Genomic DNA, 55,362 nt, shown 5'->3' with positions numbered 1-55,362 from the left:
ATCTGGATTCCCGCGCGGTTCCAGCCGCGGTCGAACGAGCGCAGCGCCGCTTCGATGGTGAGGGCGAACACCACGCCGGCGATGAGGTCCACGCCGTAGTGGTAGCCGAAGCCCAGGGTCGCAGTGAGCGTGGCGACCAGCCAGAAGGTGCCCGCGAACCGCAGGGCGCGCGGGCCCTTGCGGGAGTGGATGAAGATCGCGGTGGCCCAGGCGGTGTGGAGGCTGGGCATGCAGTTGCGGGGGGTGATCTCGTCGTACAGCACCGGGTGCGGGGGGCTGATCGGCGGGGGCGTGTCCGGCCACAGGTTGGCGATCGCCCAGTGCTCGCCGCCGGTGCCGAAGGCGCCGGTGCCGTAGGCGAAGATCGGTCCGACGACCGGGAAGATCATGTAGATGGCGGGCCCGACGACGCCTATGACCAGGAAGGTGCGCACCAGATGGTGGCGCGGGAAGCGGCGCTCGACCGAGACCTTGCGCAGCTGGTACAGCGCGACGACGACCGCGGCGACGGCGAGCTGGGCGTAGACCCAGTCGAGGAGGTGGGTGCCGATCGGACCGGTGGCCCTGACCAGCCGGCCGACCAGCCAGGACGGGTTGCCCAGCGCGTGGTCGGCGGTCGCGAGGTACGGGTCGAGCACCATGGGGCGGGTCTTCGAGGTGATGAGGAGCCAGGCGTCGCCGGTCTTGCGGCCGGTCACCAGCAGCAGGCCAAGACCGACGCCCTTCAGCAGCAGGGCGCGCTCATTGCCGGTGCGCCGCGTGAGAGCGATGACCGCACAGCCGAGGACCACCCACAACGCGCCGTTGCCGAAGCTCATCTTGGCGTCGACCGCCCACCGCACCAGCACGAAGACGATGTCGATGCCGATCGCGACGCCCAACGCGATGAACCGCTGCCGCCAGGTGAGCACCAGCATCATCAGCCCCATGCTGGCGTACAGCAGAAAGCCGGATTTGGGGGCGAATATCACCTCTCGCGCCTGGCTGGTCATCGGCCCGGGGAGGCCATAGTGGCGTGCGGCGATCTCCAGCGCGATGAGGAATCCGAGGGTCACCACACCCGCCGTGGCCCACAGTATCGCCCGCGGTTGGCGCCACGCGGCGAGCGTGAATACGCGGCTTATTCGGGAAAAGACCCGCGATGCTATAGGTATCAATTTTTCGGCCGATTTGCTAGGTGTTGGTCAAATAGGTGACTCATCGTGCTGGATGGCATGGTTTTTCCGGTGAAGCGCGGGCGATGGGGGCGATTGTCCTGGGCCCGAGCATGCTATCGGAGCGGTCCCTGGCGGTTTTGGGCACGCGGGACGGCGGCAAGCGGGGCGGCGACAGTGAGAGGTTGGCGTTCCGTCAGGACGCCGAATACCGCGCCCCGAAGGCCGCGGCCTTCTTCTCGCGTCGGGCGAAGACGTCCTCGCGGCGCGCGGCCATCTGCCGCAGGGCGTCCTTGCGGTCCCGCGCGGACAGCCGGTCGAGATAGAGATGTCCGTCGAGATGGTCGATCTCGTGCTGCAGGCACCGGGCGAAGTAACCCGTCCCCTCGATCACCAGGGGGTTGCCGTCCTTGTCGCATCCGCGCGCGACGGCGCGATCGGGGCGGGGGACCGCCATGGTGGCGCCGGGCACGGACAGACAGCCCTCGGTGTCGTCGACGAGCCGGCGCCGGCCTGGGTCGGGGAGCTCGAGCACCGGGTTGACGAGGTGGCCGACATGCCGGACTCCGTCGTCGTCCGGGCAGTCGTAGACGAACAGCCGCAGGTCGACACCGACCTGATTGGCGGCGAGACCGGCGCCGTCGGCCACGTACATGGTCAGGAACATGTCGTCGATCAGGGCCGAGAGCTCGGAGGTGCCGAACTCGGTCACCTCGCGGCAGGGGTGGCTCAGCACCTCCTCGCCCACCGCCGTGATCCGGCGCACCGAACCCCGCTCGGCCTCCGGGAGCAGCCGCGGACAGGAGTCGACCGGCTCGCCCTGGAGACGGACTCGCCGGTCGATGGCGCGAGGTCGGTCCTGACGGTCGGACATCGCTGTCTCCCTTTCCTCTCGGGCAGCCATGGATCCGGTTGCCAAACTCTTTGCAAAGTAGCAGACTTTGCAAAGTGACTGAAGAAGACCTCACCGACCCGCCCCGCCGCTCCCCGCAGGCCGGTGAGGGGCTGCGCGAGCACGAGGTCCGTACGGCCCTGCTGGAGCTGCTCGCCGAAGTCGGCACCGTCACGGCGACCGAGGCGGCCGCCCGGCTCGGCTACAGCTCCGGGCTCTGCTCGTTCCATCTGCGGCAGCTCGCACGCCACGGCCACATCGAAGAAGCCCCTCACAGCGGGGGCCGCGCCCGTCCCTGGCGCCTGCGGCGGCCGGCTCCCGCGGCGGGTCCGGCCGCGGAGGACTTCGGGGACCTGGCCCGCGGGCTGGAGGACGAGAGCTGGCGGCGCTGGCTCGGCCGACGGGACCAGGTCCCGGCCGAATGGCGCCACGACGAGGCCTTCAGCGCCGTCGCCTATCTGACGCCCGAGGAGATGAGCCGGGTCGCGGACGTGATCCGGCGGGCCCTCGCCCCCTATCAGGACCGTGAACAGCGCCCCCTGGCCCGCCCCGAGGGCGCCGCACCGGTCGCCCTCATCACACGGCTGTTCCCCCTCCTTCCCCACCCGGCGGACGATGCGGGCCGGGCCGGGGAAACCGGGGGCGGCGGCTCCCGGCCCGCCTGAGCATGCGGCTCCCGGCCCGCCTGAAATGGCGCATCGGCCCCTGCGCCCGACCCGCCGGACGTAGGGTGCGGGCATGATCGCGCCCATGGAAGAGCCCGCGCAGCCGCTGCCCGCCACCCGACGTGCCCTGCTCCGCCGGATCGCCGTCGGCCAGGCCGAGGGCCGCGCGCCCTCCCTGGTGGGCGCGGTGGTACGGGACGGACGGCTGTGGTGGGCCGGGGCGCGCGGCGAGGTGGCCGGGCAGGCGCCCGACGGCGGTACCCAGTACCGCATCGGCTCCCTCACCAAGACCTTCGTGGCGGTGCTGGTGATGCGGCTGCGCGACGAGGGACTGCTTTATCTCGGCGATCCGCTCTCCCGTCACCTGGATGTGCCCGAGGCCGGGGACGCGACCATCGCCCAGCTGCTCGCCCACACCTCGGGCCTGGCGGCGGAGGCGCGCGGCCCGTGGTGGGAGCGCACACCGGGCGAGCTGCGCCCCGAGACGGCCGACATCTTCGGCGAGAGTCCGCTGCGACACCCCGCCGGCCGCCGCCACCACTACTCCAACCCCGGCTTCGCGCTGCTGGGGGCGCTCGTCGAGCGGCTGCGCGGTGCGCCCTGGGACGAGGTGCTGCGGCGCGAGGTGCTGGAGCCGCTTGGGATGGCGCGCACGTCGCCGCTGCCCCGCGCCCCGCACGCCGAGGGCTGGGCGGTGCACCCCTGGGCGGATGTGCTGCTGCCCGAACCCGCCGTGGACACCGGCCGGATGGCCCCGGCCGGACAGCTGTGGTCGACCGCCGCCGACCTGGCCCGGTACGCCGCCTTCCTGATGGACGGGGACCGGCGGGTGCTCGACCCCTGGACGCTGGCCGAGATGCGGGCCCCGGCGGTCGCGCCCGAGGGCGACGAGTGGGACGACGGCTACGGGCTCGGCATCCAGCTGGCCCGCCGGGACGGTCGGCTCCTCATCGGCCACACCGGCTCGATGCCGGGCTTCCTGGCCGCCCTGTGGGCGAGCCCCGAGGAGGGGCTGGCCGGGATCGCGCTGGCCAACGCCACCTCCGGGCCCGCCGTCGGGGCCGTCGCGGCTGATCTCGTGCGGATCGCGGCCGAGCACGAGCCCCCGATGCCCGCGCCCTGGCGCCCGCTGTCCGAGGCCGATCCGGAGCTGGTGGCGCTGACCGGGCCCTGGTACTGGGGCCCCACCCCCTTCCTGCTGCACCTGCGTCCCGAACGGGGGCTCGAGCTGCGCCCGTTGAACGGCAGGGGGCGCGGCTCCCGGTTCCGGGCGGAGCCGGACGGCACCTGGACCGGGCTCGACGGGTACTACGCGGGCGAGACGCTGCGCGTGGTGCGGGGCGCGGGCGGTGGTCCGTACGGTGCCGACAGCGTCCATCTCGACCTGGGGACCTTCGTCTTCACCCGGGAGCCGTACGAGGCCGACGGCGCGGTGCCGGGCGGGGTGGACCCCAAGGGGTGGCGCCCGGGGGCCTGAGGCGCCGGGCGTGAGGCGCGGGGCGTGAGGCGGGGGGCGTGAGGCGCGGCCCGGCGGTGGGCGGCGCGCGTGCCTGACCCCGGCAGTGGTACGCACCGCCGGGGGCTGGGTGGCCCGCGCGAGCCGCCGCAGGCTGATCTCCTCAGCTCAAGTGCGGCGGGCCCCGGGCCCGCCCCGTTTCGAAGGAGATCCGCCGTGCGCTCTTCAGCGCTTCGCGTGGGTGCGTCCCTGCTCGCCCTGACCGCCGCCCTGGCCGCCTCCGGCTCCGGTTCCGCCGCGGCCGCCTCCGATTCCGCGGCCGCCTCCGGTTCCGCCGCCCGGCCCGCGGCCGCCTGGTCGGCCGGGTGGGCCGCCCCCGTCCAGCGGCCCAGCGAGGGTTTCGAGGACAACTGGTCCCTCAAGGGCTTCGCCGACCAGACGGTGCGCCAGGTGGTGCGGGTGACCGGCGGCGGCACCGCCGCCCGGATCAGGCTGTCGAACCGGTACGGCGCCGAGCCGCTGCGGATCGCGGGCGCGACCATCGCCCGGAGCGCGGGCGGCGCGGCGGTCGAGGGCGGGAGCCTGCGCCGGCTGACCTTCGGGCACCGGGGGGCGGTGACCATCCCGGCGGGTGGCGAGACGGCCAGTGACGCGGCGCCGGTGCGCGTGGCGCCCTTCGAGTCGCTGACGGTGACGCTGTACTTCGCCGAGCCGACCGGTCCGGCCACCTTCCACGCCCAGGCGTACGCCACCAGCTACCGCGCGGAGGGCGACCACGGCGCCGACCGCACGGGCGGGGCGTTCACCGAGACCACCCACTCCTGGTACTACCTCTCGGACGTGGAGCTGTCCGGCGGTACCGGGCGGCGCGGCTCCGTGGTGGCGTTCGGCGACTCCATCACCGACGGCTTCGGCTCCTCCTACGACGGCAACAAGCGCTGGCCGGACCGGCTGGCGGAGCGCCTGGCGGCGGCGGGCACCCCGCGCCCGGTCCTCAACTCCGGCATCGGCGGGAACCTGCTGCTGCACGACTCGCCCTGGTACGGGGACCGGGCGGGCGCGCGGTTCGGGCGCGATGTGCTGGACAAGCCGGGCGTCAGGTCGGTGATCCTGCTCCAGGGGCTCAACGACATCGGGTTCAGCGAGGTGGACCTGCCCACCTACAAGCCCAATCCGCAGGTCTCGGCCGAGCAGGTGATCGCCGGCTACCGCGATCTGATCGCGCGGGCCCACGCGCGGGGCGTCAGGGTCGTGGGCGCGACGATCCTGCCGTTCAAGGGCGCGGAGTACCACACGGCGCGCTCCGAGGCGAAGCGCGCGGCGATCAACGAATGGATCCGTACCTCCGGGGAGTTCGACGCGGTGGTCGACTTCGCGGAGGTCATGGCCTCGCCCTCGGACCCGCTGGCGCTCGACCCGGCGTACGACAGCGGGGACCACAAGCACCCCAACGACGCGGGCTACCGGCGCATGGCCGAGGCGATCGACCTCGACGCGCTCTAGACCGACCTCGGCGCCCCCTGGACGGCCGGAGTCAGAGAGCGAGCTTGAATCCCACGTGCGAGGCCTCGAAGCCGAGGCGCTCGTAGAAGCGGTGGGCATCGGTCCGGGTCGCGTCCGAGGTGAGCTGCACCAGCACGCAGCCCTCGCGGCGCGACTCGTCGATGGCCCACTGGATCAGCTGGGTGCCGAGCCCGCTGCCGCGCTCGTCGGCGTGGACGCGGACGCCCTCGATGATCGAGCGGGTGGCGCCGCGTCGGGACAGGCCGGGGACGACGGTGAGCTGGAGCGTGCCGATGACGCGGCCGTCCCGTACGGCGACGACGAGGCGCTGGCCCGGGTCGCGGGCGATCCGCTCGAACGCGGCCCGGTAGGGGGCCGGGTCATCCGGGGACTCGCGCCGGGCGCCGAGCGGGTCGTCGGCCAGCATGGCCACGATGGCGGGGATGTCGTCGGCGGTCGCGGGGCGGATCTCCAAGTCGCTCATGGCGCGCAGCCTACGCGGGGGCCCACAGCCCTTCGACGGCCGCCACCAGCGGGGCCAGCTCGGGCCGTGCGGCGGCGTCCCGGAGGGCCTCGCGCAGCGCCGCGTCATTGGTGGGGCGGGCCTGTTCGAGCAGGTCACGGCCCGCGGGGGTGACGTTGGTGTAGATGCCGCGGCGGTCGTCCGGGCAGATGTAGCGGGCGAGCAGGCCGCGGTCCTCCAGCCGGGTGACCAGGCGGGTGGTGGCGCTCTGGCTGAGGACGACGGCGTCGGCGAGCTGGCGCATCTGGAGATGCCCGCCCGGGCCGTCGTGCTGCTCGTTGAGCACGTTGAGCACCGAGAACTCGCGGACGCTCAGCCCGTGCCGGGCCTGCAGCGCGCGCTCGACGTGGGTCTCGATGCGGCCGTGGAGGGCGGACAGGGCGCACCAGCCCTGGGCGAGGGCGCGCCCGCCGGTCAGCGGCCCGCACGACAGCGGCTCGTCGGTCTGCGCATCCGGCATGGGTCCCTCCTTGGGTGTCGTCCCGACCAGGGTAGTCCACCCGTCGAAAAAGTCGGCGCTTGCAATTAGAGCGCGTCTGCAATTATTGTCTACGCGTCAAAACATTCCGCGCAATCATCGTCATCGTTCCAAGGGACTCCAGACATGCCTCTCGCCCTGCTGGCGCTTGCCATCGGCGCCTTCGGCATCGGCACGACCGAATTCGTGATCATGGGACTGCTGCCCGAGGTGGCCGACGAGTTCCATGTCTCCATCCCCACCGCCGGCTACGCGACCACCGGCTACGCCCTCGGCGTCGTCCTCGGGGCCCCGCTGCTGACCCTGCTCGGTACCCGGCTGACCCGCAAGCGGATGCTGACCACGCTGATGGGCCTGTTCATCGCGGGCAACCTGCTCTCGGCGCTCGCCCCCGCCTTCGTGCTGCTGCTCGCCGGCCGGGTGCTCGCCTCGTTCGCACACGGCGCCTTCTTCGGCATCGGCGCGGTGGTCGCCGCCGACCTGGTCGCCCCCCACAAGCGGGCCCAGGCCATCGCCACCATGTTCACCGGCCTGACCGTCGCCAACGTCGTCGGCGTGCCCATGGGCACCTGGATCGGCCAGACCTTCGGCTGGCGCGCGTCCTTCCTCGCCGTCGCCGGCCTCGGCGTGCTCGGCCTGGCCGGCATCGCCGCCCTCGTCCCCAGCACCCCCGGCCCGGCCGCCGCCCGCCTCGGCCAGGAGCTCGCGGCCTTCCGCAACCCGCAGGTGTGGCTGGCGATGATCATGACGGTGCTCGGCTTCGGCGGGGTCTTCGCCGCCATCACCTACATCACGCCGATGATGGTGGACGTGGCCGGCTACGGCGCCTCCTCCGTGACCTGGCTGCTCGTCCTCTTCGGCCTCGGCCTGGTCGGCGGCAATCTGATCGGCGGCCGCTATGCCGACCGGGCGCTGATGCGGATGCTGTACATCACCCTCGGCGGACTCGCCGTCGTCCTCGCGGCGTTCACCTTCACCGCCCACAACAAGGTCGCGGCCGCCGCCACCCTCCTGCTGGTCGGGGCCTTCGGCTTCGCGACCGTGGCGCCGCTGCAGAAGCGGGTCATGGACCAGGCGCCGGACGCGCCGACGCTCGCCTCGGCGGCCAACATCGGCGCCTTCAACCTCGGCAACGCCCTGGCCTCCTGGCTCGGCGGGATCGTCATCTCCGCCGGGATGGGCTACACCGCGCCCAACTGGGTCGGCGCCCTGATGGCCGCCGCCGCCCTCGGCACCGCCGTGCTCTCGGCCGCGCTCGAGCGGCGCACCACGCGCACCGGGCGGATCGTCGCCGCGGGCGGCGCGCCCGCCCCCGACGAGGCGAGCCGGGAGACGGCGGCGCTCCGCTGACCGGCCCCTCCCGGCCCCTGGCCCCCCGGCCCTCGCGCGGCCTCCCGTCACACCTGTGAGCGGGCGGTGGCGCGGGGGCCGGGGCGCGTCCGGGCGCCCGACGGGCCCGAGCCGGCGCGCATCCGGCGGCCGCGCGCCGTGAGCCCCCACGGCTTGAGGACCGAGATCGCGGTGAGGAAGACGTACACCCCGAGCGCCACCGAGGGCGCGATGACCAGATCGGTGGTGGCGGGCACGGCCCGGCCCGCCGAGGCGTCGGCCGCCGCCGAGTCGATCTCGGCGCGCAGGGCGAGGACGGACGCCCCGGCCGCGGGCAGCGTCAGCCAGAACTTCGTCACCACCCAGCGGTGGCGGGCCAGCCCCCACGGCGTGCCGAGCGACAGCACCACCCCGCTCACCAAGGACGCCAGGCTGATCGGCACGATCAGCCAGTCACCGAAGATCTTCATGGCGCGATACGCGGCCTCGGCGGTGTCCGCCGACCCGGAGGCCGCGCCCGCGACGCCGAGCGCGAGCAGACAGAGGGTGAGCCCGAGCCAGCCGACCGAGACGACGACATGGACGACGAGAAGGACCCTGCGGGCGGGGCGGGAGAGGTTCGGCTGCATGCCTCCACGGTGGGGCGCGACGGTCCGTACGGCGTCTGACGGCGGGAGTATCCGCGGGTACTCCCGCCGTACGCCCGCCGCTCCCCTGGTCTCCTGCCGCACTCCTTGGCACGGCCTAGGCTCGGCTTCCATGACCAGACTGCATCTGTTCGACCTGGACGGGACGCTCATCCACGGGTCGGCCGCGGCCGTCGAGATATCCCGTCAGCTCGGGGTGGAGCGCGAGATCGACGCGCTGGAGCGCGCGTTCGCGCACGGGCGGCTGACGACCGCGCAGTTCGCGGAGCGGGCCTGTGCGCTGTGGGGGGAGTTGACGGAGCGGCATGTGGCGGCGGCGTTCGAGGGGGCGCCCTGGCTGGTGGGGATCCGCGAGGTGTGGGCGGACATCACGGCGCGCGGCGAGCGCTGCGCGGTGATTTCGCTCTCCCCGGGGTTCTTCGTGGAGCGGCTGCTGGAATGGGGAGCCCACGCCGCGCACGGGTCGCGGTGGCCGGCCGTGCCGTTCCGCGAGCCGCTGGATCCGGAGGGCATCCTCACCCCGGCGGCGAAGGTGCGTATCGCCGATGAACTGTGCGCGAAGTTCGGGCTGAGCAGGGCGGACTGTGTCGCTTACGGCGATTCCATGTCGGACGCCGAGCTGTTCGCCGTGGTGCCGTTCTCGGTCGCGATCAACGCCGACCACCATGTGAGCGAAATCGCATCCTGCGGCTATACCGGGCGCGATCTGCGGGAGGCCTACGAATTGGCTGGTAACTACCGGTAATTACGCTGGTTCCTGGGTGTAACGGAGTCGCTGGACTTGGGGCTTGTGAATTCATCGGGGCCGGGTAGGGTCGGGTCCCGGGTCCGGCGCGGGCGCCTGCCGCGGGGCTTACATCGGGGCAATCCAGCCTAACGGAACACGGGTGCCGTTACCTGGAGTTCCGGCTATGTGTGCTGCGCGGCGAACGAGCATGGCATGCTGCCCGTGAGAAGTACGGGGCGGGCCATCCGGACCAATCTCACATGAACCAGGGGCACAGAGCGGGGAATTGCGGGCACATTCCGGCTTCGGAAGTGCGAAGACCGACAGAAAGACGTTCGAGGCGAGGCAACCATGGACGCTCCGACCACCACGTCGTCGGCCGGCAACGACGGCACTGGCGGCACCGGCGGAAGCAGTGGCGACTGGGGCTGGTTCACCCCGAGCAGGAAGCGGGACGAGGACGCGCCCCAGGGCCCGGACCAGGAAGCCGACCGGAGCGCGCCCAGCCGCCCGGTGAACCCGATACGGCCGGTCGGCACGGGCGCCGAGCGCCGTCTCCCGGCCCCGGCACCGGCCCCGGCGCGGGCCGGGCAGTCCGAACCGCCCTCCCCCGGAGCCGGGGCGCCCCCCGCCGGGAATCCGCCCGCCGGGAATCCGCCCGCGCGGGAGGGCGAGGAGCACCAGCGCCCGACCGAGACGCCCGGCGCGCAGGACGTACGGCCGGCCGGCCTGTTCTCCGACGGGTCGGCGGGCCTGTTCTCCGACGACCGGACCGCCTCCCTCGACGCGGTCCTCATCCGCCGCACGATGGCCGAGATCGAGCCCATCGCGGACAAGGTCACCTCGTACTTCTACGCGCTGCTCTTCGTCCAGCACCCCTATCTGCGGCCGCTGTTCCCCGCCGCCATGGACTCCCAGCGCGACCGGCTCTTCCGCGCCCTGCTGACCGCCGCCAAGCTGGTGGACGACCTCGACATCCTCACCGAGTACCTCTCCGGGCTCGGCCGCGGCCACCGCAAGTACGGCACCCGGCCGGAGCACTACCCGGCCGTCGGCGAGTGCCTGATCGGCGCCCTCACCCGCTACGCCACCGGAACCTGGAGCGATGAGACCGAGGGCGCCTGGGTCCGCGCGTACACCACCATCTCGCAGATCATGATCGACGCCGCCGCCGAGGACGAGCTGCGGGCGCCCGCGTGGTGGCAGGCCGAGGTCGTCGGCCATGAGCTGCGCACCCCGGACATCGCCGTGGTCACCGTGCGCCCCGACCAGCCGTACCCCTTCCGCGCGGGCCAGTACACCTCCCTGGAGACGCCCTGGTGGCCACGGGTGTGGCGGCACTACTCCTTCGCCTCGGCGCCCCGCGCGGACGGGCTGCTGTCCTTCCACGTCAAGGCGGTGCCGGCCGGCTGGGTGTCCTCGGCGCTGGTGCACCGCGCCCGGCCCGGTGACGTGATCCGCCTCGGCCCGCCGGCCGGCAAGATGACGGTCGACCACTCCACCGACAACGGCCTGCTCTGCCTGGGCGGCGGCACCGGCATCGCGCCGATCAAGGCCCTCGTCGAGGACGTCGCCGAGCACGGCCGCAACCGGCCGGTCGAGGTCTTCTACGGCGCCCGCAGCGACCACGACCTCTACGACATCGACACCATGCTGCGGCTGGCCCAGACCCACCACTGGCTCTCGGTCCGCCCGGTCGTCTCCGACGGCCCGACGAACGGGCTCAGCGGCCGGCTTCCGGACGCCGTCCGCCAGTACGGCCCGTGGAACTCGTACGACGCCTACCTGTCCGGGCCGCCCGGGATGATCCGCAGCAGCGTGGACACCCTCAGAGGCATCGGGATCCCGTCCCACCGCATACGTCACGACGCCATCGAGGAGCTGGTCACGGCCGGGGACTGACGCGGCGACGAGCGGGCGGAACGGACTGCGACACGGCGGGGGGCCGGGACGCAGAGCTGAGGAGAAGGGGAACTGGGGGGCCGGGAGAGCAGTACTTCACTGACTCGGGCGATCGCGGGATGAGGGACGAGTGAGCGTGGACGACGTCGAGCACGAGCGGGCGACGGCGGAGCGGGCGACGACGGTGAGGGCGGCGACGGCACTGACCGCGCCGGCCGGCGCCCCGATGGACGAGCTGGACGCCATGAGGCGTCCGGGCAGCGACGGCGAGCACGCGCTGCAGCGGCGCCTGGGCACGGTCCACCGCGCCGAGCGCTTCTACGACGAGCAGGTGCTGGACCGGCTCAACGACCGGATGCGGGAGTTCGTGGGCCGGCAGGAGATGTTCTTCCTGGCGACCTCCGACCGGCACGGCGAGTGCGACAGCACCTTCCGGGCCGGGCCCCCCGGATTCCTGCGGGTGTTCGACGACAAGACCCTGGCCTACCCCGAATACCGGGGCAACGGCGTCCTGGCCAGCCTCGGGAACATCGAGGAGAACCCCCACCTCGGGATTCTCCTGATCGACTTCATGCGCGACCGGATCGGCCTGCACATCAACGGCCGGGCGCGAGTGGTGGCGGACGCCGAGATGCGCGCCGCGCACCCCGACCTGCCGGTGGATCCGGTGCCGGGGCGGCGGGCCGTGGTGTGGGTGGAGGTGACGGTCGAGGAGGCGTACATCCACTGCGCCAAGCACATCCCGCACCTGCAGAAGGTGCCCAACCAGCGGCGGCACGCCGCCCCGGCGGGCGCCCCCGGCACCGGCACCGACGCGGGGACCAGGGCCGACGCGGGCACGAGGACCGACGCGGGAACCGGGAGCGGGGTGGGGGACGGCGACGGGAACGGCAGCGTGAACGGCGCCCCCGCCGACCGGGACCGCGACTGGGGCACGGACGACGTCAAGCGCAAGGGCGGCGACTTCTTCGGCGCGGCCGCCGATGTGCGCGAGGGCCGGCGCGCCCCGGTGACCGTCCGGGAGCAGGAGCAGGACGACGCACCGGCCCGGGGCCCGGTGCCCCCGCGCCCCGAGGAGTGGCAGCGGGAGGCCGAGCGCGTGCTGGCCAGGGCGCGGGAGCGGGCGCCGGAGGGAGCCGGGCAGCCGTTCAGCGGCTGGTTCCGGTAGCGGACTCCGGTAGCGGGCGGGCCCGGGGCCGGTGGCGGCCGGCTTCTGGCCCAGCAGCGGGCGGCGACGGGCGCCAGTGGTGGCCGGCGGCGGGATCAGCCGAGGTCGTCGGCGAGCAGCGCCAGCACGCCCTCGACATTCGCGTCGAGATACGCGCGCAGCGACGGCGGCACCACCCCCACCGAGGCGATCCCCTCCCGGGTGAACGGCACCCGCACCACCTCGTACTCCCCGCAGGGATCATCCACCTCGGGGCCATGGCGCCGCGACAGGTCCATGGACCCGAGGCGGCACACGAAGAAGTGCTGCACCTTCACGCCGGGCGAGTTCGCGTCGGGATGCGGAACGGTGTCGACGAAGGCGGGCACCACGTCCGTCACCTTGGCGCCGAGCTCCTCGTCGACCTCGCGGTGCAGCGCGTCGACGACCGTCGCGTCCTCGGGCTCCACGCCACCGCCCGGCGTGATCCAGTACGGCGCCTCGCCGGGCTTGGTCCGCTTGATCAGGACGAGCCGGGGCTCGGTGTCACCGTCGAGCAGGATGGCACGGGCGGTGCGCTTGACCACTGGTCGTTCGGTCATGGTGGACATCTGCCGCATGTGTCGCCCGGTGAAACCCCGTCTCACCAGTCAACAGCGGAGCGCAGCAGCCACTCGTGCGCCCGCGCGATGTGCGGCAGGGCCAGCGCGCCCGTCCGGGTCACCAGGAAGTAGGTGCGCAGCGGGGGCACCGGCGGGTTGAGCAGGGCGACGACCCGGCCCGCGTCCAGCGCGTCCATGCACAGATAGCGCGGCAGCACGCCGAGCCCGACGCCCTCCGCGACGCAGGTGAGGACCGCCCGCAGGTCGGGCGCGATGACCGTGCCGGCGGTGATCGGCGGAGTGTCGAAGACGGCCGACCAGTAGCGGGTGATCAGCGGCAGGGTCTCGTGGACCTCGACGACCGGCAGCCGCTCCAGCGCGCCCACGCCCTTGACCTGTAACACCGCGGGGCCGCCGAGCCGGGCGGCCCAGCGCGGGGCGGCGACCAGCACGTGCTCCTCGTCGCAGAGCGGGACCGCGGCCAGCAGCCGGCCGCGCGGCCGGGCGGTGGCGACGGCCAGGTCGTGGTGGCCGGCGGCCAGCCCCTCGAACAGCTCCTCGGGGCCGCCGAACGAGCACCGCACCGCAAGCCCCTGGTTGATCAGCGGGGCGAGGGCGGGCAGGACGCGCAGCGCGGTGAACTCCGGGGGGCCCGCGAGGTGGAGGGTGCGGTTGGCCGAGCTGTCGTCGAGCCCGGCCTCGGTGATCTCGAGCAGCGCGTCGAGGTGGGGCGCGGCCTTGTGGGCGAGTTCTTCGCCGACGGTGGTGGGGACGACCCCGCGCGCGGTGCGCAGGAACAGGGGGCGGCCGAGCTGGCGCTCGAGGGTGCGGATCTGGCCGGTGACGGCGGGCTGGGAGAGTCCGAGGAGGGCGGCGGCGCGGGTGAAGGACCCGGCTCGGTGAACCGTGACAAAGGTGCGTAAGAGGGCCAGATCCATGCGGTTCCCCTCCGCTCGACGCACCCCTGCCGCAGGCCAACTATAAATATGCCGATAGGTCCATGTCGCTACTGTGATTGGACACTGACGCTGAGTCAACTAGCCTTGTTCAAGCGGTTCTCCACGAGAGAACCGGGGCGTCTCAAGCCACGAGGGGGGAGGCTTGAGACGCCCGCCCGGCATGGCCTGATCCCGTGGGGGCGCGTGCTCGGCCGCCTCAGCCGCCCGTCGCGCCACGCGCCGGGGCGCGCGCCTCGTCGAGCGCCCGCAGCACATCCGCGATCAGGTCCTGGGGGTCCTCGGCGCCCACCGAGAAGCGGATGAAGCCGTCCGGCACGGCGTCGCCGCCCCACCGGCCGCGCCGCTCGGCCGTGGACCGTACGCCGCCGAAGCTGGTCGCGTCGTCGACCAGGCGCAGCGCGGCCAGGAAGCGCTCGGCGTGCTCCTGGTCGGGGAGGACGAAGGAGACCACACAGCCGAAGCGCCCACCGCGCATCTGGGCCGCCGCGAGGCGGTGCGCGGGGTCGGTCGGCAGCCCGGGGTGGCGCAGCCCGGTGACCTCGGGGCGGTCGCGCAGCGCCTCGGCCAGGGCGAGTGCGGTCGCGGCCTGGCGGTCCACACGCAGCTGGAGGGTGGCCAGGGAGCGGTGGGCGAGCCACGCCTCCATCGGGCCGGGGATCCCGCCGGCCATCTTGCGCCAGGCGCGCACGGAGGCGGCCAGGCGCGGATCACGGCAGGTGACGTAGCCGAGCAGGACGTCGCCGTGGCCGGTGAGCGCCTTGGTGCCGCTGGCCACGGAGAAGTCCGCGCCGAGGTCCAGGGGGCGCTGGCCGAGCGGGGTGGCCAGGGTGTTGTCCACGGCGACCAGCGCGCCCCGCGCGTGGGCGGCGTCGGCCAGGCGGCGGATGTCGCACACGTCCAGGCCCGGGTTGGCCGGGGACTCGATCCACAGCAGCTTGGCCGGCCGGGGCTCGCCGCCGTCGGCGGCCGGCGCGCCGTCCAGGAGGGACAGTTGGGCGTCGCCGCCGGTGGGCGCGGTGCGCACCTCGATGCCGTACCCCCTCAGCCGCTCGCCCAGCGGGGCCAGGAGTTGGTAGCCGTCGGACGGCAGCACGGCCGCGTCGCCCTGTCCCAGCTGGGACAGCAGCACGGCGGAGATCGCGCCCATGCCGGAGGCGAAGACCACCGTCTCGGCGTCGGCGTCCGGCGACTCCAGCTCGCTGATCGCCCGCTCGAGCCCGGTCCAGGTGGGGTTGGCGTCCCGGCCGTAGGTGTACGGGCCCTGGAGCAGGTCGGCGCCGTCCGGCAGGTGGTAATGGGCGGCGAAGGCGGGGCCCGGCAGGGCCGGCGCGTACGCCTCGGGCTCGGGCAGCCCGGCCCGGACCGCCCGCGTGCCGTCACCGGTCTTACGGTCGCCGGTCGGGTGCTCGCCGGTCGTGCGGTCGCCGGTCGTACGGTCGTGGGGCTCGTGCTCGCCGGTCATGCGTTCTCCCTCGGAGCGGCGGGAGCGGCGGGAGCCGCCGGGGTCTTCCGGGCGTCGAGTGCCGCACCCACCGCGTCCAGCAGCCCCTCGCTCGCCGCCTCGATCATTTCCAGGCACGCCTCGAACTCCTCGGTCCCACCGAAGTACGGATCGGGCACGTCCAGCCCGCCGAGGGTGTCCGGGTCGGCGTCCGGGTCGTAGCTGCGCAGCAGCCGCACCTTCGCGGCGTCCTCGGGCGTCGGCGCGAGGGCGCGCAGCTCGTGCAGATGGCCGCTGTCGAGGGCGATCACCAGGTCGAGGGCGGAGAACCACTCGACCTGGAACTGCCGCGCGATGTGACGCTGCTCATAGCCGTGGTCCGCCAGGACCGCGGCGGCGCGGCGGTCGGCCCCCTCGCCCTCGTGCCAGGGGCCGGTGCCCGCGCTGTCCACCTCGACCAGACCGTCAAGACCGGCTTCCTCGGCGTGGGCGCGGAAGACGGATTCGGCCATCGGCGAGCGGCATATGTTGCCGGTGCAGACGAAACAGACGCGGTAGGGCGAGGGGGCTCTCATGCGTCCCATCATCCTCGACGGCGGTCAGTCCTTGTCGTCGGGCAGGACGACGTGCAGGGCCCAGGACACGATGGAAATGATCAACGCGCCTATGACGGCCGTGCCGAAGCCCTCGACATGGAACGCCAGGTCGAGTTTGCCGGCCAGCCAGGAGGTCAGCAGCAGCATCAGGGCGTTGATCACCAGGGTGATCAGCCCGAGGGTGAGAATGAAGAGAGGAAAGGCCAGCAGTTTGACCACTGGCTTGACCACGGCGTTCACCAGGCCGAACACGAGCGCCACGAGGATGAGCGTGATCGCCTTGCGCCCGGCGCTCTCGCCGGTCAGCGTGATGTCCTTCAGCAGCCAGACGGCCACCCAGAGGGCACCCGCGTTGGCGATCGTCTTGACGAGAAAATTCTTCATGGTTGAGATCGTCGCAGAACAGGCCCCGCGCTGGGCAGGGCCGGCGACCGAGGGGTGGAGGGGCGAATGAAGGCGTTCCGGCTGGATGAGCTGGAGGCGGAGCGGGCCGCGAACGACGGCGCGTATCTGCAGTTCCTGCGCGAGCGCAACATGTCCGTCGGGCTGTACGCGCTGGACGCGGGCCAGAGCGACCCGCAGCAGCCACATCGCCAGGACGAGGTGTATCTGGTGCTCAGCGGGCGGGCGTCGATCACGGTGGGGATGGAGACCACGCAGGTGGCGCGCGGCAGCGTGGTGTACGTGCCGGCCGGGACGGCTCACAAGTTCCACCACATCACCGAGGACCTGCGGGTCATGGTCGTCTTCTCTCCCCCTGAGAGCTGATGCCCCCGGCCCGCGTCCCGTAGGGGTTCGGTCAGGGGAGGACGGGGGACACGAGCCCTGTATCCGCTTGGCGGCCGCCCTAGCATCGAAGGCGGGGGACACCGGCCGGCGTCAAAGCCGGCGACCGGCCGGACCGACTGGCTCAGCGAGGAAAGCAGGGACCGAAGTGGCGACGAAGGACATATTCCAGGGCCTGCCCTGGTGGGTGATATGGGTCGCGGTGCCGCTCCTGGTGCTGGCCGTGTTCGGCGGCCTGATCCTCCACGTGGTCGGCATCGTGATCGGTCTGGTGTTCAAGGCCCTGCTGTTGGTGGCGCTCGTCGGCGGTCTGATCTACCTCGTACGGAAGTTCAGCTCGTCGTCCTAGATTGAGCCGGTCCGGACCAGTTCGAACCGGTCTGAACCAGTCCGAGGCGGCGCCGCTCCCGGCCCGCTCCCGGTCCGCCCCCCGCCCCGCTCCTCTCCCCGCCCTCCGCCCCGCTCCTCGTCCCGCGGCGACCGGTGACCCGGCGCCGCGGGTACGCCGCGCGGGGGATAGGCGCGTTCCAAACCTCAACTTGACGGCACCGTTCCGGTTAGAGTTCGAGGCCTCGACGTCTCCCGTTCCGGCGTCTGCCTCGCAACACACCCCGGGGGTGCCTGTTGACGAAAGCGAACTTGGCCGCGGCCGGTGAACCGGCTCCGAACTCCCACGTCATAGCCCGGCGCCGCCCCACCCGGCCCGGCGAGCGGATCTGCCCGCCCGCGCCGGTCCCCTGGATCGCCGCCGCGCGGACGGCGCGGCAACTCTGGCCATTTCCAGCCCCCCACATGAGGCAAACCGACTCCGCCCCGCAGTCGAGTCGCTACGCTCCAGAGTCGGCCGAGACATCAGCTCCCTCTCGATCCCTGTCCATATCCAAAAATTCGCTTCTTTTGGCCCGCTGGAGGTAGGCGGACCATGGCGCCAAGAGGCCAGGGCGTTCAAACCTGGCCATTCGCAAACAACTCGGGGCGGCGAACGATGCGTGACATGCGCGACACAGTCCAGGCAGAAGTGACGATGACCTTCCTGGTCTCCCAGGACCTCTCCTTCCGGATCCCGGTCGAGCTGTCCTACGACAGCAGCGACCCGTACGCAGTCGAGATCACCTTCCACCTGCCCGGAGACGCGCCCGTGAGCTGGGCCTTCGCCCGGGAGTTGCTGCTTGACGGGCTGAGCAAACCTTCCGGCGAGGGCGATGTGCGGATCGCTCCCGCCTCGCCGGAGGGGCTTTCGGACGTCTTCATCAGGCTCCAGGTGGGCGCCGAACGGGCACTGTTCCGCGCCGGCGCCGCCCCGTTGGTCGCCTTTCTGGACCGTACGGACCGGGTGGTTCCGTTCGGGCAGGAGCAGGCGGCCTGCGATCCGGTCGGCGACCTGGACGCGGAGCTGGACCGGATCCTCGCGGAGGACCGTTACGCCGGCTAGCGGGCACCCCTTTCGCCAGGGCTCATTCGCCTCCGGGGCTCAGCGCCCGCGCGCCCGGCGGCGCCGGCCGCGTCCGCTCCGGCTCGTGCGACCCCCCTGCTCCGCGCCGCCCTCGGGCGCGCGGTCAGCGCAGACCACCAGCGTGGCAAGCGCGGTGGTCACCGGCACCGAGGCGATGAGTCCGATGCTGCCCACGAGGGTCCTTACGATCTCCTCCGCGACGAGCTCGCTCGTCGCCACCGTCCCCACGCCGCTGTCCGCGATCGAGAACAGGAGCAGCAGCGGCAGCGAGGCGCCCGCGTACGCGAGCACCAGGGTGTTCACGACGGACGCGATATGGTCCCGCCCGATGCGCATCGCGGCCGCGTACAGTGCGCGCCGGCCCGCCGTGGGGTCGGCCGCCCTGAGTTCCCACACCGCGGAGGTCTGGGTGACGGTCACGTCGTCCAGCACCCCCAGAGATCCGATGATCACCCCGGCCAGCAGCAGACCGCGGATCTCGATGTCCGGATAGAGGCCGTGGACCAGCCCCGTCTGGTCGTCGGTGTTGCCGGTCAGACTCGCCCAGCCGATGAACAGCGAGCCCAACAGGCCGATCAGCAACAGCGAGACGAGCGTCCCGAGCACGGCGACGGACGTACGGGCCGTCAACCCGTGGCACATGTACAGCGCGATGAGCATGATCGCGCTGCCTCCGATCACCGCGACCACCAGCGGGTTGGAGCCCTGCAGTATCGCCGGGAGGATGAACAGCGTCAGCACCCCGAAGCTGACCGCCAGCGCCACCAGCGCGAAGACGCCGCGCAGCCGCCCGACGGCCACGACCGCGAGCGCGAACAGCCCGGCGAGCAGCGCCATCGGCATGGCCCGGTCGACGTCGGAGACGGAGTACTGCAGGTTCTTCGGCGCCTTGGGCGCATACGCCAGCTTCAGCTTCTGCCCGGCGGAGAACTTGCGGGAGGCGTTCGGCTGCACGATTTCCTCAAACCTGCGGCCTTTGTCCTTGCCGGAGGTGACCTCGATGGTCGCCTTCTCGCAGATCGTCTTCTCCCCGGAGCCGGGCCCCCCGGCCGCGCTCTGCTGGTTCGTAACGTCCTGACCCGGCTCGATGGGCTGCTGCGGCTGGGCGTTGACGTCGGCGCAGTCGACCTCCTCGACCTTCACCACCCGCCCGGCCACCGTCTGCTGGTCGAAGCCGAGCCCGGTGCGCTCATGCGCCTTGTGGTCGGGCGTGCCCCCCGGCCACAGCACGATCAGCCCGGCGGCCACGGCGGCGGCGAAGGGGACCAGGATCGCCGCGATGACCTTGCGCAGATGGGCGGAGACCGGCGTCGCCGGGCCGTGGCCGTGCGAATGGCCGTGTGAATGGCCGTGGGCGTGGCCGTGTGAGTGGCCCTGTGCGGCGGCGCTTTGCGGTTGGCCGTGCTCGGGGCCGGGACCGTGCCCGGGGTGGTGGCCGGGCTCGGGGTGCTGGTGCCGCTGCGGGGTCGAGGTCACCGTCAGATCATCGCAAGAGCGAGGGCCCTCTGTTCAGCGCCGCCGGAGAACCGCTAGCGTGGGTGACACCTTTGCAATCGCGGGAGCTCGGAGCACCGGGCTGAGAGGGCGCTGATTGTGTCGGCCCGGGGATGGCCCCGGGCCCCATGCTGCGCCGACCGCTGAACCTGTTACCGGGTAATGCCGGCGTAGGGAGTGGGTCTCAATGACTCTGCAGGATGCACGCACGCCCGAAAACCGTGAGTTCGGCTGGCATAAGGGATATGTCACCGGCTCCCGTCCGGACCTCCGGGTCCCGGTCCGCCGAGTGCACCTCACCAATGGCCAGGACGTGACGCTGTACGACACCTCCGGCCCGTACACCGACCCCCAGATCGAGACAGATGTCCGCCACGGGCTCGCACCGCTGCGGCAGAACTGGATCCTCGCCCGCGGCGACACCGAGGAGTACGCGGGCCGCCCCGTCCGCCCCGAGGACGACGGCATCAAGCACACCGCGCCACGCGGCGGGCTGCGCAACCTCGACGCGGTCTTCCCCGGCCGCCCGCGCCAGCCCCGCCGGGGCCGGGACGGCGCCGCCGTGACCCAGCTCGCGTACGCCCGCCGGGGCGAGATCACCGCGGAGATGGAGTTCGTGGCGCTCCGCGAGAACGTCTCCCCCGAGGTGGTCCGGGAGGAGATCGCGGCCGGCCGCGCGGTCCTGCCGGCCAACGTCAACCACCCGGAGATCGAGCCGATGATCATCGGTAAGCGATTCCTGGTGAAGGTCAACGCCAACATCGGCAACTCCGCCGTCACCTCCTCCATCGAGGAAGAGGTCGAGAAGATGACCTGGGCCACCCGCTGGGGCGCCGACACGGTCATGGACCTCTCCACCGGCCGCAACATCCACACCACCCGCGAGTGGGTGCTGCGCAACTCCCCCGTCCCCATCGGCACGGTGCCGCTGTACCAGGCCCTGGAGAAGGTCGACGGCAAGGCCGAGGAGCTGACCTGGGAGATCTACAAGGACACCGTCATCGAACAGGCCGAGCAGGGCGTCGACTACATGACGGTCCACGCGGGCGTACGGCTGCCGTACGTACCGCTGACCGCCCGCCGCAAGACCGGCATCGTCTCGCGCGGCGGCTCCATCATGGCGGCGTGGTGCCTGGCCCACCACAAGGAGTCGTTCCTCTACACCCACTTCGAGGAGCTCTGCGAGATCCTCGCCGCGTACGACGTCACCTACTCGCTCGGCGACGGACTGCGCCCCGGATCCATCGCCGACGCCAACGACGAGGCGCAGTTCGCGGAGTTGCGCACGCTCGGCGAGCTCAACCGGATCGCCAAGCGGCACAACGTCCAGACGATGATCGAGGGCCCGGGCCATGTCCCGATGCACAAGATCAAAGAGAACGTCGACCTCCAGCAGGAGATCTGCGAGGAGGCTCCCTTCTACACCCTGGGCCCCCTCACCACCGATATCGCCCCCGCCTACGACCACATCACCTCGGGCATCGGCGCGGCGATGATCGCCTGGTGGGGCACGGCGATGCTCTGCTACGTCACCCCCAAGGAGCACCTGGGCCTGCCGGACCGCGACGACGTCAAGACCGGCGTCATCACCTACAAGATCGCCGCCCATGCGGCCGATCTCGCCAAGGGCCACCCCGGCGCCCAGGAGTGGGACGACGCCCTGTCCGACGCCCGCTTCGAATTCCGCTGGGAGGACCAGTTCAACCTGGCCCTCGACCCGGAGACGGCCCGCTCCTTCCACGACGAGACGCTCCCGGCGGAACCGGCGAAGACGGCACACTTCTGCTCCATGTGCGGGCCGAAGTTCTGCTCCATGAAGATCAGCCAGGACATCCGGCGCGAGCACGGGGGCGCGCTGGACGCGGCCGAGGTGGAGGCCGGGATGGCGGAGAAGTCGAAAGAGTTCGCGGCGGCGGGAAATCGCGTTTATCTACCGATCGCGGACTGAGTAGCGGTAACGTGCCGAGGGCCCGAAGCCGCAAACTCGGATTGCGACTTCGGGCCCTCGTGCTGTGATGCGGTCGTACTACTTCAGGCCGTACACCGGCGCGCCGTCCGGGGTCACCCCGGTCTGCCGGAGGCAGCCGCGCTTCAGCAGCATGCGCAGGGCGTCATGCACGCGGTGCTCGGTGAGTCCGGTGTTGGACGCGATGGTGCTCAGCGGATACAGGCATTCGCCCTGGGCGATGATCGCGGGCAGGATGTACACGGCCACGGCCCAGATGTCGGCCGTGACCACGAGGTTGCTCTCGCGCCACTCGGCGATCACCGAGGCCGGAGTCACCACCTGGGGCGGCTCGGGCCGGTCCCGCCAGTGGCGTCGGATGCTGTCGGGCCCGGCGGTGAACGACTCCCGCTGGACGGCGGTGGACTCGCGGATCGCCTCGACGATCTCACGCTGAACGCGCTCCGCCTCGCGCTGCGCTTCCTGCTGTGCTTCGAGGGCCTCCCGCTGCGTCTTGGCGATCTCCTTCTGTGCCTCGGCGACCTCTTTGTGGGCTTCGGCAACCTCCTTCTGGGCCTCCACGGACTGCCGCATCAGCTCGGCGCTCTCGCGCCGCAGCTCCTGGGCCTCGCGCTGCATGGCGAGCATCTGCGCGTCCATGTCGAGGTTGTGTTCCTCGAGCCGGACGATGGCTTCGGCGACCTCCTTCGGCATGGCGTAGGCGGTGGGGGCGTCCGGGGCCGTGGGCTGGACTTCGGCCTTCTCGAGCTCGTACGAACCGTGTCGCTGGATCGAGACCACGACCTCGGTCACCCAGTTCTTGAAGGGTTCGGACTCCGGCTTGGTGCAGCCGTTGACCAGCCGGATGAGGCCGGGCAGACTCACCATGCGCATGGACCTTTTGAGCCCGTGACCTGCAATCTTGCGCGAACTATCACTCCCATAGACGCTTTGCGCAAGCTCTTCGAGACTTACCCGCCAGTCTTCGGGGACGTGCCAGACAAGCGCCTGACGGGTGTTGGCATAGCCAAGGTCTTTGGCCACATCGACCGCCGGGAACCAGTGGGTCCCATCCGGCATCGTGAGTCGCCGCACGCGGGTTCCGGTCGCCGCGAAAACGAAGTCGTTGATGTCGATCGCGTCCTGCTTGCCCGCCGGGTTCGGCGGCGTGTTCTGTGTGCTCATGGGAGCATCACCTCCACGACGGACGTTATGCACCTCAGCGCCGGAAGATCCCACGATTGAGGGCGAGTTCGCTCAAAAGGTGGGGAGTGAATCATTCCGCTGGCATGGCGATCACAGACCCTGAACGACCGACCCAGGAGCAGCCCGATGAACAACCGACACGCACTGCGCGTCGTCAACGCACGGTTCACCGAACTTCTCGGCACGGCAAAGGAAGACGACTGGGAGCTGCCCACCCCCTGTAGCGAGTGGAATGTCCGCGACCTGGTGGCGCATGTGATCGGCGGACACGCCATGGTGACCTCGCTGCTGACGGGCGAGGAACTGGTCGCCGCGCCCGGTGACACCGTGGAGGAGTGGGCGGCGCGGGTGGAGCGGGCGGCGGAGGGGGAGGGGGTGCTGGAGCGGGTGGTGTCGCATCCGATGTTCGGCGAGCTGAGCGGGGACGCCCTGCTGATGATCCGCTGGGGGGATGTGTGCGTGCACACCTGGGATCTCGCCCAGGCCCTGGGCGTGGAGTTCGCGCCGGAGCCGGGGCTGGCCGAGGCGGCGCTGGAATGGCTGGTGCCGTTCGGTCCGGCGCTCGGCGGCTCGGGGAGGTTCGGGGAGGGGGCCGACCCCGGGCCGGGGGCCGACGCCTTCGCCAGGGTGCTCGCCATCACCGGGCGGGGGGCGCGGCCCGTGGCCGGGGCGGACTAGTCCGGCTGGTGTTCCGGCCCGCCGTAGTCGGGGCTGGTGAAGTCGGGGCTGCTGTAGCGCGGGCGGGTCTTCGAGGCGTCGCCCTGGGTGCTGAAGCCGGGGCGGCTGTAGCCGAGGTGGGGGGTGCGGCCGATGGCCTCGGACCTGGTGGGGGTGTGGGTCGCGGTGGGGCGCGTCGGGGTGGAGGCGGGAGGAGGGGCCGGGGAGGTGTGGGAGCCGTCGGCCGCCGCGGGGTCCGCCAGCGCGTCGCGCAGGAAGGGCACCACGCCGCGCTCCAGCAGCGCCAGCCGCCAGGCCTCTCTGGCGCGCTCCACTTCCTCCCGCTGCCTGCCGCGCGCGCCGCCCCCGACCGCCCCCGAGCTGTTGCGCAGCGCGGTGAGCAGGAGGCCGATGGTGGCGATCAGCAGGCCGGCGGCGGTGAGCGCGGCGAACAGCCAGCCCGCGGTGATCATCGGCTGGGCGATGGACGGCGTGGGGTGGAGCAGGCGCAGCAGATAGCCGGCGAGGAGGAAGATGATCGCCGCGGTGCCGGCCAGGACCGGGGCCAGGACGGAGAGCACGGCGACGAGCCCGGCGCCGGACGCCGCGTCACCCACCGCGGCGGCGAATCCGCCGCCGGCCGCCGCCCCGCCCGGCCGGCCCACGGCGTCGCCCGCCGCGCCGTCCTTCTCCGGGGCTCCGGCCGCGGGCCCGCCCTCGCCGACGGGGCTCAGGGTGGCGCCGGGCGAGCGGGCGCCGTCGGGCGAGCGGGGGCCGCCTGCGGTGTCGGCGGCGCCGGGCCAGTCGGGTGGCGCGGGTTGGCGCAGCTTCTCGCGGGCGTCCACATAGTGCTGGTATTCGTCGGCCGCGCGGGCCGCGATGGCGGCCGCGGCGTTCATCGCCATGGTGCGCAGCTGCTCGGTGGTGAGCCGCTGTCCGACGCCGCTGAGGTCCGCGCGGCGGTCCGCGGTACGCAGCGCCTCGTCGAGAACCCGCTCGAACTCCGGGCGGTCCTCGATCAGCAGGTGCGGAGCGCTGTTCATGTGCATCCCCCGATGCTCCGTAGGGCCTTGATGCCGGCTGTCACCGGGCAGTGGGGCGGAAACGGAGGAGAGCCTGCTACGGATAAGCCGATGGTAGAGCCGATCCGGCGCGGGGTGACAGTGACTTTCCCGAAATCACTCCGCGTCGGTGAAACTGTCTATCTTCCCCGCACGGCGTGATATGAACCCTCAGTTCAGCGGGAGTTGGACGACCAACAGCTTTCCGGCCATGGTGACACCGCCGTCCATGGCGACCGCGAGGTTGTCGGCGTAGACGTGCGGGCCCTCGACGGTCGGCGCGCCCTCGTCCTCGCCTTCCTCGGAGCCGACCTCGCCGAGCAGGTACGGGATCGGGCTGTGGCCGTGGACGATGCGCTGCCCGCCGTAGGTGTCGAGCAGTTCGCGGACGGCCAGGGGGCCGGCGTCCTCGTCGCGGAAGGCGAAGCGCTTGGTGAACTTGCGGAACAGGTCCCAGCACTCGTCGGCGTCGCTGCGCTGGAGGGTCTCGGTCACCGCGTCGTTGACGGCCTCGATGGAGTCGCCGTACTCGAGGTAGGCGGTGGTGTCGGAGTGGACGAGGAGGTGTCCGTCCTCCTCGGTCATGGCGTCGAGCCGGGACATCCACTGCAGGTGGTGGTCCTCGAGCCGCTCCATGTCGGTGCGCTGGCCGCCGTTGAGCAGCCAGGCGGCCTGGAAGGAGGCGGTGCCCGCGCCGGAGTTGACGGGGGTGTCGCCGAATCGCTTGGCGCCGATGAGCAGCAGTTCGTGATTGCCCATCAGGGCCTTGCAGTACCCGCCGGCGGCCGCGGCCTCGGCGGAGAGCTGCATGACCAGGTCGATGACGCCGATGCCGTCCGGGCCGCGGTCGGTGAAGTCGCCGAGGAACCAGAGCCGGGCGTTGCCCGCGGACCAGTTGCCCTTGGCGTCGATGAGCCCTTGGGCGGCGAGCGCCTCGCGCAGCTCGTCGAGGTAGCCGTGGACGTCGCCCACGACGTAGAGCGGGCCGGGCGCGCCGGACTCGGGCGCCTGGGCGCGCTCGGGGTCGGGGACCGGGGTGAGCTCGACGGTCGGGCGGTCCTGCGGGGGCACCAGGGGGGTGTCCGGGAGGGTGTGCCCGGGACCCATGACCGGCAGGGAGCGCTCGGTGGGGGTGTACTCCGCGGGCGGGACCGGCGCGGTCGGCGCGGCGGGGCGCGCGGGCGGGGTGGGCGCGGCGGGCTGCGCCGCGGGCGCCGGGTGCGAGGGCGGAGCGGCGCGGACGGGGTCGCGGGGAACCCGGCCGTGCGGGGTGGCACCGTAGGCGGTCCCGGCGTACGGGTTGGGGGCGGCGGGGACCGCGCCGTCGCCCGGAAGCGGGCCGGGCGCGGCGGACGATCCGTACACGGGCACGGGCGGGACTGCCGCCGTGGTCCGTGCCGTGGCTCCCAGACCGGCCCCCTGAGTCATCGACCCCTCCACCATCGCGCCGCCGTGCCACCGTGTGGACCATGCCTGGTCGAGGGCGGTCCGCGGTGTCGTCCGCCCATCATAGGAATGACCGTACGGGCTTGTGACGCACCAGGGTGCCGTCAATCGGGGCGCGGTCCCACTGGGACGGTCTTTTATCCCGGATTGGCCCGGTAGGGGAAGCGGATCGGACTCGGGTGCGTCTCGCGTCATGCTCAAGTCTTCCTCAGGTTACGACCTGGGGTGCGATAGGGGGGCGGGGCGAGGGGCGGCCGTGCGGGGCGTCGCGGCGCCGCTCCCCGGCGCACCGGAGGTCGTCAGCCGCCGGCGCGGCTGCGTGGCGCGCTGATCGTGGTGCGGGGCGGACGGCGTTGCGAGGAGGTCCGCACGATCAGTTCGGTGGGTATCACGCGCTCGACGGGGTGCTCGTGGCCCGGCCCCTCGATGGCGTCGATCAACAGTTGCACGGCGGCGGTGCCGATCCGGCGGGGCTTGAGGGAGAGGGTGGTGATGGGCGGTTCGGTGGTGCGGTAGACGGCGGACTCGCTGCAGCACACCAGCAGCAGGTCGTCGGGGACGCGCAGGCCGTAGCGGCGGGCGGCGGCCAGCAGGTCGGTGCCGTTGGGGTCGAAGAGGCCGTAGACGGCGTCGGGGCGGTCGGGGCGGGCCAGCAGCCGGTCGGCGGCGACGGCGCCGGCGCACGGGTCGTGGGCCGGGTAGGCCTCGTACACCGGGTCCTGTCCGACCCGCTCGCACCAGTGGAGGTAGGCGGTGGTGGACAGCCGGGTGTAGGTGTCGGTGGTGGTGCCGGTGAGCAGTCCGATGCGGCGGGCGCCGGCGTCGGCGAGGTGGTCGAGCAGGCCGAGGACGGCGGCCTCGTGGTCGTTGTCCACCCAGGCGGTGACGGGGAGGGTGCCGGCCGGGCGGCCGTCGCTGACCACGGGGATGCCCTGGCGCAGCAGCCCGGTGACGACCGGGTCGTGGTCGGAGGGGTCGATGACGACGGTGCCGTCGAGGGCGACGTTGGACCACACGTCGTGGCGGGAGGTGGCGGGCAGGATGACGAGGGCGTAGCCGCGGGCCAACGCGGCGGAGGTTGCGGCGCGGGCCATCTCGGCGAAGTACGCGAATTCGGTGAAGGTGAAAGGTTCATCCCCGTACGTGGTCACGGTCAGGCCGATGAGGCCGGACTTGCCGGTGCGGAGGGTGCGGGCCGCGGCGGAGGGGCGGTAGCCCAGCCGTTCGGCGACCTCGCGGACATGGCGGCGGGTGGCATCCGGGAGCCGGCCCTTGCCGTTGAGCGCGTCGGAGACGGTCGTGATCGAGACCCCGGCTGCGGCGGCCACGTCCCGGATGCCCGCGCGTTCCAGCCGGCGGCCGGTCGACCGGCTCACCTGATGCTTCCCTGCTGCTGTCATGGCGAGCCGATAGTAGGGCGAGGGCGGGCCCCGCGCGCCGGGGTGCGGCCGGTCTTCCGAAGGCACGTTTCTGCATGAGCGCTGTGTTCAATTCCCTTGGAAACCAAGCCAGTTGAGGGATCGGGCGGGGCAGTAGTCGCCTCTGGCATATCCATGCCTGCCGATTGGCTGCTGTCCGGAAGAGGGCGCAACTCACCTGCACGGGTGATGCGCGCCAGGGCGCTCGCCACCGGCGCACGGCGGAAGCGGAATCGCTCCCCCTTATCTGTGGGCCCCTCGGCCGGGGGACCGCGCGGGGCGCGCCGTCGTCCGTGGCCGGGTCCTGCTCGCCCGGTACTCCGGGCCCAGGACGCCTCATAAGGTATGAGGTATCGACGTGCGCCGCGGGCGCCGCGCACGGACGGGACGGTCGAGGAGGAGCCGCGGTGACTGAGAAGAGCCCGAAGCTGCGTGCCGCGCTGGACGGCATTCCGACGTACAAGCCGGGCAAGCCGGCCGCGGCGGGCGGCCCCGCCGCCTTCAAGCTGTCCTCCAACGAGAACCCCTATCCGCCGCTGCCGGGGGTGCTGGAGACCGCGATGGACGCCGCCGCCTCCTTCAACCGCTACCCCGACCTTGCCTGCACCGCCCTGACGGCCGAGCTGGCGGAACGCTTCGACGTGCCGCCGGAGCACCTGGCCACCGGCACCGGCTCGGTGGGGGTCGCCCAGCAGCTGGTGCAGTCGACGGCCGGGCCCGGCGACGAGGTGATCTACGCCTGGCGGTCCTTCGAGGCCTACCCGATCATCACCCAGATCTCCGGGGCGACGTCGGTGCGGGTGCCGCTGACCGAGGGGGAGGTGCACGACCTCGACGCGATGGCGGAGGCGGTCACCGACCGTACCCGGCTGATTTTCGTCTGCAACCCCAACAACCCCACGGGCACGGTGGTGGGCCGGGACGGCCTGACCCGCTTCCTGGACCGGGTGCCCAGCGATGTGCTGGTGGTGCTGGACGAGGCGTACATAGAGTTCATCCGGGACGAGCGGGTGCCGAACGGCATCGAGCTCTACCGGGAGCGGCCCAACGTGTGCGTGCTGCGCACCTTCTCCAAGGCGTACGGCCTGGCCGGGCTGCGGGTCGGATTCGCGATCGCGCATGAGCCGGTGGCGGCCGCGCTGCGGAAGACGGCGGTCCCCTTCGGGGTCAGCCAGCTCGCTCAGGACGCGGCGGTGGCCTCGCTGCGCAGCGAGGACGCGCTGCGCGAGCGCGTGGCGGCGCTGGTCGCGGAGCGGGCGCGGGTGAGCGGGGCGCTGACCGGGCAGGGGTGGACGGTGCCCGAGTCGCAGGCGAACTTCGTGTGGCTGCGGCTGGGGGAGCGCACGGTGGACTTCGCGGGGGCGTGCGAGGCGGCGGGCGTGGTGGTGCGCCCGTTCCCGGGCGAGGGGGTGCGGGTGACGATCGGCGAGGAGGAGGCGAACGACATCTTCCTGCGGGTCGCCGAGGAGTTCCGCAAGGAGCTGTGATGCCTTCGCGGCCGACGAAGGTCGCCGCCGAAGGATACCGATACGTTCCGCTTGCGCCCCTTCCACCCCCCGGTGAGAAGGGGCGCACGCACGTGCGTATCATAGCTTGTGAATGTGAATACGTTCACAAGCTCCTCTGGGGTGCGGGCCGACCCCGTGGCAAGACCGTAAGGAGAGATTCCCGTGGATCTGGCTCTGGCGCCGGAGACGCTGGCGCGATGGCAGTTCGGCATCACCACCGTCTACCACTTCCTCTTCGTCCCCCTCACGATCTCTCTCGCCGCCATCACCGCCGGACTGGAGACCGCCTGGGTCCGCACCGGCAAGGAGAAGTACTTCCACGCGACCAAGTTCTGGGGAAAGCTCTTCCTGATCAACATCGCGATGGGCGTGGTCACCGGTCTCGTCCAGGAGTTCCAGTTCGGCATGAACTGGTCGGACTACTCGCGCTTCGTGGGCGATGTGTTCGGCGCCCCGCTGGCCATGGAGGCGCTGCTCGCCTTCTTCTTCGAGTCCACCTTCATCGGGCTGTGGATCTTCGGCTGGGACAAGCTGCCGAAGAAGATCCACTGCGCCTGCATCTGGATCGTCGCGCTGGGCACCGTCCTCTCCTCGTACTTCATCCTCGCCGCGAACTCGTGGATGCAGCACCCGACCGGCTACGCCATCGACCAGGCCACCGGCAAGGCGCGGCTCACCGACATCTGGGCGGTGCTGACCCAGAACACCACCCTGGTCGTGGTCTTCCACACCCTGACCGCGGCCTTCCTCACCGGCGCGGCCTTCATGGTGGGCATCGCCTCCTTCCACCTGCGGCGGGCCAAGCGCCGGCAGGACCGCGGCGAGGAGCTGGGTGAGAAGCAGAAGAAGCAGGTCGGGGCGATGCGGGCCTCGCTGCGGGTGGGTCTGGTCGTCGCCGTGATCGCGGGGTTGGGCACGGCCATCAGCGGCGACCAGCTCGGCAAGGTGATGTTCGAGCAGCAGCCGATGAAGATGGCCGCGGCCGAGGCGCTGTGGGAGACCCAGGCGCCCGCGCCCTTCTCGGTCTTCGCCGTCGGCGACGTCAGCAAGGGACACAACAGCGTCGAGCTCGAGGTCCCCGGGGTGCTCTCCTTCCTCGCGCACAGCAACTTCACCGACTCCGTCCCCGGCATCAACGACGTGGCCGCGAAGGAGGCCGCGGCCTACGGAGGACAGCCCGAGGACTACATCCCCAGCATCTTCATGACCTTCTGGGGCTTCCGGCTGATGATCGGCTTCGGGATGACCTCGTTCGCCGCCGCGCTCATCGGGCTGTGGACGACCCGGCGCAAGCGGTGGCTGTCCCCCGCCTTCCGCACCGGTGAGGACGAGGTGCCGCGGCTGATGCTCACCAAGAAGCGCGAGATGAGCCCGCTGCTGACCAAGTGGTCCTGGCGGATCGGCATCCTGACCATGGGCTTCCCGCTGATCGCCAACTCCTTCGGCTGGATCTTCACCGAGATGGGACGCCAGCCGTGGGTGGTGTACGGGCTGATGAAGACCGCCGACGCGGTCTCCCCCGGCGTCAGCCGGACCGAAGTCCTCATATCCCTGGGCGTCTTCACCCTGCTGTACGGCGTGCTCGCGGTGGTGGAGGTGCGGCTGCTGGCCAAGTACGCCAAGGCCGGGCCGGACACCGACGAGAAGCCCCCCGCCAAGGACCCCCGGCTGCGGCTGCCCTCCGGCGGCCCGGGCGCCGGAGGGGCGCACGGCAACGCCGACGCCGACGCCGACAAGCCGCTGACCTTCGCGTACTGAGCCGGAGAGAGCCATGTCACCGCACCTTCACGACGTCTGGTTCGTGCTGATCGCCGTCCTGTGGATCGGCTACTTCTTCCTCGAGGGCTTCGACTTCGGCATCGGCGTGCTGACCAAGCCGCTGGCCCGGGACCGTACGGAACGCCGGGTGCTCATCAACACCATCGGCCCGGTCTGGGACGGCAACGAGGTCTGGCTGATCACGGCGGGCGGCGCGACCTTCGCCGCCTTCCCCGACTGGTACGCGACGCTCTTCAGCGGCTTCTACCTGCCACTGCTGGCCGTCCTGGTCTGCCTGATCCTGCGCGGCGTCGCCTTCGAGTACCGGCACAAGCGGCCGGAGGATCGCTGGCAGCGCAACTGGGAGAACGTGATCTTCTGGTGCTCGCTGCTCCCCGCCTTCCTGTGGGGTGCGATCTTCGCCAACATGGTGCGCGGGGTGCCGATCGGGCCGGACAAGAACTACACCGGCGACCTCCTCGACCTGGTCAACCCGCACGCCCTGCTCGGCGGGGCGGTCACCCTGGTGCTGTTCACCTTCCACGGCGCCGTGTTCGCCTCGCTCAAGACGGTCGGGGAGATCCGGACGCGAGCCCGGCGATACGCGGCGGGGCTCGGCCCGGTCGGCGCCGTGCTGGCCGCGGTCTGGCTCGGCTGGACCCAGCACGACACCGGCAACGGACGGTCGCTGGCCGCGCTGCTGGTCGCCGTGGTCGCGCTGCTCGCGGCGCTGGTGATGAACCGGCTCGGACGGGAGGGCTGGGCGTTCGCCCTGTCCGGGGTGGCCATCGCCGCCGCGGTCGCGATGCTCTTCCTCGCGCTCTTCCCGGACGTCATGCCCTCCTCGCTGGACCCGAGGTGGAGCCTGACGGCGGCGGACGCGGCGTCGAGCCCGTACACGCTGACGATCATGACCTGGGTGGCGGCCGTGATGACCCCGCTGGTGATGGCCTACCAGGCGTGGACCTACTGGGTCTTCCGCAAGCGGATCGGCACCCAGCACATCCCCGAGCCGACCGGTCACTGATCCCACGGGTGGTGTGTTTCACGTGAAACCAGTCGACCCCCGGCTGCTGCGTCACGCCCGGGCGACCCGTCTCTTCCTCGCCGCGTCCGTGGCGTTGGGGCTGGTGGCGGCGGGGCTGGTGGTGGCGCAGGCCATGCTCATCGCCGAGGTGGTGGTCGCCGCCTTCGTCCGCGGCGCCGCCCCGGGCGACCTCGGGCGCCCGCTGGCGCTGCTGGCGGCCGTCGCCGTCGGCCGCGCCGCGGTCGCATGGCTCACCGAACTGGCCGCCCACCGAGCCGGTGCGGCGGTCAAGTCGGAGCTGCGGATGCGGCTGCTCGCGCATGCGGTGCGGCTGGGACCCGAGCGGATGGGGGCCGACGCGCCGGACGCGGATGCGCCGGACGCGGATGTGCCGGGCGCGGAGCGGCCGGGCGCCGGGCAGCCGAGTGCCGGGCGGTCGAGTGCCGGGCGGTCGGGTGCCGGGCGGTCGGGCGGGCGGGGCACGGGGGAGCTCACCACCCTCGCCACCCGGGGCATCGACGCCCTGGACGACTACTTCGCCCGCTATCTGCCGCAACTGGGCCTGGCCATCGTGGTGCCGGTGGCGGTGCTCGCCCGCATCCTCACCGCCGACTGGGTCTCGGCCCTGATCATCGCCGCCACCCTGCCGCTGATCCCGCTCTTCATGATCCTCATCGGCTGGGCCACCCAGTCCCGGATGGACCGTCAGTGGCGACTGCTGTCCCGGCTCTCCGGACACTTCCTGGACGTCGTCGCCGGGCTCCCGACCCTCAAGGTCTTCGGCCGCGCCAAGGCCCAGGCCGCGTCGATCCGCGCCATCACCGCGGACTACCGGCGGGCGACGCTGCGCACCCTGCGCCTGGCCTTCCTGTCCTCCTTCGCGCTCGAACTGCTCTCCACGGTGTCGGTCGCGCTCGTCGCCGTCGGCATCGGCATGCGGCTGGTCCACGGCGAGCTGGACCTGTACACCGGGCTGGTGGTGCTCGTCCTGGCCCCCGAGGCGTATCTGCCGCTGCGGCAGGTGGGCACGCACTACCACGCGGCGGCGGAAGGGCTCGCGGCCGCCGACGAGGTCTTCGCGGTCCTCGAACGCGAGCCCAGGGCAGCGGGCGACGCGCCCGCCCCCGACGCCCGGGGCGCGACGCTGAGCGTGGAGGGGCTGGAGGTGCGCCACCCCGGCCGGTCCGAACCGTCCCTGGCCGCGACCTCGTTCGAGATCCTCCCGGGGGAGACCGTGGCCCTCGTCGGCCCCAGCGGGGCGGGCAAGACCACGCTGCTGAACGCACTGCTGGGGTTCGCCGAGCCGACCGCGGGCCGGGTGCTGGTCGCGGGGCGGGACCTGGCGTCGCTCGACCCGGAGAGCTGGCGCCGCCAGATCGCCTGGGTGCCCCAGCGCCCGTATCTCTTCGCCGGGACGATCGCCGACAACGTACGGCTGGCGCGACCGGACGCCCACGACGCGGCGGTACGGGCCGCGCTGCGGGACGCGGGCGCGCTCGGCTTCGTCGACGCGCTGCCGCACGGGGCCGGCACCCGCCTCGGCGAGATGGGCGCGGGCCTGTCCGCGGGGCAGCGGCAGCGGATCGCGCTGGCGCGCGCGTTCCTGGCCGACCGGCCGGTGCTGCTGCTGGACGAGCCGACCGCGGGCCTGGACGGGGAGACGGAGGCTGCGGTCGTGGAGGCGGTGCGGCGGCTGGCCGAGGGCCGCACGGTCCTCCTGGTCGTCCACCGCCCGGCCCTGCTGGCCGTCGCCGACCGCGTGGTGCGGCTGCCCGGCCCCGCCACCGCCCCCCGGCCCCCGGCCCCTTGGGCCGAACCCGCGCACCACGACGCACCCCGAGCGGCGGCCGCCGACCCGGCCGGCCCTCAAGCGACCACCGACCCGGCGGGCCCTCAGACCTCGGGTCCTCAGGAAGCGGGTCCTCAGGCGGCCTCCGATGCCGCGGCGGCCGGCGAGGCGCCCCGCGCGCACGGCTCCGCGTTGGCGTGGGTGCGGGAGTCGGCGCGGGACTGGCGGGGCCGGTTCACGCTCGCGCTGCTGCTCGCGACCCTCGCGTCGGCCAGCGCCGTCGGGCTGATGGCCGTCTCGGGGTGGCTGATCTCGCGCGCCTGGCAGCAGCCCCCCGTGCTCTATCTGATGGTGGCGGTCACCGCGACCCGGGCCTTCGGGATCGGCCGGGCTGTCTTCCGCTACGCCGAGCGCCTGGTCTCGCACGACGCCGTGCTGCGGGTGCTCGCCGAACTGCGGGTCGCCGTCTACCGCAGGCTGGAGCGGCTGGCGCCGGTCGGGCTCAGGGACACCCGGCGCGGCGATCTGCTGTCCCGGCTGGTCGCCGATGTGGACGCCCTCCAGGACTACTTCCTGCGCTGGCTGCTGCCGGTGGGCGCCGCGCTGGCCGTGGGCGTGGCCTCGGTGGGCTTCACCGGGTGGCTGCTGCCGGAGGCGGGCGCCGTGCTGGCGGCCGGGCTCGTGGTGGCCGGGGCCGTGGCACCGCTGGTTTCCGGCGCGTTGGCCCGCCACGCCGAGCGTCGGCTGGCCCCGGCGCGCGGCGCGCTGTCGGCCCAGGTCGTCGAGGTGCTCACCGGCACCGCCGAGTTGACCGTCGCCGGTGCCCTGCCGCGCCGGCTGGACGAGGTGCGGCGCGTCGACGGCGTGCTCACCCGGATCGCCCGGCGGGCGGCCGCCGCGACCGGAGTTGGGGCCGGACTGTCCGCGCTGGCGTGCGGGCTGACCGTCGCGGCCTCGGCCTGGGTGGGCGTGCGGGCCGTGGCCGACGGCCGGCTCGGCGGGGTGTGGCTGGCCGTCGTGGTGCTGATGCCGCTCGCCGCGTTCGAGGCGGTCGCGGGTCTGCCCCTCGCGGTGCAGCACCGCCAGCGGGTGCGGCGGGCCGCGCGCCGGGTGTACGACGTGGTGGACGGCCCGCCCGTGGAGGACGGCGCGCCCGTGAGGGGCAACGTGGTGGACGAGGCAGCCGTGATGGAGCGGCCGGCGAAGGCAGGCGCCGAGGCGCCGCGGGGACCCTACCCGCTGGTCCTGGACCGGGTCTCCGCCCGGTATCCGGGACGGCGCGCGCCCGCCCTGGACGGGTTCGACCTGGAGCTGCGGCCGGGCCACCGGGTCGCCGTGGTCGGCCCGTCCGGGTCGGGCAAGACCACCCTGGCGCATGTGCTGCTCCGCTTCCTGGACCCGCGGTCGGGCTCGTACACGCTCGCGGGCCGCGACACCGCGGCCATGGACCCCGACGCGGTACGGCGGCTGGTGGGTCTGTGCGCCCAGGACGCGCACATCTTCGACAGCTCGTTGCGCGAGAACCTCCGTCTGGCCCGCCCCGACGCGAGCGACGGCGAACTGCGCCGGGCGTTGGCCGCGGCCCGGCTGCTGACGTGGGTGGACGGGCTGCCCGAGGGCCTGGACACGCTGGTCGGCGAGTCGGGCGCGCGGCTGTCCGGCGGGCAGCGGCAGCGGCTGGCCCTGGCCCGCGCGCTGCTCGCCGACTTTCCGGTGCTGGTGCTCGACGAGCCCGCCGAGCACCTGGACCTGCCGACCGCCGACGCGCTGACGGCGGATCTGCTGTCGGCCACACGGGGGCGTACGACCGTGCTGATCACCCATCGGCTGGCGGGCCTGGAGGCGGTCGACGAGGTCGTCGTGCTCGAAGAGGGCCGGACCGTGCAGCGCGGCACCTACGCCCAACTCGCCTCGGCCGAAGGCCCGTTCCGCCGGATGCTGCGGCGCGAGGCCGAGGAGGACGGCCTGGCGGCCGGCGCGGCTTCTCTGGCGGCGAGTGAGCCGAAGGGGCGCGCCGCTGTCGAAAGGGAGAGCGCGCGGAGGCCCCGAGGTACGAGGGGCCGAGCACGGTCGACCGTCGACAGGGGCTGAGGCGCCCCGGAGGAGAACCGAGCCCCGAAAGAGGAGGCCGAAGCGTAGTCCAGGTGACTTTTCGCGGTGGACGGTTTACCCGGCGGCTCCCCCGGTGCGGGGCAAGGCGGTGCCAGGGGAGGAGTTAGCCCGGGCAGGGCAACCGCTCACCTACGCGGTCCAACTATTGCCGCGTCAGAATGCGCGCCTCCATGACCGGCGGTGGGATGAGCCTCGCGGGCCGCTTGGTCCTCATATCGTCCCATCGCACTCCGCGACAGTTGTTGGCCCGACGCGGGGAAGGAAGTCATCACGTGAACACCCAGAGCGCAACCCCCAGACGATCCCGGACGCGCTACCGGGCCCTCTTCGCCGCCGTCGTGACGGCGGCGGCCCTGAGCAGTCAGTTGTTGACCTCGGCCCCCACCGCCATCGCGGACGAGAGCCCCCTGGGCGGCGGCCCCCGGCCCCCCAGGCCTCCGCAGTACCCGACCGTGCTGCACGGGGTGCGGGAGTTCACCGCGAACGGGACCTTCACGCCTCCCCCGGGCGTCACCTCGGTGCACGTCCAGGCGTGGGGCGCCGGCGGTGGCGGCGGCGGTGGTGGTGGCGGGGCCACGCCGCTCGGTACCGGCGTCGGCGGCAACGGCGGTGGCGGTGGCGCCGGTGGCTTCACCTGGTGCGTCATCCCGGTCCAGTCCACCCAGAGCTACACCGTGCACCTGGGTACCGGCGGCACTGGTGGTACCGCAGGTCCCGTCGCCACCGCCGGTGGCACCGGCGGCGGCGGTGGCACCACGAACGTGACGGGCGGCGCCGGTGTCCTGCTCAACGCCACCGGCGGTGGCGGCGGCACGGGCGGCGGCCCCGGCGTCGGCGCCGCCAATGGCACCAACGGCGCGGGTGGCGCCGGCGGCACCGGCACCTGCTCCACGGGCGGCGTGGTCCGGACCGGTGACAGCGGGACCGCCGGGGACGGGGGCGGCGAAGAGGTCGACGGCATCGTCGACCCGCCCGGGATCAGGGGCGAGGGCGGCGACGGCGGCACGGGTGGCGCGGCAGGTGCGCCCGGCACGGCGGGCGGCCCCGGGGGCGACGGATACGCCGTCATCTTCTGGTGATACCGACAGGCCATACCGATTCCGGGCTCGCGGAACCGCCCCCCGGCCGACCCGGCCGGGGGGCGGTTCCGCTGCTCCGGGTTCAGCCCTCCAGCCGCTCCAGGATCCGCTCGATGGCGGCCGCGACCCCGTCCTCCTCATTGCTGACGGTGCGGTGGGTGGTCGACCCCAGCACGTGCGGGTGGGCGTTGGCCATCGCGTACGAGGTGCCTGCCCAGGCCAGCATGTCCAGGTCATTGGGCATGTCGCCGAACGCCACGACCTCCTCGGGGGCGATGCCCCGCTGGGCGCAGCACCGGGCCAGGGTGCTGGCCTTGCTCACCCCGAGCCCGCTGATCTCCAGCAGGGCGGTGGGGCTGGAGCGGGTGAAGTCGCCGTGGACGCCGGCCGCCGCGCGGCCCAGGTCCAGGAAGGCGTCGGGCGCCAGCGCGGGGTGGTGGGCGAGCAGCTTGAGGACCGGTGTGCCGTCGTGCTCGCCGCCTTCGGCCAGCAGCTTCTCGGCGGGGGCGATGATCGCGCTCGGGTCGCGGTGGAAGGGGGGGTATTCCGGCTCGTAGCAGATCCCGCCGGTGCGCTCGACCGCGAAGGAGGTGCCGGGGGCCGCGCGGCGCAGGGCCTCCACGGCGGCGAGGGCCTGGTGGTCGGGCAGCGGGCAGGTCTCGATCAGCCGCCCGCCGTCGTGCAGATCGACGACGGCCGCGCCGTTCGCGCAGATGGCCAGGCCGTGGCCGTGCACATGGGCGCTGACGACGTCCATCCAGCGGGCAGGCCGGCCGGTCACGAAGAAGACCTCGATGCCCGCCTGCTCCGCCGCGGCGAGGGCGGCGACGGTGCGGTCCGAGACCGTCTTGTCGTTGCGCAACAGGGTGCCGTCGAGGTCGGTGGCGATCAGCCGGGGCCGGAAAACGGCGGGTACGGATCTGTCTGCGGCCGGGGTCTCGGACTGCTCGGTTGCTGGAGTCACGACAACCATCCTCCCGCATATGCCGGGCAGGAGTGCCCGACGGGGCCCGCGACGTCGGGAGCCCAGCGTGATCCACAAGGCACCCCCTAAGCTCGAGGGCATGCGACTGAGCACCGTGATCCTGCCCGTACGCCGCTGGTCCGAGGGTGGCCGGGAGGTGTGGCAGCGCGCCGAGCAGCTCGGTTTCCACGCCGCGTACACCTATGACCACCTGTCGTGGCGCACCTTCCGTGACGGGCCCTGGTTCGGGGCGGTCCCCACGCTCACGGCGGCGGCCGCGGCGACCTCCCGGCTGCGTCTTGGCACCCTGGTCACCTCCCCCAACTTCCGCCACCCCGTGACCCTCGCCAAGGAGCTGATCTCCCTGGACGACGTCTCGGGCGGCCGGGTCACGCTGGGCATCGGGGCGGGCGGTTCCGGCTTCGACGCGACGGCGCTGCTGCGCGGCGCGGAGGAGGCGTGGACGCCGCGCGAGCGGGCCGACCGTTTCGGCGAGTTCGTGGCGCTGCTGGACCGGCTGCTGACCGAGGACGCGGTGACGTACGAGGGCCGCTACTACAGCGCCCGGGAGGCACGCAACATCCCCGGCTGCGTCCAGCGGCCCCGGCTGCCCTTCGCCGTCGCCGCCACCGGCCCGCGCGGGCTGCGGCTCGCGGCGCGGTACGGGCAGGCGTGGGTGACCACGGGCGACCCGAAGATCTACGAGACCGGGACGCCGGCCGAGTCGGTGGCCGCCATCGGCCGGCAGATCTCCCGGCTGGGCGAGGCGTGCGCCGAGTCCGGGCGGGACGTCGCGGAGCTGGACAAGATCCTGCTCACCGGCTTCACCCCGGACCCCGGGCGGCCGCTGTCCTCCCTCGACGCGTTCGTGGACTTCGCGGGCGAGCATGCGCGGCTGGGCGTGGACGAGATCGTGCTGCACTGGCCGATCCCCGACTCGGTCTTCGCGGCGGACCTGGCCGTTTTCGAGAAGATCGCCACGGACGCCCTGGCCCAGCTCAGCGGCTGACCCGGGGCGTGCCGCAACTCCGGATAGGGCGAATGGATCAAAAGCCTTCACTCTTATGTGAAAGGTTTTGTCGGGGCAAGGCGCGTTTAATCCGGCAATACGGTCGTGAGGCGCAGAATCGGGTGTAGAGATTCCGGCGGCACACCACCGGCCGGACGCCACCTTCGCTGGGAGGCACCCATGCCACGTACCCGATACGCCCCCGACCGGGGCCTGACCACCCGCATGGTGACCACGATGTTCTTCATCGGGCTGCTCTACGTGGTCTTCGTCGGCGTGCTGCTGGCCCTGCTGCGCGGGGCCTGGCCGCTGATCCTGCTGATCGCGGGCGGGCTGTTCGTGGCGCAGTTCTGGTTCAGCGACCGGATCGCGGCGTTCTCCATGGGCGCCCGGGAGGTCACCCCGGAGCAGGCGCCCGAGCTGCACGGCGCGGTGGACCGGCTGTGCGCGCTCGCCGACATGCCCAAGCCGAAGGTGGCCATCGCCGACACGGACGTGCCCAACGCCTTCGCGACCGGTCGCAACCAGCGCAACGCGATGGTGTGCGCGACCACGGGGCTGCTGCGCCGGCTGGAGCCGGAGGAACTGGAGGGCGTGCTCGCGCACGAGCTGTCCCATGTAGCCCACCGGGATGTGGCGGTCATGACCATAGCCTCGTTCCTGGGTGTGCTGGCCGGGATGCTGACCCGCGTCGCCCTGTGGGGCGGCCTGACCAGCCGCAACAGCCGGGACAGCAACACCGCCATAGCGGTGCTGATCATCCCGCTGGTGAGCGCCGTCGTCTATGTGATCAGCTTCCTGCTCACCCGGCTGCTGTCCCGCTATCGGGAGCTCAGCGCCGACCGCGCCGGCGCGCTGCTGACCGGCCGCCCCTCGGCGCTGGCCGCCGCGCTGACCAAGGTGACCGGGCAGATGGCCCGAATACCGACGCGCGACCTGCGCCACGCGGAGCCGTTCAACGCCTTCTACTTCGCCCCGGCGCTGAGCGGGCAGAGCCTGAGCAGCCTGCTCGCCTCCCACCCCCCGCTGGAGCGGCGACTCGACCAGCTGGCCCGTGTCGCCGCCCAGCTCGGCCAGGAAGGGAGGGGCTGAGCGCCATGGGGTTCTGGGACGCCGTACTCGGCCGCAGCAAGCCCGCCCGCCCCGACCTCGACCAGCTCTTCGCGCTGCCGTCGGCGGCGGTCACGCTGGAGGCCGGGGCCGGGTTCACCCCTACGGGGCTGGGCTCGGTGTGCTTCGCGAGCGTCGAGGGCGGGGCCTTCGACCGGCTCCAGGAGGAGGTGCGGGCCCTGCTGGACGCGGACACCGAACGCGGCGGGGCGCCCGTCGAGTTCAGCCGGGACGGGTACGGCTACACCTGGCTGCTGGCCCGGCAGCCGCCGGGCGACCTGGCGGCGCTGGTGAGCGATCTGCACGCGGTCAACACCCTGCTCCAGGAGGCCGGTTTCGGCCCCCAGCTGCTGTGCTCGCTGGTCGGCTTCCAGGACGCGGAGGCCCGGCCGCTGGCGCTGGTGTACCTCTACAAGCGCGGCACGTTCTACCCCTTCGCGCCGCTTCCCGGCGGCGGGGAGAGGCGGAACAACGCCCTCGAGCTCCAGGTGCGGGGGCTGCTCGCCGACGATCTGCGGGTGGAGGAGGACCTGGGCCGCTGGTTCCCGGTATGGGGGGCGCCGGGGCTGCGAGCATCATGAGGGCCGGCCCGCACAGCGCCGCCGGCCCGCGCAGCCGGCCCTCCCGAAAGTGCCGCCCCTGAACAGCCGGGCCCTGCCGAAAGTGCCGCCCCCTACGGGGTCGTCAGACCGGAGGACTAGGGAAATCCAGCCGTCTGGACTGACGTGCGGTGTGGCCCACGCCACTACGGTCGAACTGTGACTGTGATCGCCACCGAAAGCCTGAGCAAGCGGTTCCCCCGGGTCACCGCGCTCGACCGGCTCTCCGTCGACATCACGCCGGGCGTCACCGGCCTGGTAGGTGCCAACGGGGCCGGCAAGTCCACCCTGATCAAGATCCTGCTGGGGCTGTCCCCCGCGAGCGAGGGGCGCGCCACCGTCCTGGGCCTCGATGTGGCCACCGACGGCAGCGCCATCCGCGAGCAGGTCGGCTACATGCCCGAGCACGACTGCCTGCCGCCCGACGTCTCGGCGACCGAGTTCGTCGTCCACATGGCGCGCATGTCCGGCCTGCCGCCCACCGCCGCCCGCGAGCGGACCGCCGACACCCTGCGCCACGTGGGGCTGTACGAGGAGCGGTACCGCCCCATGGGCGGCTACTCCACCGGCATGAAGCAGCGCGTCAAGCTCGCCCAGGCGCTGGTCCACGACCCGCGGCTGGTCCTCCTCGACGAGCCCACCAACGGCCTCGACCCGGCCGGCCGCGACGAGATGCTCGGCCTGATCCGCCGGGTCCACACCGACTTCGGCATCTCGGTCCTGGTCACCTCGCATCTGCTGGGCGAGCTGGAGCGGACCTGCGACCACGTCGTCGTCATCGACGGCGGCCGGCTGCTGCGCTCCAGCTCCACCCGCGACTTCACCCAGGCCACGGCCTCGCTCGCGATCGAGGTGACCGACACCGCCGCGCACCCGGACGGCACGGCCGCGCTGCGCGCCGCCCTGGCCGAGGCCGGTCTCGAGGTCCAGCCCGCGAGCCGCGCCGGCGACGGGGCGCCCGCCTCCGAGCACGTGCTGCTCGTGGACGTGGCCGGCGACGAGACGTACGACACGGTGCGGGACGCCATCGCCCGGCTCGGCCTCGGCCTGATCCGCATGGAGCAGCGCCGCCACCGGATCGCGGAGATCTTCCGCGACGACGAGAACGGAAGCGGAGGTGCCGCCGATGCCGCCTGAGACCACGACCCAGCAGCGCGCCGACGTCATCCACAACATCGGCTACCGCCACTACGACGGCCCGCGCCTGGGCCGCGCCTACGCCCGCCGCTCGCTGTTCTCGCAGAGCCTGCGCGGCGCCTACGGCCTCGGCCGCTCGGCCAAGTCGAAGGTCGCGCCGATGCTGCTCGCCGCCGTGATGTGCGTGCCCGCCATCATCCTGGTCTCCGTGACCGTGGTGACCAAGGGCGACCAGCTCCCCGTCCAGTACACGCGGTACGCGATCATCATGCAGGCCGTCATCGGCCTGTACACCGCGGCCCAGGCCCCCCAGTCCGTCTCCCGGGACCTGCGCTTCAAGACGATCCCGCTGTACTTCTCCCGCCCCATAGAGGCGATGGACTACGTGACGGCCAAGTTCGCCGCCATGGCGTCCGCGCTCTTCGCCCTCACCGCCGCGCCGCTGGTGATCATGTACGCGGGTGCCCTGCTCGCCAAGCTGGACTTCGCCGACCAGACGAAGTCCTTCGCGCAAGGACTGGTCTCCGTGCTTCTGCTCTCGCTCCTCTTCGCCGGCATCAGCCTGGTCATCGCCGCGCTCACCCCGCGCCGGGGCTTCGGCGTCGCGGCCGTCATCGCCGTGCTGACCATCTCCTACGGAGCGGTCTCCACCCTCCAGGCCATCGCGTACGACCAGGCCAACACCGGGGCGGTCAGCTGGATCGGGCTGTTCTCGCCGATCACCATTATCGACGGCGTGCAGACGGCCTTCCTCGGCGCCTCCTCCGCCTTCCCCGGCGGATACGGCCCGGGCACCGGGGCCGGGCTCGTCTACCTCCTCGTCCTCCTCGGCCTGATCGCCGGCTCCTACGGCCTGCTCCTGCGCCGCTACCGAAAGGTCGGGCTGTGACCACGATCGCCATCGACAACGTCTCCCGCTGGTTCGGGAATGTCGTGGCCGTCAACGACGTGACCATGACGATCGGCCCCGGTGTCACCGGCCTGCTCGGCCCCAACGGCGCGGGCAAGTCCACTCTCATCAGCATGATGGGCGGCTTCCTGGCGCCCTCCACCGGAACCGTCACCCTGGACGGGGCCACCATCTGGCGCAATGAGCAGGCGTACCGCCGGATCGGCCTCGTCCCCGAGCGCGAGGGGATGTACGACTTCCTCACCGGCCGCGAGTTCGTCATCGCCAACGCCGAGCTGCACGGCCTGCCCGATCCCCGCGCCGCCGCCCGCAAGGCGCTGGAGACGGTCGAGATGGACTTCGCGGGCTCCCGCCGGATCGCCACGTACAGCAAGGGCATGCGCCAGCGGGTGAAGATGGCCTCCGCGCTCGTCCACGAGCCGTCGGTGCTGCTGCTCGACGAGCCGTTCAACGGCATGGACCCGCGCCAGCGGATGCAACTCATGGAGCTGCTGCGGCGGATGGGGGACGAGGGCCGTACCGTCCTGTTCTCCTCGCACATCCTGGAGGAGGTGGAGCAGCTCGCCGCGCACATCGAGGTGATCGTCGCCGGCCGGCACGCGGCCTCCGGGGACTTCCGCAAGATCCGCCGCCTGATGACCGACCGGCCGCACCGCTATCTGGTGCGCTCCAGCGACGACCGCGCGCTCGCTGCCGCCCTCATCGCCGACCACTCCACCGCGGGCATCGAGGTGGACGCGAGCGGCGGCCCCGAGGCCGGGTTGCACATCCAGGCGGTCGACTTCGCCCGCTTCACCGAACTGCTGCCCCGGGTCGCCCGTGACCTGGGCGTCCGGCTCCTCACGGTCTCGCCCTCCGACGAGTCCCTGGAGAGCGTCTTCTCCTACCTCGTCGCGGCCTGAGCGGCCGGAAAGGAGCCCTGGAAGCGATGTCCTCGCTCTACCACCCCACCGTCGCCCGGCTCACCTACCGGGCCCTGCTCGGCCGCCGCCGGGCGCTGATCCTGTTCACCCTGCCCGCGCTGCTGCTGGTCATCGCGGTGGCCGTACGGGTCCTGTCCGGCGCCGACGACCAGACCGCCGACGCCGTCCTGGGCGGCTTCGCGCTCGCCACGATGGTCCCGCTGATCGGGGTGATCGCCGGGACGGGCGCGATCGGCCCGGAGATCGACGACGGCTCGGTCGTCTACCTGCTGGCCAAGCCCGTCAAGCGGCCGACGATCATCCTGACCAAGTTCGCCGTCGCGACCGGGGTCACCGTCGTCTTCTCGGCGGTGCCCACCCTGCTCGCGGGCTTCGTCCTCAACGGGAACGGCCAACAGCTGGCCGTCGCCTACGCCGTCGCCGCAGCCGTCGCCTCGGTCGCCTACAGCGCGATGTTCCTGCTGCTGGGCACCGTCACCCGGCACGCGGTGATCGTGGGCCTGGTCTACGCCCTGGTGTGGGAGTCGCTCTTCGGCAGCCTGGTCCCCGGGGCCCGCGTGCTCAGCGTCCAGCAGTGGGCGCTTGCGCTCGCCCAGAAGGTCGCCGACAGCGGGGCGGTCTCCTCCGAGGTGGGGCTGCCCGCCGCCGTGGTGCTGCTGACCGCCGTGACCGTGGCCGCGACCTGGTACGCGGGGCGGAAGCTGCGCGGCCTGACGCTCGCGGGAGAGGAGTGACCCAAGGGGGCCCAGGGGCGCCGGGCCCCGTGAGTTCTCCGGGTTCCGGGCCACGGGCAATGGGTTCCGGGTTACGGGCCGGGGGCTGCGGGTTACGGGTTACGGGCCGGGGCTACGGGCGGATCACGCGGTCGCGGCCCGCGCCCAGGCCCAGCAGCGCGAGCGCCGCGCACACCGCGAGCATCAGCCCGATCGGCAGCGCCCAGCCACCCGTCGCCTGGTGCACCGCGCCGAGCACCAGCGGGCCGGCCGCGGCGAGCAGATAGCCCCACGTCTGCGCCATCCCCGACAGCCGGGCCGAGGTGTGCGCGTCCGAGGTGCGCAGCACCATCATCGTCAGCGCCAGGCCCACCGAGCCGCCCTGCCCGACCCCGATCAGGGCCGCCCACAGCCAGGCCCCGCCCGCCGGGGCGACCAGCAGCCCGGCGATGCCCGAGGCCATCAGCGCCGCGACCGCGACGGCCAGCAGCCGCTGGCTCCGCATCCGCCCGGCGAGCAGCGGCACCAGGAACGAACCGGCCATCTGGACCAGCGTGCTGAAGGCGAAGACCAGACCGGCGGCGCCCTTGCTCATGCCGTCGTCGGTGAGGATCGTCGGCATCCAGGCGATGGTGACGTACGCGATCAGCGACTGGAGGCCCATGAAGAGGGTGACCTGCCAGGCCAGCGGCGAGCGCGCCAGCCCGCGACCGGCCTTGGACCCCGGTTGGGGCCCGGTCGCGGTCGCGGTCCGTACGGGCACGGCCGCCGCCTGGCCGTGGCGGGTGCCGCGGCGGGCGAGCAGCGCCTGCGGGAGCCAGGCCGCCGCGGCGACCGCGGCCGGCAGCGACCAGGAGGCGAGCGAGCCGCGCCAGCCGCCCAGCGCGTTCTCCAGCGGCACGGCGGCCGCGGCGGAGAGCGTGGCGCCGCCGATCATCGCGGTGGTGTAGAGGGCGGTCATCCCGGCGGCCCGGTGCGGGAAGTCCCGCTTGATCAGCCCCGGCATCAGCACGTTGAGCAGGGCGATCCCGCTGCCGACCAGCGCGCCGCCCGCGAAGAGGGCGGCGAGCGGCGGCGCGACGCGCAGCAGCACGCCGCCGCACAGCAGCACCAGCGCGGCCAGCAGGACCGCCTCCGTGCCCCAGCGGCGGGCGAGCCGGGGCGCCAGCGGCGAGGCGAGGCCCATGAAGACGAGCGGAATGGTCGTCACCAGGCTGCCGGTCGTGGCGGACAGGCCGTAGTGGTCGCTGATCTCGCCGAGCAGCGGGGAGACTCCGGCCAGCGAGGCCCGCATGTTGACCGACGCCAGCACGATGCCCAGCAGCAGGAGCGCGGGGTGGGACCGCAGCCCGCGGCGCGCGGCGACCACCTCGGGGGTGGGCCGCAGATCGGTCTCGGCGTCCACCAGCGGGGGCTCGGCGGCGATGCGGGTGAGCGGCGGTTCCGGCAGCTGCGGGCGTGACAAGGAGCGCTCCTCCTGGGGGTGCGTGGGCATGGTGGGGTGGGGACGAGGGGGTGGGTGAGCGTGGGGCCGGGCTTCAGACGGAGTCCGCGGCGAGCAGCGCCTCCACGGCGCGTTTGGGCACCTCGAGCAGGGCCCGCGCGGCCGCCTCGGCCGCTTCCGGGTCCCCGGAGGCGATCGCGTCCACGACCGCCTGGTGGTCGCCGGGCACCAGGCGCGGCATCTCCCGGTCGCCGAGCGCGGTGACCAGCGCCTCGCGCACGGTCCCGCTGAACCAGGCGTAGGTGGCGCTCAGCGCCGAGTTGTGCGCCGCGTCGACCACGGCGGTGTGGAACGCGACGTCGTGCTCGGCGTACAGCTCATGGCGGTCGGCGTCCGGCTGCCCCGCGGCGTCCTCCAGGGCCGCCTGGGCCGCCAGGGCCGCGCGCATCCGCGTCAGGTCGGCGGGGCGGTGGCGCAGCGCGGCGAGCCGCGCGCCCTCCGCCTCCAGTGCGACGCGCAGCTCCAGGACGTCGCGGATCCCGGCGCGCCGCAGCCCGCGCATCACCGCGGCCGGGTCGGTGGTGGAGACCACGAAGGTGCCCTCGCCCTGCCGGGACCGGAGCATCCCGTCGTGGACGAGCACCCGCACCGCCTCGCGGACGGTGTTCCGGCCGACCTGGAGCTGCTCGGCGAGCGCGTGCTCGGTGGGGACGCGGTCGCCGACCTTCCACTCGCCGCCGGTGAGCTGGGCGCGCAGCTGCTCGACGACCGTGTCCACGAGGGACTGCCGCCCCGCCGCCCGCAGCGCCATGCGCACCCCCTTCGAAGCCAGCCCCGGCCCCTGACCGGTTGCCCAGTCATCCTACAAATCTGTTTGCAGTGTACACCTTCCTTGGCGGCGGGTACGCCCGTGGCCGGGGCCGCGATTCCGCGCGGCCCCGGCCAGGTTCGGTTTGGTTCGGTGAGGGCCCGATTCGGTGAGGGCCCGGCTCGGCTCGGTGAGGGCCCGGCTCAGGTACGGGCCGGCTCCGCCGGGGGCGCGGTCTTGTCCGCCGGGGCGCCGGGCTTCGCCGGGGCGCCCGGCTCGCCGCGCACGACCGCCAGCACCAGCAGGCCCGCCGCGAGCGCGGCGACGCCGGATATCAGGCAGATGCGGTCGAGCCCCGCCACGAAGGACTCCCGCACCAGCGCCTTCGCCTCCGCCGCCCGCCCCGCCGGGGCGGCGGTGATCACCGCGTCGGCGTGGCCGCCGCTGATGGCGCCGGCCGCCTGCCCGGCGGCGCGCCCCGGGACGGCTCCGCTGCCGTCGACGACATCCCGTACCCGCGTCGCGAACACGGTGCCGAGGACGGCGATCCCGAGCGCGTACCCCAGCTGGCGGAAGGTGTTCACGGCGCCGCTGGCCATCCCGGCGCGCTCCGGCGGGGCCGCGCCGAGCGCGGCGGACACCAGGACCGGCATGGCCAGGCCGATGCCGAGCCCGCCCAGCAGCAGCCCGGGGACGAAGACCGTCCAGTCGGAATCCGCCGTCAGCAGCGCGGTGGTGACCAGCGCCCCCGCGCTCACCAGCAGCAGCCCGCCGCCGAGCGCACGCCCCGGAGCGACGCGTTCCAGCACCCGCCCGCCGGCCGCTCCGACGATCAGCGCCATGCCCGCCATCGGGGTCACCGAGAGCCCGGCCTGCACCGGGCTGAGGCCGAGGACGGACTGCAGCCACATCCCCGCGTAGGTGAGGTACGGGAAGGCGGCCGCCTGGAGCAGCAGGGCCGCCGCCATCAGCACCGCGAAGGTGGGGCGGCGCATCAGCCCCAGGTCCAGCAGCGGCTGCCGCTTCCGGCGCTCCACCAGGACGAACACGACCAGCGCGAGGGCGGAGGCCACCAGCGACGCGACCGTGCCGCCCTCGGACCAGCCCTCCTCGCCGCCCCGCATCAGCCCGTACGTCAGAGCGCCGGCGCACAGCGTGAAGGACGCGGCGCCCGGCCAGTCGATCCGCGCGCCGGCGGCGCCGCGCGACTCGCCGACCGTACGGAGCGTGATCCACACCGCGATCGCCGTCAGCGGCAGATTGACCAGGAAGATCGCCCGCCAGTCGGCGTACTCGGTCAGCAGCCCGCCGAGCACCGGCCCGACCGCCGCGGCCGCCCCGCTGGTCCCGCCCCACACGCCGAAGGCGACGCCGCGGTCGCGGCCGGTGTAGGTGGCCATCAGCAGCGGGGTGGTGGTGGCGAACATCGCCGCCGCCCCGACGCCCTGCACCCCGCGGGCGGCGATCAGCACCCCGGTGCCCGGGGCCAGTCCGCAGGCCAGCGAGGAGAGGGCGAAGACGGTCAGCCCGAGCAGGTACAGCCGGCGCCGGCCGAAGAGGTCGGCCGCCGAACCGGCGGCCATCAGCAGGGCGGCGAGCGCCAGCGCGTAGATGTCCATCACCCACTGGAGGGAGGTGAACGAGGCGTCCAGGCCCTGCGCGACCTGGGGCAGCGCCGAGTTCACGATCGTGACGTCGATCAGCAGCATGAAATTGCCGAGGGTGATGGCCGCGAGCGGCCACCATTTGCTCCGCATGACGAACTCCGAGTTCCACAGCGAGTGGGGCCCGGCCCGACGCCGTACCCCCCGTGACGTCCACGGTCGTCAGTCGTCCCGATCTCTTCCAGCCGGCGCGGCTCGGGTGGCGTGATCCGACAAGAGGTAACCTTTCGCGGTGTATTCCGACACCCGGGTCACCCACGAGGCCCACGACGACCTGGACCGGCAGCTCGTCCAGGCCCTCCAGCTCGACGGCCGGGCCCCGTTCAGCCGGATCGCCGATGTGCTCGGCGTCTCCGACCAGACCGTGGCGCGCCGCTACACCCGGCTGCGCACGGCGGGGACGATCCGGGTGCTGGGGCTCACCGACCCCGTCGCGCTCGGCGAGGTCGTCTGGCTGGTGCGGGTGCAGTGCGCCCCGGACGCGGCCGTGTCGGTGGCCGAGGCGCTGGCCCGCCGCCCCGACACCTCATGGGTGAGCCTGCTGTCCGGTGGCACCGAGATCGCCGCCATCACGCGCGCGGCGTCCGGCGAGGACAGCGACGCCCTGCTGCTGCGCAAGCTGCCCCGCACCCCGCGGGTGGTGGGGGTGGCCGCGCACTGCATGCTCCACGAGTACTTCGGCGGGCCGGAGGGCCTGGTCAGCAAGTCCGGCATGCTGACGCCCCGGCAGATCGAGCGGCTGACCCATCCCGTCTCGCCCCGTCCGCCCGGTCCTCCCGTCGCGCTGGACGAGGGCGACCGGCGGCTGCTGGGCGTGCTGGCGCGCGACGGGCGGGCGGGGCTGGCCGAGTTGGTGGCCGCCACGGGCTGGTCGCAGTCGACGGTGCGCCGCCGCCTGGCCGAACTGCGCTCCGACGGCACGCTCTACTTCGACGTCGACTACCACCCACGGCTGTTCGGCCACGGCTCCACGGCCGTGCTGTGGCTGTCGGTGCCCCCCGCCGAGCTCGCGGCCGCCGGGGAGGCGGTGGCCGCGCACCCCGAGGTGGCCTTCGCCTGTGCGACCACCGGGCCGCACAATCTGCTGGCGATTGTGGTGTGCCGGGACGTACGAGGCCTGTACGACTATCTGACCACGCGGGTCGCCGCGCTGCCGGGGGTGCGGGGCATGGAGACCTCCCCGACGATCCGCCGGATCAAGGGACCGGGCCCGCTGCTGCTGTCGCCGCGCGGCCCGGCGCGGCGCGGCCCCTGAGAATGAGCCAAATGCGCTGATCACACGGCCACTTGGAGGAATCTCCCAAAGCCCGGTGGTTGAACTCTGTTCAAGCAGACGACTCAATGAATCTTGACGGTTGTCAGGGACCTGCCGAAGTCTTGGCGTGCACCACGCGCACCGCCTCGTACTCGCGCCATCTCCCTTCCCTACGGCGATATATGAAGCGCCGTCAGAGACATCGGAGGAACCGATGCGTCGTCTCGCCACGAGCCTCGCCGCCACCGCGGTCGCCGCGGCCGCCACCGTGGCCCTCTCCGGGCCCGCCCACGCCGCCGTACCCGCGGACAAGTCGCAGGTGCTCTCCAGCTGGACCCAGACGAGCGCCGGCAGCTACAACACCTGGCTCGCGGCGCGCAACAACCAGGGCGCCTGGTCCGCGTACCAGTTCAACTGGACGACGGACTACTGCAGCAAGTCCCCCGACAACCCCTTCGGCTTCCCGTTCCAGACCGCCTGCGCCCGCCATGACTTCGGCTACCGCAACTACAAGGCCGTCGGCGCCTTCGACGCGAACAAGGCCCGTCTCGACAGCGCCTTCTACGAGGACCTCAAGCGGGTGTGCGGCGCCTACAGCGGGGCGAAGAAGACCGCCTGCAACAGCACCGCCTGGACGTACTACCAGGCGGTCAAGGCCCTGGGCTGAGCAGCCGCTCCAGCACGAGGGCGATGCCGTCCTCGCCGTTGGACGCGGTGACCTCGTCGGCCACGGCCTTCAGCGCCGGGTGCGCCCCCGCCATCGCCACGCCGTGGGCCGCCCACTGGAGCATCGCTATGTCGTTGGGCATGTCGCCGAAGGCGATGGTGTCGGCCGCGGTCATCCCGAGGCGGCGGGCGGCCAGCGACAGGCCCGTCGCCTTGGTCAGCCCCAGCGGCAACAGCTCCACCAGCCCCGCGCCCGCCAGGGTCACCCCCACCAGGCCGCCCGCGGCCACCCGCGCCGCCTCGGCCAGCTCGTCGTCGCCCAGCCGCGCGTGCTGGATGTAGAGCTTGCTGACGGGGGCGGACCACAGGCCGGCCCGGTCGTCGAGCGGCCGGGCCGCCCGCTCCGCGGGGTGCACCCGATACCCGGGCCCGAACAGCACCTTGCCGTCGAGACCGTCCCGGGCCACGGCCAGGAACAGCGGGCCGACCTCCGACTCGATCTTCTCCAGGGCCAGCGCGCCCAGCTGCCGGTCCAGCGTCACCGAGGTCAGCAGCCGGTGCTCGCCCGCGTGGTAGACCTGCGCGCCCTGCGCGCACACCGCGAGCCCCCGGTAGTCGAGGTCGTCGAGGATGCGCCGGGCCACCGGCACCGTGCGCCCGGTGACCACGATGTGCGCCGCGCCCGCCGCGGTGGCCGCGGCGAGCGCCGCCCGGGTGCGCTCGGAGACCGTGTGGTCGTCGCGCAGCAGGGTCCCGTCGAGATCGGTGGCGATGAGCCGGTAGGGGAGAGCCGGCTCACTCATCGGGCGACCGGCTCCAGGACCTCACGCCCGCCCAGGTAGGGGCGCAGGACCTCGGGCACCCGCACCGACCCGTCGGCCTGCTGGTGGTTCTCCAGCAGGGCGACGATGGTGCGCGTGACCGCGCACAGCGTGCCGTTGAGCGTCGCCAGCGGCCGTACCCGCTTGTCCTCGCGCATCCGGATCGACAGCCGCCGGGACTGGAACTCGGTCGTGTTGGAGGTCGAGGTCAGCTCGCGGTACTTGCCCTGGGTCGGGATCCAGGCCTCGCAGTCGAACTTCCGCGTGGCCGAGGCGCCCAGGTCGGCCGAGGCCAGGTCGACCACCCGGAAGGGCAGCTCGAGCGAGGTCAGCCACTGCTTCTCCCACTCCAGCAGCCGCTGGTGCTCGGCCTCGGCCTCCTCCGGCGTCGTGTAGACGAACATCTCGACCTTGTCGAACTGGTGCACCCGGAAGATGCCGCGGGTGTCCTTGCCGTACGAGCCGGCCTCGCGGCGGAAGCAGGAGGAGAACCCGGCGTAGCGGCGCGGCAGTTCGGCCGCGTCCAGGATCTCGTCCATGTGGTACGCGGCGAGCGGGACCTCGGAGGTGCCGACCAGGAAGAGGTCGTCCTTGTCGAGGTGGTAGACGTCGTCCGCGGCCTGGCCGAGGAAGCCGGTGCCCTCCATGGCCTTGGGCTTGACCAGGGCCGGGGTGAGGACGGGGGTGAAGCCCGCCGCGGTGGCCTGCGCCATCGCCGCGTTGACCAGCGCCAGCTCGAGCAGGGCGCCGACGCCCGTCAGGTAGTAGAAGCGCGAGCCGGACACCTTGGCGCCGCGCTCGGTGTCGATGGCGCCGAGCAGCTCGCCGAGCTCCAGGTGGTCCTTGGGGGTGATGCCCTCGGCCGCGAAGTCGCGCGGGGTGCCGACCGTCTCCAGGACGACGAAGTCGTCCTCGCCGCCGATGGGCACGTCCGGGTGGACCAGATTGCCGAGCTGGAGCAGCAGCCGCTGGGTCTCCTCCGCGGCCTCGTCCTGCGCGGCGTCGGCGGCCTTCACCGCGGCGGACAGCTCGCCCGCCTTCTTCAGCAGCTCCGCCTTCTCGTCGCCGGAGGCCTTGGGGATGAGCTTGCCGAGCGCCTTCTGCTCGGCGCGCAGCTCGTCGAAGCGGACGCTGGACGACCTGCGCCGCTCGTCGGCGGAGAGCAGCGCGTCGACAAGGGCGACGTCCTCTCCACGGGCACGCTGGGAGGCGCGCACACGGTCGGGGTCCTCACGGAGCAGGCGAAGGTCAATCACGCCACCAGGTTACCGGTGTGCACATCCGGTGCTCGACGCGATATTCCCTTGCCTCATGCTTTGCTCGCTTTTGTGGTGATAGGCATTCCTGGGGATTGGCCTGTCCGTGTGCGCCTGCGCATCGCCGAGGAAAGCGCGCGCATTCCCTGAAATGGGGCACATGGGCGGGCGCGGCGTCCGGCTTTCCTTGTGCGAACGGGGAGTTGACCGTCGCGTTGTCCACAGGCCGGGGCGCGGTGGCGCAGGTTATCCACAGGCTGTGTGTGAGTTCTGTGGATGTCGGGCTGATCATCTGGTACGCGAAGTGCTCGGCGCAGGATTCCCCTCTCAAGCCTCGTTCACACACTCTTCCGGGTGGGATTCGCTCACTCCGGGGAGTCGGTCGGGGGAAAAGTGATGACGTGAGGGTGAGTGGGTGGGGGTAGGCGGGTTGGGGCGAGCTGGGTGATGTGTCGATTACGCCGGGTTGATGTGTCGACTTGTCCCCAGCCCGCGCCCCGCGCCTGTGGATAACTCTGTCGGGCCGGAAGCCCGAGACGCCGGGCACCGGGCCCGAGGCCCCGGGACGGCAGGCGCCGGGCCCGCAGGCACCGGGCCCGAGGCCCCAAGACGGTGGGTCTCAGACCCGGCCGTCCTGGCAGCGGGCCAGCCACTCGTCCGCCGCCGCGAAGTCCTCGTCCGCGGTCCCGTGGCGCAGCGGGGACATGTCCGACGGCTTGACGCCGGCCCGCGGGTACGAGCCCAGGAACCGCACGTTCGGGCAGATCCGCTTCAGCCCCATCAGGGCCGATCCGACCCTGCGGTCCGTGATGTGCCCCTCGAGGTCCACCGAGAAGAAGTAACGGCCGATGCCCTCACCCGTCGGGCGTGACTCGATGCGCACCAGGTTGACGCCGCGCGCCGCGAACTCCTGGAGCAGCTCCAGCAGCGCACCCGGATGGTCGGCGCCGAGCCAGATCACCACGGACGTCTTGTCCGCACCCGTCCGGGCGGCGGGCCGCGCCGGGCGGCCGACCAGCACGAAGCGGGTCGCCGCGTTCTGCGCGTCGTGGATGTCGGTGACCAGGGGTTCCAGGCCGTACGTCGGCGCCGCGAACTCCCCGGCGAACGCCCCGTCGTAGCGGCCCTCCTGCACCAGCCGCGCGCCGTCCGCGTTGGAGGCGGCCGACTCCCACACGGCGTCCGGGAGATTGGCCGCCAGCCACTTCCTGACCTGCGGCTGGGCCACCGGATGACCGGTCACCGTCTTCAGCTCGGTGAGCTTTGTGCCCGGCCGCACCAGCAGCGCGAAGGCGATCGGCAGCAGCACCTCGCGGTAGATCATCAGCGGCTCACCGGTGGCCAGCTCGTCGAGCGTGGCGGTCACCCCGCCCTCCACCGAGTTCTCGATGGGCACCAGCGCGGCCGCCGCCGCCCCCGACCGCACGGCGTCGAGCGTCGTCGGCACCGACACCATGGGCGTCAGCTCCCGGGTGGCGGCCTCCGGCAGCGACCGCAGGGCGGCCTCCGTGAAGGTGCCCTCGGGACCGAGATAGGTATAGCGGCTGGCCGACATCACGCTGACTCCCTGGAACGGACGAGAACCGTCACGATACCCAGCGCCCGGCCGAAGGCGCGGCGGTTCACCCTTCCAAGAGTGCCTGACCGACGTACTCCCCCGGAACGCAGCCGCCCGGCACCGCGAACAGCGCGCTCGCCTCGTGCCGCAGGAAGCGCGACAGCCCGTCGCCCCGGTCCAGCTTCCGCTGCACCGGCACGAAGCCCTTCATCGGATCCGCCTGCCAGGCGATGAACAGCAGCCCGGCGTCCGGCGCGCCGTCCTCCCGGAAGCCGTCGTGGTACGAGAAGGGGCGGCGCAGCATCGCCGCGCCCTGGTTCGAGGCGGGCGCGGCGACCCGTACGTGCGCGTCGCCGGCGATGGCCAGCGATCCGTCCGCGTTCACCTTGTCCAGCCGGACCGGGGTGGTCTCGGTGCCGCCGGACAGCGGGGCGCCGTCCGACTTGCGGCGGCCGATCACCTTCTCCTGCCGCTCCGGGGAGAGGTGGTCCCAGGAGTCGAGGAGCATCCGGATCCGCCGCACGACCGCGTACGAGCCGCCCGCCATCCACGCCGGCTGACCCTTCGCGGGGACGAAGACCCGCTGGTCGAAGTCGTCGTCCGTGGGCTTGGGGTTGTTGGTGCCGTCGATCTGCCCCATCAGGTTGCGGGCGGTCATGGGGCGGGAGGTCGCTCCGGGCGTGCGGTTGAAGCCGTTCATCTGCCAGCGCACCCGGGCCGCCCCCCGCGCCTCGCGCTGCAGCGCGCGCAGCGCGTGGAAGGCGACCAGTCCGTCGTTCGCGCCGATCTGCAGCCACAGGTCGCCGTTGCTGCGCCTGGGGTCGAGCGCGTCCGCGGAGAAGTCGGGGAGCGGCGCCAGCGCCTCGGGCAGCCGGTCCTTCAGCCCCACCTTGCCGAAGAAGGTCCGGCCGAAGCCGAAGGTGACGGTCAGCGACGCCGGTCCCGCGTCCAGCGCGATGCCCGTGTCGTCCGCCGGGGCCCGGCCCGCCGTCAGCTCCTCGGCCGTCTTCGACCAGCGGCGCAGCAGGGCGGCGGCCGCCTTGCGGTCCGCGCCGGGCGCCAGGTCGAGGGCGACCAGATGGCCGTGCGCCTGGAGGGGGGTGGTGATGCCCGCCTGGTGATCGCCGTGGAAGGGCTCGGCGGTCGAGCCGAGGGAGCTGAGCGGGTCGGGCTCGCTGCGGGCCGTCTCGGAGGCGTACGCCCCGGCCGCGCCGCCCGCGACGAGCCCGGCGGCGCCGACGGCGCCGGCCGTGCCCAGCAGGCGGCGCCGGGAGATCGGGGACAGGGGTTCCGGCTGGGTGTTCGGGGTCGTGCTCATTGGCCGATCTTCAGGTTCCTGGTCTCCGTCACCTGGTCGATGTCGGAGGTCCGTACGGTCAGGGAGAGCCGCCAGGTGCCGCCCATGGGCAGCTGGAAGCTCTTCGCGCTCCAGTGGCCGGCGGAGAGGTGCTCCAGGGTCACCGGCAGCGGGCCGAGGTTCTTCTTCGGGAGGGTCAGGGACACCTTGACCTCCTCCGCGTCCACGGGCCGGTCGGCCCGGTCGAAGAGGAAGACGTGGACGAGGTTGTCGCCGGGGAGGGCCGGGTCCAGCATGAAGACCGCCTTGCCCCGGCCGCTCTTGGGCCCGGTGTCGTACGGGATCTCCACGCTGATCGGGTCGACGGACGGGGTGGACTCCGCGATCGCGCCACTGGCCTTCGCGCCCGCGCTCGCGGCCCGGCCGGGCTGGGTCCCGCTGAGCACGGTGGCCACGGCGAGCAGCACC

General features: G+C 72.7%; 50 protein-coding genes (1 of these 50 running past the window's edge). 26 read left to right on the top strand and 24 right to left on the bottom strand.

Annotated elements, in window-relative coordinates:
* A partial coding sequence (locus tag BBH68_RS13145; protein WP_065961967.1) for a phosphatase PAP2 family protein occupies window positions 1-1,079 on the bottom strand: 1,079 nt, incomplete at its 3' end.
* Window positions 1,080-1,350: 271 nt separating this feature from the next.
* Window positions 1,351-2,028, bottom strand: coding sequence for a peptide deformylase (def, locus tag BBH68_RS13140; protein ID WP_065961933.1), 678 nt, complete (start codon window positions 2,026-2,028; stop codon window positions 1,351-1,353).
* A gap of 74 nt (window positions 2,029-2,102) precedes the next feature.
* Between def and BBH68_RS13135 the strand changes: the two genes are divergently transcribed.
* From BBH68_RS13135 to BBH68_RS13125, 3 genes are all read left to right on the top strand, one after another.
* On the top strand, window positions 2,103-2,711 hold the full coding sequence (locus tag BBH68_RS13135; protein WP_065961930.1) for a helix-turn-helix domain-containing protein: 609 nt from the start codon (window positions 2,103-2,105) through the stop codon (window positions 2,709-2,711).
* Between the two features lie 73 nt (window positions 2,712-2,784).
* A complete protein-coding gene (locus BBH68_RS13130) occupies window positions 2,785-4,188 on the top strand; it encodes a serine hydrolase domain-containing protein (protein ID WP_245738038.1) in 1,404 nt (467 codons plus the stop codon).
* 195 nt (window positions 4,189-4,383) lie between these two features.
* Complete coding sequence (locus BBH68_RS13125) at window positions 4,384-5,670, top strand: SGNH/GDSL hydrolase family protein (protein ID WP_065961928.1); 1,287 nt, start codon at window positions 4,384-4,386, stop codon at window positions 5,668-5,670.
* 31 nt (window positions 5,671-5,701) lie between these two features.
* On the opposite strand, the gene BBH68_RS13120 is transcribed toward BBH68_RS13125, so the two are convergent.
* Window positions 5,702-6,154: a GNAT family N-acetyltransferase gene (locus BBH68_RS13120; protein WP_065961922.1), complete on the bottom strand. Its 453-nt coding sequence runs from the start codon at window positions 6,152-6,154 to the stop codon at window positions 5,702-5,704.
* A gap of 10 nt (window positions 6,155-6,164) precedes the next feature.
* Complete coding sequence (locus tag BBH68_RS13115; RefSeq protein WP_065961921.1) at window positions 6,165-6,653, bottom strand: MarR family winged helix-turn-helix transcriptional regulator; 489 nt, start codon at window positions 6,651-6,653, stop codon at window positions 6,165-6,167.
* Between the two features lie 144 nt (window positions 6,654-6,797).
* On the opposite strand from BBH68_RS13115, the gene BBH68_RS13110 reads away from it, so the two are divergent.
* Window positions 6,798-8,021, top strand: a complete 1,224-nt coding sequence (locus BBH68_RS13110) for an MFS transporter (protein ID WP_065961916.1) — start codon at window positions 6,798-6,800, stop codon at window positions 8,019-8,021.
* Between the two features lie 47 nt (window positions 8,022-8,068).
* Here BBH68_RS13110 and BBH68_RS13105 read toward each other — a convergent pair whose 3' ends face one another.
* Window positions 8,069-8,629, bottom strand: coding sequence for a DUF2269 family protein (locus BBH68_RS13105; protein WP_065961912.1), 561 nt, complete (start codon window positions 8,627-8,629; stop codon window positions 8,069-8,071).
* A 130-nt stretch (window positions 8,630-8,759) separates the two neighbouring features.
* On the opposite strand from BBH68_RS13105, the gene BBH68_RS13100 reads away from it, so the two are divergent.
* The 3 genes from BBH68_RS13100 (at window position 8,760) to BBH68_RS13090 (ending at window position 12,444) form a co-directional block, all read left to right on the top strand.
* A complete protein-coding gene (locus BBH68_RS13100; RefSeq protein WP_065961910.1) occupies window positions 8,760-9,392 on the top strand; it encodes an HAD family hydrolase in 633 nt (210 codons plus the stop codon).
* Window positions 9,393-9,725: 333 nt separating this feature from the next.
* Window positions 9,726-11,276 (top strand): globin domain-containing protein, encoded by a 1,551-nt coding sequence (locus BBH68_RS13095; protein ID WP_065961908.1) that lies wholly within the window; start codon window positions 9,726-9,728, stop codon window positions 11,274-11,276.
* 244 nt (window positions 11,277-11,520) lie between these two features.
* Window positions 11,521-12,444: a pyridoxamine 5'-phosphate oxidase family protein gene (locus BBH68_RS13090; protein ID WP_065961963.1), complete on the top strand. Its 924-nt coding sequence runs from the start codon at window positions 11,521-11,523 to the stop codon at window positions 12,442-12,444.
* Between the two features lie 95 nt (window positions 12,445-12,539).
* Here the strand turns inward: BBH68_RS13090 and BBH68_RS13085 are convergent, their stop codons facing one another.
* The 5 genes from BBH68_RS13085 to BBH68_RS13065 all read right to left on the bottom strand — a co-directional run bounded on the left by BBH68_RS13085 (window position 12,540) and on the right by BBH68_RS13065 (window position 16,405).
* Window positions 12,540-13,025, bottom strand: coding sequence for an NUDIX domain-containing protein (locus BBH68_RS13085; protein WP_065961961.1), 486 nt, complete (start codon window positions 13,023-13,025; stop codon window positions 12,540-12,542).
* A gap of 41 nt (window positions 13,026-13,066) precedes the next feature.
* Window positions 13,067-13,963, bottom strand: coding sequence for a LysR family transcriptional regulator (locus BBH68_RS13080; RefSeq protein WP_065961905.1), 897 nt, complete (start codon window positions 13,961-13,963; stop codon window positions 13,067-13,069).
* Window positions 13,964-14,180: 217 nt separating this feature from the next.
* Window positions 14,181-15,446, bottom strand: coding sequence for a cystathionine gamma-lyase (locus BBH68_RS13075; protein WP_245738037.1), 1,266 nt, complete (start codon window positions 15,444-15,446; stop codon window positions 14,181-14,183).
* The gene (locus BBH68_RS13070) at window positions 15,443-16,000 is read right to left on the bottom strand and encodes a low molecular weight protein-tyrosine-phosphatase (protein WP_065961903.1); all 558 of its coding nucleotides are present in this window, start codon (window positions 15,998-16,000) and stop codon (window positions 15,443-15,445) included. Before BBH68_RS13070 ends, BBH68_RS13075 begins: the two co-directional genes overlap by 4 nt.
* A 24-nt stretch (window positions 16,001-16,024) precedes the next feature.
* Window positions 16,025-16,405, bottom strand: coding sequence for a phage holin family protein (locus BBH68_RS13065; RefSeq protein WP_065961901.1), 381 nt, complete (start codon window positions 16,403-16,405; stop codon window positions 16,025-16,027).
* Between the two features lie 66 nt (window positions 16,406-16,471).
* Between BBH68_RS13065 and BBH68_RS13060 the strand changes: the two genes are divergently transcribed.
* The 3 genes from BBH68_RS13060 to BBH68_RS13050 all read left to right on the top strand — a co-directional run bounded on the left by BBH68_RS13060 (window position 16,472) and on the right by BBH68_RS13050 (window position 18,239).
* On the top strand, window positions 16,472-16,789 hold the full coding sequence (locus tag BBH68_RS13060; RefSeq protein WP_065961899.1) for a cupin domain-containing protein: 318 nt from the start codon (window positions 16,472-16,474) through the stop codon (window positions 16,787-16,789).
* Between the two features lie 166 nt (window positions 16,790-16,955).
* Window positions 16,956-17,156, top strand: a complete 201-nt coding sequence (locus BBH68_RS13055) for a DUF5326 family protein (protein ID WP_065961897.1) — start codon at window positions 16,956-16,958, stop codon at window positions 17,154-17,156.
* Window positions 17,157-17,801: 645 nt separating this feature from the next.
* Window positions 17,802-18,239 carry an SsgA family sporulation/cell division regulator gene (locus tag BBH68_RS13050; protein ID WP_043487236.1) on the top strand — a complete coding sequence of 146 codons (438 nt, stop codon included), beginning with the start codon at window positions 17,802-17,804 and terminating at the stop codon, window positions 18,237-18,239.
* Between the two features lie 39 nt (window positions 18,240-18,278).
* Here BBH68_RS13050 and BBH68_RS13045 read toward each other — a convergent pair whose 3' ends face one another.
* Window positions 18,279-19,736 carry a YibE/F family protein gene (locus BBH68_RS13045; protein ID WP_065961895.1) on the bottom strand — a complete coding sequence of 486 codons (1,458 nt, stop codon included), beginning with the start codon at window positions 19,734-19,736 and terminating at the stop codon, window positions 18,279-18,281.
* A gap of 205 nt (window positions 19,737-19,941) precedes the next feature.
* Between BBH68_RS13045 and thiC the strand changes: the two genes are divergently transcribed.
* Window positions 19,942-21,702, top strand: a complete 1,761-nt coding sequence (gene thiC, locus BBH68_RS13040) for a phosphomethylpyrimidine synthase ThiC (protein WP_065961894.1) — start codon at window positions 19,942-19,944, stop codon at window positions 21,700-21,702.
* A gap of 78 nt (window positions 21,703-21,780) precedes the next feature.
* Here the strand turns inward: thiC and BBH68_RS13035 are convergent, their stop codons facing one another.
* Window positions 21,781-22,884, bottom strand: coding sequence for a BRO-N domain-containing protein (locus BBH68_RS13035; protein ID WP_065961893.1), 1,104 nt, complete (start codon window positions 22,882-22,884; stop codon window positions 21,781-21,783).
* Window positions 22,885-23,031: 147 nt separating this feature from the next.
* Between BBH68_RS13035 and BBH68_RS13030 the strand changes: the two genes are divergently transcribed.
* Complete coding sequence (locus BBH68_RS13030; RefSeq protein WP_065961891.1) at window positions 23,032-23,583, top strand: TIGR03086 family metal-binding protein; 552 nt, start codon at window positions 23,032-23,034, stop codon at window positions 23,581-23,583.
* Here the strand turns inward: BBH68_RS13030 and BBH68_RS13025 are convergent.
* The 3 genes from BBH68_RS13025 to BBH68_RS13015 form a co-directional block, all read right to left on the bottom strand.
* Complete coding sequence (locus BBH68_RS13025) at window positions 23,580-24,611, bottom strand: hypothetical protein (protein ID WP_065961889.1); 1,032 nt, start codon at window positions 24,609-24,611, stop codon at window positions 23,580-23,582. The two genes, BBH68_RS13030 and BBH68_RS13025, sit on opposite strands and share 4 nt — an antisense overlap.
* A 183-nt stretch (window positions 24,612-24,794) precedes the next feature.
* Complete coding sequence (locus BBH68_RS13020; protein WP_065961887.1) at window positions 24,795-26,051, bottom strand: metallophosphoesterase; 1,257 nt, start codon at window positions 26,049-26,051, stop codon at window positions 24,795-24,797.
* Between the two features lie 317 nt (window positions 26,052-26,368).
* Window positions 26,369-27,469: a LacI family DNA-binding transcriptional regulator gene (locus BBH68_RS13015; RefSeq protein ID WP_076970923.1), complete on the bottom strand. Its 1,101-nt coding sequence runs from the start codon at window positions 27,467-27,469 to the stop codon at window positions 26,369-26,371.
* A gap of 425 nt (window positions 27,470-27,894) precedes the next feature.
* Between BBH68_RS13015 and hisC the strand changes: the two genes are divergently transcribed.
* The 5 genes from hisC to BBH68_RS41940 all read left to right on the top strand — a co-directional run bounded on the left by hisC (window position 27,895) and on the right by BBH68_RS41940 (window position 36,760).
* Complete coding sequence (hisC, locus tag BBH68_RS13010) at window positions 27,895-28,974, top strand: histidinol-phosphate transaminase (protein WP_065961881.1); 1,080 nt, start codon at window positions 27,895-27,897, stop codon at window positions 28,972-28,974.
* A gap of 183 nt (window positions 28,975-29,157) precedes the next feature.
* Window positions 29,158-30,753, top strand: a complete 1,596-nt coding sequence (locus BBH68_RS13005; protein WP_065961878.1) for a cytochrome ubiquinol oxidase subunit I — start codon at window positions 29,158-29,160, stop codon at window positions 30,751-30,753.
* 13 nt (window positions 30,754-30,766) lie between these two features.
* Entirely contained in the window at window positions 30,767-31,780 is a 1,014-nt protein-coding gene (cydB, locus tag BBH68_RS13000; protein WP_065961877.1) for a cytochrome d ubiquinol oxidase subunit II, read from the top strand.
* 22 nt (window positions 31,781-31,802) lie between these two features.
* Window positions 31,803-35,660: a thiol reductant ABC exporter subunit CydD gene (gene cydD, locus BBH68_RS12995; protein ID WP_079150954.1), complete on the top strand. Its 3,858-nt coding sequence runs from the start codon at window positions 31,803-31,805 to the stop codon at window positions 35,658-35,660.
* A gap of 293 nt (window positions 35,661-35,953) precedes the next feature.
* On the top strand, window positions 35,954-36,760 hold the full coding sequence (locus BBH68_RS41940; RefSeq protein WP_065961876.1) for a hypothetical protein: 807 nt from the start codon (window positions 35,954-35,956) through the stop codon (window positions 36,758-36,760).
* Between the two features lie 82 nt (window positions 36,761-36,842).
* On the opposite strand, the gene BBH68_RS12985 is transcribed toward BBH68_RS41940, so the two are convergent.
* Window positions 36,843-37,733: an HAD family hydrolase gene (locus BBH68_RS12985; protein WP_065961873.1), complete on the bottom strand. Its 891-nt coding sequence runs from the start codon at window positions 37,731-37,733 to the stop codon at window positions 36,843-36,845.
* Between the two features lie 91 nt (window positions 37,734-37,824).
* Between BBH68_RS12985 and BBH68_RS12980 the strand changes: the two genes are divergently transcribed.
* The 7 genes from BBH68_RS12980 to BBH68_RS12950 all read left to right on the top strand — a co-directional run bounded on the left by BBH68_RS12980 (window position 37,825) and on the right by BBH68_RS12950 (window position 44,146).
* Window positions 37,825-38,733 carry an LLM class flavin-dependent oxidoreductase gene (locus tag BBH68_RS12980; RefSeq protein WP_065961956.1) on the top strand — a complete coding sequence of 303 codons (909 nt, stop codon included), beginning with the start codon at window positions 37,825-37,827 and terminating at the stop codon, window positions 38,731-38,733.
* Between the two features lie 180 nt (window positions 38,734-38,913).
* Window positions 38,914-39,825 (top strand): zinc metalloprotease HtpX, encoded by a 912-nt coding sequence (htpX, locus tag BBH68_RS12975; RefSeq protein ID WP_065961869.1) that lies wholly within the window; start codon window positions 38,914-38,916, stop codon window positions 39,823-39,825.
* Between the two features lie 5 nt (window positions 39,826-39,830).
* A complete protein-coding gene (gene pspAB / locus BBH68_RS12970; RefSeq protein ID WP_065961866.1) occupies window positions 39,831-40,424 on the top strand; it encodes a PspA-associated protein PspAB in 594 nt (197 codons plus the stop codon).
* A gap of 177 nt (window positions 40,425-40,601) precedes the next feature.
* Window positions 40,602-41,579: an ABC transporter ATP-binding protein gene (locus BBH68_RS12965; protein ID WP_076970921.1), complete on the top strand. Its 978-nt coding sequence runs from the start codon at window positions 40,602-40,604 to the stop codon at window positions 41,577-41,579.
* Complete coding sequence (locus BBH68_RS12960; protein WP_065961953.1) at window positions 41,569-42,468, top strand: ABC transporter permease subunit; 900 nt, start codon at window positions 41,569-41,571, stop codon at window positions 42,466-42,468. The genes BBH68_RS12965 and BBH68_RS12960 overlap by 11 nt, the downstream gene beginning before the upstream one ends.
* On the top strand, window positions 42,465-43,391 hold the full coding sequence (locus BBH68_RS12955; protein WP_065961861.1) for an ABC transporter ATP-binding protein: 927 nt from the start codon (window positions 42,465-42,467) through the stop codon (window positions 43,389-43,391). The genes BBH68_RS12960 and BBH68_RS12955 overlap by 4 nt, the downstream gene beginning before the upstream one ends.
* Window positions 43,392-43,417: 26 nt before the next feature.
* Window positions 43,418-44,146 carry an ABC transporter permease subunit gene (locus tag BBH68_RS12950; protein WP_065961859.1) on the top strand — a complete coding sequence of 243 codons (729 nt, stop codon included), beginning with the start codon at window positions 43,418-43,420 and terminating at the stop codon, window positions 44,144-44,146.
* Window positions 44,147-44,258: 112 nt separating this feature from the next.
* On the opposite strand, the gene BBH68_RS12945 is transcribed toward BBH68_RS12950, so the two are convergent.
* From BBH68_RS12945 to BBH68_RS12935, 3 genes are all read right to left on the bottom strand, one after another.
* A complete protein-coding gene (locus BBH68_RS12945; RefSeq protein ID WP_245738036.1) occupies window positions 44,259-45,590 on the bottom strand; it encodes a CynX/NimT family MFS transporter in 1,332 nt (443 codons plus the stop codon).
* Between the two features lie 73 nt (window positions 45,591-45,663).
* Window positions 45,664-46,380, bottom strand: coding sequence for a FadR/GntR family transcriptional regulator (locus BBH68_RS12940; protein ID WP_065961856.1), 717 nt, complete (start codon window positions 46,378-46,380; stop codon window positions 45,664-45,666).
* A gap of 200 nt (window positions 46,381-46,580) precedes the next feature.
* A complete protein-coding gene (locus BBH68_RS12935; protein WP_065961855.1) occupies window positions 46,581-48,134 on the bottom strand; it encodes an MFS transporter in 1,554 nt (517 codons plus the stop codon).
* 139 nt (window positions 48,135-48,273) lie between these two features.
* Between BBH68_RS12935 and BBH68_RS12930 the strand changes: the two genes are divergently transcribed.
* Window positions 48,274-49,296 (top strand): Lrp/AsnC family transcriptional regulator, encoded by a 1,023-nt coding sequence (locus BBH68_RS12930; protein ID WP_065961852.1) that lies wholly within the window; start codon window positions 48,274-48,276, stop codon window positions 49,294-49,296.
* Between the two features lie 214 nt (window positions 49,297-49,510).
* Window positions 49,511-49,963, top strand: coding sequence for a phospholipase (locus BBH68_RS12925; RefSeq protein ID WP_065961850.1), 453 nt, complete (start codon window positions 49,511-49,513; stop codon window positions 49,961-49,963).
* Here BBH68_RS12925 and BBH68_RS12920 read toward each other — a convergent pair.
* The 5 genes from BBH68_RS12920 to BBH68_RS12900 all read right to left on the bottom strand — a co-directional run.
* Window positions 49,947-50,765 (bottom strand): Cof-type HAD-IIB family hydrolase, encoded by an 819-nt coding sequence (locus BBH68_RS12920; protein ID WP_065961849.1) that lies wholly within the window; start codon window positions 50,763-50,765, stop codon window positions 49,947-49,949. The two genes, BBH68_RS12925 and BBH68_RS12920, sit on opposite strands and share 17 nt — an antisense overlap.
* Window positions 50,762-52,039, bottom strand: coding sequence for a serine--tRNA ligase (serS, locus tag BBH68_RS12915; RefSeq protein WP_065961847.1), 1,278 nt, complete (start codon window positions 52,037-52,039; stop codon window positions 50,762-50,764). Before serS ends, BBH68_RS12920 begins: the two co-directional genes overlap by 4 nt.
* A 619-nt stretch (window positions 52,040-52,658) precedes the next feature.
* Window positions 52,659-53,594, bottom strand: a complete 936-nt coding sequence (gene pheA / locus BBH68_RS12910; protein WP_065961846.1) for a prephenate dehydratase — start codon at window positions 53,592-53,594, stop codon at window positions 52,659-52,661.
* Window positions 53,595-53,661: 67 nt separating this feature from the next.
* Window positions 53,662-54,915, bottom strand: coding sequence for an iron uptake transporter deferrochelatase/peroxidase subunit (gene efeB, locus BBH68_RS12905; protein WP_065961843.1), 1,254 nt, complete (start codon window positions 54,913-54,915; stop codon window positions 53,662-53,664).
* Window positions 54,912-55,362, bottom strand: partial view of a copper resistance protein CopC gene (locus tag BBH68_RS12900; protein ID WP_079150952.1) — the final stretch only. 1,544 nt of this gene lie beyond the right edge of the window; 451 of the gene's 1,995 nt are visible here — the last part of the coding sequence; its start codon lies beyond the right edge, outside the window; the stop codon is at window positions 54,912-54,914. Before BBH68_RS12900 ends, efeB begins: the two co-directional genes overlap by 4 nt.

Origin of the sequence: Streptomyces sparsogenes (assembly GCF_001704635.1) — a bacterium.
Classification (GTDB): Bacteria; Actinomycetota; Actinomycetes; order Streptomycetales; family Streptomycetaceae; genus Streptomyces; species Streptomyces sparsogenes.
Note: the sequence above shows the minus strand (reverse complement) of the source record. Positions and strands in the feature narration are given on the sequence as shown.

What these genes read in the sequence shown, in the direction of transcription:
- def (WP_065961933.1), bottom strand. Translation starts at nt 2,028, where the DNA reads ATGTCCGACCGTCAGGACCGACCTCGCGCCATCGACCGGCGAGTCCGT.
- BBH68_RS13130 (WP_245738038.1), top strand. Translation starts at nt 2,785, where the DNA reads ATGATCGCGCCCATGGAAGAGCCCGCGCAGCCGCTGCCCGCCACCCGA.
- BBH68_RS13120 (WP_065961922.1), bottom strand. Translation starts at nt 6,154, where the DNA reads ATGAGCGACTTGGAGATCCGCCCCGCGACCGCCGACGACATCCCCGCC.
- BBH68_RS13115 (WP_065961921.1), bottom strand. Translation starts at nt 6,653, where the DNA reads ATGCCGGATGCGCAGACCGACGAGCCGCTGTCGTGCGGGCCGCTGACC.
- BBH68_RS13110 (WP_065961916.1), top strand. Translation starts at nt 6,798, where the DNA reads ATGCCTCTCGCCCTGCTGGCGCTTGCCATCGGCGCCTTCGGCATCGGC.
- BBH68_RS13105 (WP_065961912.1), bottom strand. Translation starts at nt 8,629, where the DNA reads ATGCAGCCGAACCTCTCCCGCCCCGCCCGCAGGGTCCTTCTCGTCGTC.
- BBH68_RS13100 (WP_065961910.1), top strand. Translation starts at nt 8,760, where the DNA reads ATGACCAGACTGCATCTGTTCGACCTGGACGGGACGCTCATCCACGGG.
- BBH68_RS13095 (WP_065961908.1), top strand. Translation starts at nt 9,726, where the DNA reads ATGGACGCTCCGACCACCACGTCGTCGGCCGGCAACGACGGCACTGGC.
- BBH68_RS13090 (WP_065961963.1), top strand. Translation starts at nt 11,521, where the DNA reads ATGAGGCGTCCGGGCAGCGACGGCGAGCACGCGCTGCAGCGGCGCCTG.
- BBH68_RS13085 (WP_065961961.1), bottom strand. Translation starts at nt 13,025, where the DNA reads ATGACCGAACGACCAGTGGTCAAGCGCACCGCCCGTGCCATCCTGCTC.
- BBH68_RS13080 (WP_065961905.1), bottom strand. Translation starts at nt 13,963, where the DNA reads ATGGATCTGGCCCTCTTACGCACCTTTGTCACGGTTCACCGAGCCGGG.
- BBH68_RS13075 (WP_245738037.1), bottom strand. Translation starts at nt 15,446, where the DNA reads ATGACCGGCGAGCACGAGCCCCACGACCGTACGACCGGCGACCGCACG.
- BBH68_RS13070 (WP_065961903.1), bottom strand. Translation starts at nt 16,000, where the DNA reads ATGAGAGCCCCCTCGCCCTACCGCGTCTGTTTCGTCTGCACCGGCAAC.
- BBH68_RS13065 (WP_065961901.1), bottom strand. Translation starts at nt 16,405, where the DNA reads ATGAAGAATTTTCTCGTCAAGACGATCGCCAACGCGGGTGCCCTCTGG.
- BBH68_RS13060 (WP_065961899.1), top strand. Translation starts at nt 16,472, where the DNA reads ATGAAGGCGTTCCGGCTGGATGAGCTGGAGGCGGAGCGGGCCGCGAAC.
- BBH68_RS13050 (WP_043487236.1), top strand. Translation starts at nt 17,802, where the DNA reads ATGCGCGACACAGTCCAGGCAGAAGTGACGATGACCTTCCTGGTCTCC.
- thiC (WP_065961894.1), top strand. Translation starts at nt 19,942, where the DNA reads ATGACTCTGCAGGATGCACGCACGCCCGAAAACCGTGAGTTCGGCTGG.
- BBH68_RS13035 (WP_065961893.1), bottom strand. Translation starts at nt 22,884, where the DNA reads ATGAGCACACAGAACACGCCGCCGAACCCGGCGGGCAAGCAGGACGCG.
- BBH68_RS13030 (WP_065961891.1), top strand. Translation starts at nt 23,032, where the DNA reads ATGAACAACCGACACGCACTGCGCGTCGTCAACGCACGGTTCACCGAA.
- BBH68_RS13025 (WP_065961889.1), bottom strand. Translation starts at nt 24,611, where the DNA reads ATGCACATGAACAGCGCTCCGCACCTGCTGATCGAGGACCGCCCGGAG.
- BBH68_RS13020 (WP_065961887.1), bottom strand. Translation starts at nt 26,051, where the DNA reads ATGACTCAGGGGGCCGGTCTGGGAGCCACGGCACGGACCACGGCGGCA.
- BBH68_RS13015 (WP_076970923.1), bottom strand. Translation starts at nt 27,469, where the DNA reads ATGACAGCAGCAGGGAAGCATCAGGTGAGCCGGTCGACCGGCCGCCGG.
- cydB (WP_065961877.1), top strand. Translation starts at nt 30,767, where the DNA reads ATGTCACCGCACCTTCACGACGTCTGGTTCGTGCTGATCGCCGTCCTG.
- BBH68_RS12985 (WP_065961873.1), bottom strand. Translation starts at nt 37,733, where the DNA reads ATGGTTGTCGTGACTCCAGCAACCGAGCAGTCCGAGACCCCGGCCGCA.
- BBH68_RS12980 (WP_065961956.1), top strand. Translation starts at nt 37,825, where the DNA reads ATGCGACTGAGCACCGTGATCCTGCCCGTACGCCGCTGGTCCGAGGGT.
- htpX (WP_065961869.1), top strand. Translation starts at nt 38,914, where the DNA reads ATGCCACGTACCCGATACGCCCCCGACCGGGGCCTGACCACCCGCATG.
- pspAB (WP_065961866.1), top strand. Translation starts at nt 39,831, where the DNA reads ATGGGGTTCTGGGACGCCGTACTCGGCCGCAGCAAGCCCGCCCGCCCC.
- BBH68_RS12960 (WP_065961953.1), top strand. Translation starts at nt 41,569, where the DNA reads ATGCCGCCTGAGACCACGACCCAGCAGCGCGCCGACGTCATCCACAAC.
- BBH68_RS12950 (WP_065961859.1), top strand. Translation starts at nt 43,418, where the DNA reads ATGTCCTCGCTCTACCACCCCACCGTCGCCCGGCTCACCTACCGGGCC.
- BBH68_RS12940 (WP_065961856.1), bottom strand. Translation starts at nt 46,380, where the DNA reads ATGGCGCTGCGGGCGGCGGGGCGGCAGTCCCTCGTGGACACGGTCGTC.
- BBH68_RS12935 (WP_065961855.1), bottom strand. Translation starts at nt 48,134, where the DNA reads ATGCGGAGCAAATGGTGGCCGCTCGCGGCCATCACCCTCGGCAATTTC.
- BBH68_RS12925 (WP_065961850.1), top strand. Translation starts at nt 49,511, where the DNA reads ATGCGTCGTCTCGCCACGAGCCTCGCCGCCACCGCGGTCGCCGCGGCC.
- BBH68_RS12920 (WP_065961849.1), bottom strand. Translation starts at nt 50,765, where the DNA reads ATGAGTGAGCCGGCTCTCCCCTACCGGCTCATCGCCACCGATCTCGAC.
- pheA (WP_065961846.1), bottom strand. Translation starts at nt 53,594, where the DNA reads ATGTCGGCCAGCCGCTATACCTATCTCGGTCCCGAGGGCACCTTCACG.
- efeB (WP_065961843.1), bottom strand. Translation starts at nt 54,915, where the DNA reads ATGAGCACGACCCCGAACACCCAGCCGGAACCCCTGTCCCCGATCTCC.